The organism is Nocardia sp. XZ_19_231, from assembly GCF_015355705.1.
Lineage (GTDB): Bacteria > Actinomycetota > Actinomycetes > Mycobacteriales > Mycobacteriaceae > Nocardia > Nocardia salmonicida.
The window spans coordinates 856550-911158 of the sequence record NZ_JACUZI010000003.1 but is presented as its reverse complement, the minus strand read 5'-3'; the positions used below and the strand labels follow the sequence as shown (position 1 = coordinate 911158).

At 67.0% G+C, this 54609-nt stretch carries 63 protein-coding genes and 1 pseudogene (2 of these 64 only partly in view); 34 read left to right on the top strand and 30 right to left on the bottom strand.

The window, feature by feature from the left end:
* Positions 1 to 815, bottom strand: the 5' portion of a protein-coding gene (locus IBJ82_RS17360) for a hypothetical protein (RefSeq protein WP_194827209.1). It extends 10 nt beyond the left edge of the window; the window shows 815 of its 825 coding nt (coding positions 1-815); the start codon lies at positions 813 to 815; the stop codon falls past the left edge of the window.
* A 119-nt stretch (positions 816 to 934) separates the two neighbouring features.
* Here IBJ82_RS17360 and IBJ82_RS17355 point away from each other — a divergent pair, with 119 nt between their 5' ends.
* The 9 genes and pseudogenes from IBJ82_RS17355 (at position 935) to IBJ82_RS17315 (ending at position 9913) form a co-directional block, all read left to right on the top strand.
* A complete protein-coding gene (locus tag IBJ82_RS17355) occupies positions 935 to 1921 on the top strand; it encodes a Ppx/GppA phosphatase family protein (protein WP_194826895.1) in 987 nt (328 codons plus the stop codon).
* Positions 1922 to 3774: 1853 nt separating this feature from the next.
* A pseudogene (locus IBJ82_RS17350) lies at positions 3775 to 3993 on the top strand (hypothetical protein); the annotation flags it as partial.
* Positions 3994 to 4009: 16 nt separating this feature from the next.
* Positions 4010 to 4894, top strand: coding sequence for a sugar phosphate isomerase/epimerase family protein (locus IBJ82_RS17345; RefSeq protein ID WP_370585349.1), 885 nt, complete (start codon positions 4010 to 4012; stop codon positions 4892 to 4894).
* A 305-nt stretch (positions 4895 to 5199) separates the two neighbouring features.
* On the top strand, positions 5200 to 6066 hold the full coding sequence (locus tag IBJ82_RS17340) for a thioesterase family protein (RefSeq protein ID WP_194826894.1): 867 nt from the start codon (positions 5200 to 5202) through the stop codon (positions 6064 to 6066).
* Between the two features lie 28 nt (positions 6067 to 6094).
* A complete protein-coding gene (gene proC / locus IBJ82_RS17335) occupies positions 6095 to 6913 on the top strand; it encodes a pyrroline-5-carboxylate reductase (protein ID WP_194826893.1) in 819 nt (272 codons plus the stop codon).
* A 144-nt stretch (positions 6914 to 7057) separates the two neighbouring features.
* Positions 7058 to 7339, top strand: a complete 282-nt coding sequence (locus IBJ82_RS17330) for a helix-turn-helix domain-containing protein (protein WP_228537168.1) — start codon at positions 7058 to 7060, stop codon at positions 7337 to 7339.
* A gap of 188 nt (positions 7340 to 7527) precedes the next feature.
* A complete protein-coding gene (locus IBJ82_RS17325; RefSeq protein ID WP_003402602.1) occupies positions 7528 to 7629 on the top strand; it encodes a 30S ribosomal protein bS22 in 102 nt (33 codons plus the stop codon).
* 185 nt (positions 7630 to 7814) lie between these two features.
* Positions 7815 to 8900: an NAD-dependent epimerase/dehydratase family protein gene (locus tag IBJ82_RS17320; protein WP_194826892.1), complete on the top strand. Its 1086-nt coding sequence runs from the start codon at positions 7815 to 7817 to the stop codon at positions 8898 to 8900.
* Positions 8897 to 9913 (top strand): lysophospholipid acyltransferase family protein, encoded by a 1017-nt coding sequence (locus tag IBJ82_RS17315; RefSeq protein ID WP_194826891.1) that lies wholly within the window; start codon positions 8897 to 8899, stop codon positions 9911 to 9913. Before IBJ82_RS17320 ends, IBJ82_RS17315 begins: the two co-directional genes overlap by 4 nt.
* Here the strand turns inward: IBJ82_RS17315 and IBJ82_RS17310 are convergent.
* Positions 9910 to 10935, bottom strand: a complete 1026-nt coding sequence (locus IBJ82_RS17310; RefSeq protein WP_370585348.1) for an HAD family hydrolase — start codon at positions 10933 to 10935, stop codon at positions 9910 to 9912. The genes IBJ82_RS17315 and IBJ82_RS17310 overlap by 4 nt on opposite strands.
* An 88-nt stretch (positions 10936 to 11023) precedes the next feature.
* Between IBJ82_RS17310 and IBJ82_RS17305 the strand changes: the two genes are divergently transcribed.
* The 5 genes from IBJ82_RS17305 to IBJ82_RS17285 all read left to right on the top strand — a co-directional run bounded on the left by IBJ82_RS17305 (position 11024) and on the right by IBJ82_RS17285 (position 16524).
* The gene (locus IBJ82_RS17305; protein ID WP_194826889.1) at positions 11024 to 11305 is read left to right on the top strand and encodes a glutaredoxin family protein; all 282 of its coding nucleotides are present in this window, start codon (positions 11024 to 11026) and stop codon (positions 11303 to 11305) included.
* Positions 11306 to 11512: 207 nt separating this feature from the next.
* The gene (locus IBJ82_RS17300) at positions 11513 to 12376 is read left to right on the top strand and encodes a redox-sensing transcriptional repressor Rex (protein ID WP_194826888.1); all 864 of its coding nucleotides are present in this window, start codon (positions 11513 to 11515) and stop codon (positions 12374 to 12376) included.
* 76 nt (positions 12377 to 12452) lie between these two features.
* Entirely contained in the window at positions 12453 to 13925 is a 1473-nt protein-coding gene (locus tag IBJ82_RS17295; RefSeq protein WP_194826887.1) for a glutamyl-tRNA reductase, read from the top strand.
* Complete coding sequence (gene hemC / locus IBJ82_RS17290) at positions 13922 to 14953, top strand: hydroxymethylbilane synthase (protein WP_194826886.1); 1032 nt, start codon at positions 13922 to 13924, stop codon at positions 14951 to 14953. Before IBJ82_RS17295 ends, hemC begins: the two co-directional genes overlap by 4 nt.
* Positions 14950 to 16524: a bifunctional uroporphyrinogen-III C-methyltransferase/uroporphyrinogen-III synthase gene (locus IBJ82_RS17285; RefSeq protein ID WP_194826885.1), complete on the top strand. Its 1575-nt coding sequence runs from the start codon at positions 14950 to 14952 to the stop codon at positions 16522 to 16524. Before hemC ends, IBJ82_RS17285 begins: the two co-directional genes overlap by 4 nt.
* Before the next feature lie 56 nt (positions 16525 to 16580).
* Here IBJ82_RS17285 and IBJ82_RS17280 read toward each other — a convergent pair whose 3' ends face one another.
* Positions 16581 to 16859 carry a hypothetical protein gene (locus tag IBJ82_RS17280; RefSeq protein ID WP_062988789.1) on the bottom strand — a complete coding sequence of 93 codons (279 nt, stop codon included), beginning with the start codon at positions 16857 to 16859 and terminating at the stop codon, positions 16581 to 16583.
* A 254-nt stretch (positions 16860 to 17113) separates the two neighbouring features.
* On the opposite strand from IBJ82_RS17280, the gene IBJ82_RS17275 reads away from it, so the two are divergent.
* The 5 genes from IBJ82_RS17275 to IBJ82_RS17255 all read left to right on the top strand — a co-directional run bounded on the left by IBJ82_RS17275 (position 17114) and on the right by IBJ82_RS17255 (position 20596).
* Entirely contained in the window at positions 17114 to 18292 is a 1179-nt protein-coding gene (locus tag IBJ82_RS17275) for a serine hydrolase (protein WP_194826884.1), read from the top strand.
* A gap of 42 nt (positions 18293 to 18334) precedes the next feature.
* Positions 18335 to 19312 carry a porphobilinogen synthase gene (gene hemB, locus IBJ82_RS17270; RefSeq protein WP_194826883.1) on the top strand — a complete coding sequence of 326 codons (978 nt, stop codon included), beginning with the start codon at positions 18335 to 18337 and terminating at the stop codon, positions 19310 to 19312.
* Positions 19309 to 19821 (top strand): hypothetical protein, encoded by a 513-nt coding sequence (locus IBJ82_RS17265; protein ID WP_370585347.1) that lies wholly within the window; start codon positions 19309 to 19311, stop codon positions 19819 to 19821. The genes hemB and IBJ82_RS17265 overlap by 4 nt, the downstream gene beginning before the upstream one ends.
* A gap of 211 nt (positions 19822 to 20032) precedes the next feature.
* The gene (locus tag IBJ82_RS17260; RefSeq protein WP_194826882.1) at positions 20033 to 20296 is read left to right on the top strand and encodes a hypothetical protein; all 264 of its coding nucleotides are present in this window, start codon (positions 20033 to 20035) and stop codon (positions 20294 to 20296) included.
* Between the two features lie 75 nt (positions 20297 to 20371).
* Positions 20372 to 20596: a hypothetical protein gene (locus IBJ82_RS17255; protein WP_131816986.1), complete on the top strand. Its 225-nt coding sequence runs from the start codon at positions 20372 to 20374 to the stop codon at positions 20594 to 20596.
* Here the strand turns inward: IBJ82_RS17255 and IBJ82_RS17250 are convergent, their stop codons facing one another.
* Positions 20597 to 20983 carry a hypothetical protein gene (locus IBJ82_RS17250; protein WP_194826881.1) on the bottom strand — a complete coding sequence of 129 codons (387 nt, stop codon included), beginning with the start codon at positions 20981 to 20983 and terminating at the stop codon, positions 20597 to 20599.
* Between the two features lie 207 nt (positions 20984 to 21190).
* Between IBJ82_RS17250 and hemL the strand changes: the two genes are divergently transcribed.
* The 7 genes from hemL (at position 21191) to ccsB (ending at position 27552) form a co-directional block, all read left to right on the top strand.
* A complete protein-coding gene (gene hemL / locus IBJ82_RS17245) occupies positions 21191 to 22510 on the top strand; it encodes a glutamate-1-semialdehyde 2,1-aminomutase (protein WP_194826880.1) in 1320 nt (439 codons plus the stop codon).
* 89 nt (positions 22511 to 22599) lie between these two features.
* The gene (locus IBJ82_RS17240) at positions 22600 to 23247 is read left to right on the top strand and encodes a histidine phosphatase family protein (protein WP_194827206.1); all 648 of its coding nucleotides are present in this window, start codon (positions 22600 to 22602) and stop codon (positions 23245 to 23247) included.
* Entirely contained in the window at positions 23244 to 23885 is a 642-nt protein-coding gene (locus tag IBJ82_RS17235) for a TlpA disulfide reductase family protein (RefSeq protein ID WP_194826879.1), read from the top strand. The genes IBJ82_RS17240 and IBJ82_RS17235 overlap by 4 nt, the downstream gene beginning before the upstream one ends.
* Positions 23882 to 24118, top strand: coding sequence for a hypothetical protein (locus IBJ82_RS17230; protein WP_194826878.1), 237 nt, complete (start codon positions 23882 to 23884; stop codon positions 24116 to 24118). Before IBJ82_RS17235 ends, IBJ82_RS17230 begins: the two co-directional genes overlap by 4 nt.
* Positions 24115 to 24930 carry a cytochrome c biogenesis CcdA family protein gene (locus IBJ82_RS17225; RefSeq protein WP_131816567.1) on the top strand — a complete coding sequence of 272 codons (816 nt, stop codon included), beginning with the start codon at positions 24115 to 24117 and terminating at the stop codon, positions 24928 to 24930. The genes IBJ82_RS17230 and IBJ82_RS17225 overlap by 4 nt, the downstream gene beginning before the upstream one ends.
* Positions 24930 to 26558, top strand: coding sequence for a cytochrome c biogenesis protein ResB (locus tag IBJ82_RS17220; RefSeq protein WP_194826877.1), 1629 nt, complete (start codon positions 24930 to 24932; stop codon positions 26556 to 26558). The genes IBJ82_RS17225 and IBJ82_RS17220 overlap by 1 nt, the downstream gene beginning before the upstream one ends.
* Before the next feature lie 37 nt (positions 26559 to 26595).
* On the top strand, positions 26596 to 27552 hold the full coding sequence (gene ccsB, locus IBJ82_RS17215) for a c-type cytochrome biogenesis protein CcsB (RefSeq protein WP_194826876.1): 957 nt from the start codon (positions 26596 to 26598) through the stop codon (positions 27550 to 27552).
* Here the strand turns inward: ccsB and IBJ82_RS17210 are convergent.
* The 13 genes from IBJ82_RS17210 to IBJ82_RS17150 all read right to left on the bottom strand — a co-directional run bounded on the left by IBJ82_RS17210 (position 27549) and on the right by IBJ82_RS17150 (position 35603).
* A complete protein-coding gene (locus IBJ82_RS17210) occupies positions 27549 to 28772 on the bottom strand; it encodes a site-specific integrase (protein WP_194826875.1) in 1224 nt (407 codons plus the stop codon). The two genes, ccsB and IBJ82_RS17210, sit on opposite strands and share 4 nt — an antisense overlap.
* Positions 28769 to 28972, bottom strand: coding sequence for an AlpA family transcriptional regulator (locus tag IBJ82_RS17205; protein WP_194826874.1), 204 nt, complete (start codon positions 28970 to 28972; stop codon positions 28769 to 28771). Before IBJ82_RS17205 ends, IBJ82_RS17210 begins: the two co-directional genes overlap by 4 nt.
* Positions 28973 to 28986: 14 nt before the next feature.
* The gene (locus IBJ82_RS17200; RefSeq protein WP_194826873.1) at positions 28987 to 30657 is read right to left on the bottom strand and encodes a replication initiator; all 1671 of its coding nucleotides are present in this window, start codon (positions 30655 to 30657) and stop codon (positions 28987 to 28989) included.
* A 141-nt stretch (positions 30658 to 30798) separates the two neighbouring features.
* Positions 30799 to 31437: a hypothetical protein gene (locus IBJ82_RS17195; protein WP_194826872.1), complete on the bottom strand. Its 639-nt coding sequence runs from the start codon at positions 31435 to 31437 to the stop codon at positions 30799 to 30801.
* Complete coding sequence (locus IBJ82_RS17190; protein ID WP_194826871.1) at positions 31434 to 31607, bottom strand: hypothetical protein; 174 nt, start codon at positions 31605 to 31607, stop codon at positions 31434 to 31436. The genes IBJ82_RS17195 and IBJ82_RS17190 overlap by 4 nt, the downstream gene beginning before the upstream one ends.
* On the bottom strand, positions 31604 to 32281 hold the full coding sequence (locus IBJ82_RS17185; RefSeq protein ID WP_194826870.1) for a DNA cytosine methyltransferase: 678 nt from the start codon (positions 32279 to 32281) through the stop codon (positions 31604 to 31606). Before IBJ82_RS17185 ends, IBJ82_RS17190 begins: the two co-directional genes overlap by 4 nt.
* A complete protein-coding gene (locus IBJ82_RS17180; RefSeq protein ID WP_194826869.1) occupies positions 32278 to 32472 on the bottom strand; it encodes a hypothetical protein in 195 nt (64 codons plus the stop codon). Before IBJ82_RS17180 ends, IBJ82_RS17185 begins: the two co-directional genes overlap by 4 nt.
* A 2-nt stretch (positions 32473 to 32474) precedes the next feature.
* Entirely contained in the window at positions 32475 to 32756 is a 282-nt protein-coding gene (locus IBJ82_RS17175; protein ID WP_194826868.1) for a hypothetical protein, read from the bottom strand.
* Entirely contained in the window at positions 32753 to 34060 is a 1308-nt protein-coding gene (locus IBJ82_RS17170; protein WP_194826867.1) for an FtsK/SpoIIIE domain-containing protein, read from the bottom strand. The genes IBJ82_RS17175 and IBJ82_RS17170 overlap by 4 nt, the downstream gene beginning before the upstream one ends.
* Positions 34060 to 34272, bottom strand: a complete 213-nt coding sequence (locus IBJ82_RS17165) for a hypothetical protein (protein WP_194826866.1) — start codon at positions 34270 to 34272, stop codon at positions 34060 to 34062. Before IBJ82_RS17165 ends, IBJ82_RS17170 begins: the two co-directional genes overlap by 1 nt.
* Position 34273: 1 nt before the next feature.
* Positions 34274 to 34870, bottom strand: coding sequence for a DUF2637 domain-containing protein (locus IBJ82_RS17160; RefSeq protein ID WP_228537167.1), 597 nt, complete (start codon positions 34868 to 34870; stop codon positions 34274 to 34276).
* A 2-nt stretch (positions 34871 to 34872) separates the two neighbouring features.
* Positions 34873 to 35151 carry a hypothetical protein gene (locus tag IBJ82_RS17155; protein WP_194826865.1) on the bottom strand — a complete coding sequence of 93 codons (279 nt, stop codon included), beginning with the start codon at positions 35149 to 35151 and terminating at the stop codon, positions 34873 to 34875.
* Between the two features lie 5 nt (positions 35152 to 35156).
* Positions 35157 to 35603 (bottom strand): hypothetical protein, encoded by a 447-nt coding sequence (locus IBJ82_RS17150; protein ID WP_194826864.1) that lies wholly within the window; start codon positions 35601 to 35603, stop codon positions 35157 to 35159.
* Positions 35604 to 35792: 189 nt separating this feature from the next.
* Between IBJ82_RS17150 and IBJ82_RS17145 the strand changes: the two genes are divergently transcribed.
* Both IBJ82_RS17145 and IBJ82_RS17140 read left to right on the top strand, forming a co-directional pair.
* Positions 35793 to 36644 (top strand): AAA family ATPase, encoded by an 852-nt coding sequence (locus tag IBJ82_RS17145; protein WP_194826863.1) that lies wholly within the window; start codon positions 35793 to 35795, stop codon positions 36642 to 36644.
* Positions 36641 to 37162 carry an AAA family ATPase gene (locus IBJ82_RS17140; protein ID WP_194826862.1) on the top strand — a complete coding sequence of 174 codons (522 nt, stop codon included), beginning with the start codon at positions 36641 to 36643 and terminating at the stop codon, positions 37160 to 37162. Before IBJ82_RS17145 ends, IBJ82_RS17140 begins: the two co-directional genes overlap by 4 nt.
* Before the next feature lie 668 nt (positions 37163 to 37830).
* On the opposite strand, the gene IBJ82_RS17135 is transcribed toward IBJ82_RS17140, so the two are convergent.
* The 6 genes from IBJ82_RS17135 to IBJ82_RS17110 form a co-directional block, all read right to left on the bottom strand.
* A complete protein-coding gene (locus IBJ82_RS17135) occupies positions 37831 to 38151 on the bottom strand; it encodes a hypothetical protein (protein WP_194826861.1) in 321 nt (106 codons plus the stop codon).
* 337 nt (positions 38152 to 38488) lie between these two features.
* Positions 38489 to 39118 carry a phosphoribosyltransferase gene (locus tag IBJ82_RS17130; protein ID WP_228537166.1) on the bottom strand — a complete coding sequence of 210 codons (630 nt, stop codon included), beginning with the start codon at positions 39116 to 39118 and terminating at the stop codon, positions 38489 to 38491.
* A gap of 191 nt (positions 39119 to 39309) precedes the next feature.
* The gene (locus IBJ82_RS17125; protein WP_228537165.1) at positions 39310 to 40182 is read right to left on the bottom strand and encodes a DNA-processing protein DprA; all 873 of its coding nucleotides are present in this window, start codon (positions 40180 to 40182) and stop codon (positions 39310 to 39312) included.
* Between the two features lie 587 nt (positions 40183 to 40769).
* Positions 40770 to 41417, bottom strand: a complete 648-nt coding sequence (locus tag IBJ82_RS17120) for a hypothetical protein (protein WP_228537164.1) — start codon at positions 41415 to 41417, stop codon at positions 40770 to 40772.
* A 79-nt stretch (positions 41418 to 41496) separates the two neighbouring features.
* A complete protein-coding gene (locus tag IBJ82_RS17115) occupies positions 41497 to 41688 on the bottom strand; it encodes a hypothetical protein (protein ID WP_194826858.1) in 192 nt (63 codons plus the stop codon).
* A gap of 114 nt (positions 41689 to 41802) precedes the next feature.
* The gene (locus tag IBJ82_RS17110) at positions 41803 to 42012 is read right to left on the bottom strand and encodes a BldC family transcriptional regulator (protein ID WP_056814442.1); all 210 of its coding nucleotides are present in this window, start codon (positions 42010 to 42012) and stop codon (positions 41803 to 41805) included.
* A gap of 215 nt (positions 42013 to 42227) precedes the next feature.
* On the opposite strand from IBJ82_RS17110, the gene IBJ82_RS17105 reads away from it, so the two are divergent.
* The 5 genes from IBJ82_RS17105 (at position 42228) to IBJ82_RS17085 (ending at position 44980) form a co-directional block, all read left to right on the top strand.
* Positions 42228 to 42554 carry a DUF4229 domain-containing protein gene (locus IBJ82_RS17105; RefSeq protein WP_194826857.1) on the top strand — a complete coding sequence of 109 codons (327 nt, stop codon included), beginning with the start codon at positions 42228 to 42230 and terminating at the stop codon, positions 42552 to 42554.
* On the top strand, positions 42551 to 43636 hold the full coding sequence (locus IBJ82_RS17100; RefSeq protein WP_194826856.1) for a PLP-dependent cysteine synthase family protein: 1086 nt from the start codon (positions 42551 to 42553) through the stop codon (positions 43634 to 43636). The genes IBJ82_RS17105 and IBJ82_RS17100 overlap by 4 nt, the downstream gene beginning before the upstream one ends.
* A gap of 89 nt (positions 43637 to 43725) precedes the next feature.
* Positions 43726 to 43947 (top strand): hypothetical protein, encoded by a 222-nt coding sequence (locus tag IBJ82_RS17095; protein ID WP_019049431.1) that lies wholly within the window; start codon positions 43726 to 43728, stop codon positions 43945 to 43947.
* The gene (locus tag IBJ82_RS17090; RefSeq protein ID WP_194826855.1) at positions 43947 to 44522 is read left to right on the top strand and encodes a Clp protease N-terminal domain-containing protein; all 576 of its coding nucleotides are present in this window, start codon (positions 43947 to 43949) and stop codon (positions 44520 to 44522) included. The genes IBJ82_RS17095 and IBJ82_RS17090 overlap by 1 nt, the downstream gene beginning before the upstream one ends.
* Before the next feature lie 62 nt (positions 44523 to 44584).
* Positions 44585 to 44980, top strand: coding sequence for a phage holin family protein (locus IBJ82_RS17085; protein ID WP_194826854.1), 396 nt, complete (start codon positions 44585 to 44587; stop codon positions 44978 to 44980).
* On the opposite strand, the gene IBJ82_RS17080 is transcribed toward IBJ82_RS17085, so the two are convergent.
* Both IBJ82_RS17080 and IBJ82_RS17075 read right to left on the bottom strand, forming a co-directional pair.
* The gene (locus IBJ82_RS17080; protein ID WP_194826853.1) at positions 44977 to 45849 is read right to left on the bottom strand and encodes a 1,4-dihydroxy-2-naphthoate polyprenyltransferase; all 873 of its coding nucleotides are present in this window, start codon (positions 45847 to 45849) and stop codon (positions 44977 to 44979) included. The genes IBJ82_RS17085 and IBJ82_RS17080 overlap by 4 nt on opposite strands.
* Positions 45850 to 45905: 56 nt before the next feature.
* A complete protein-coding gene (locus tag IBJ82_RS17075) occupies positions 45906 to 46370 on the bottom strand; it encodes an SRPBCC family protein (RefSeq protein WP_194826852.1) in 465 nt (154 codons plus the stop codon).
* Positions 46371 to 46431: 61 nt separating this feature from the next.
* On the opposite strand from IBJ82_RS17075, the gene IBJ82_RS17070 reads away from it, so the two are divergent.
* Positions 46432 to 49911, top strand: coding sequence for a BTAD domain-containing putative transcriptional regulator (locus tag IBJ82_RS17070; RefSeq protein ID WP_370585346.1), 3480 nt, complete (start codon positions 46432 to 46434; stop codon positions 49909 to 49911).
* A 54-nt stretch (positions 49912 to 49965) separates the two neighbouring features.
* Here the strand turns inward: IBJ82_RS17070 and IBJ82_RS17065 are convergent, their stop codons facing one another.
* From IBJ82_RS17065 to IBJ82_RS17045, 5 genes are all read right to left on the bottom strand, one after another.
* Positions 49966 to 50790: an ABC transporter permease gene (locus tag IBJ82_RS17065; protein ID WP_194826851.1), complete on the bottom strand. Its 825-nt coding sequence runs from the start codon at positions 50788 to 50790 to the stop codon at positions 49966 to 49968.
* Complete coding sequence (locus tag IBJ82_RS17060; RefSeq protein WP_194826850.1) at positions 50787 to 51773, bottom strand: ATP-binding cassette domain-containing protein; 987 nt, start codon at positions 51771 to 51773, stop codon at positions 50787 to 50789. Before IBJ82_RS17060 ends, IBJ82_RS17065 begins: the two co-directional genes overlap by 4 nt.
* Before the next feature lie 186 nt (positions 51774 to 51959).
* Positions 51960 to 53084: an o-succinylbenzoate--CoA ligase gene (menE, locus tag IBJ82_RS17055; RefSeq protein WP_194827202.1), complete on the bottom strand. Its 1125-nt coding sequence runs from the start codon at positions 53082 to 53084 to the stop codon at positions 51960 to 51962.
* A 277-nt stretch (positions 53085 to 53361) separates the two neighbouring features.
* Complete coding sequence (locus IBJ82_RS17050) at positions 53362 to 53754, bottom strand: VOC family protein (RefSeq protein WP_194826849.1); 393 nt, start codon at positions 53752 to 53754, stop codon at positions 53362 to 53364.
* Positions 53755 to 53768: 14 nt separating this feature from the next.
* Positions 53769 to 54609: the 3' portion of a 1,4-dihydroxy-2-naphthoyl-CoA synthase gene (locus tag IBJ82_RS17045; RefSeq protein ID WP_194826848.1), read on the bottom strand. It continues 53 nt past the right edge of the window; 841 of the gene's 894 nt are visible here — the last part of the coding sequence; the start codon falls outside the window, past its right edge — the gene reads right to left on this strand; it ends in the stop codon at positions 53769 to 53771.

Here is a 54609-nt window from a genome sequence, read left to right as displayed (position 1 = left end):
TGATTCGATCCGTGAGATTCGGGGTTCATCCGCTCGGCTTCGACCGTGGCCGGATGTACCGCGACCAGCCCGAGACCCTCGCGTCGGCGGCAGTGCCGGGAGAGTTCGTCGTAGGCGGGCGCACCGAGCAACTCACGCAGCTCCGGGCCGTAGGACTGCCAAACCGGCTTCGCGCCGACGTGGGCATCGGGGGAGCCGGTGCAGTACCAATCCAGATCCAGGCCGCCGGGACCCCAGCCGCGCCGGTCGTATTCGGTGACCACGGTGCGCAGGATCTGCACGCCATCGGGGCGTTCCACCCAATCCTGGGTCCGCCGGATCGGCAGCTGCCAGCACACGTCCGGCTTCACTTCCAGGGGTTCGATGCCCTTGCGCACCGCCATGATGTGCAGCGCGCAACCGGGGCCCGCGGCGAAACCTGGGCGGTTGAGGAAGATGCAGGCGCCGTCGAAGCGGCGGGTGCGCAAGGCCGGTTCGTCCTCGAGTTCGTCGAGTTCGAGGTAACCCTTCTTGACGACTTTGCCGTGCTCGGTGGCCTCGCCCATCAGCTGCCAGTCCTCGGGTGTGAGCATCTTCACAGCACCGTTGAGGCGCTTGCGGTCGTCCTTGTCGGCAAGGAACGCGCCGTGCGAGCAGCAGCCGTCGTCGGGCCGTTCGGCGATGATGCCCTGGCAGGCGGGCGTGCCGAACACGCACGTCCAGCGCGACAGCAGCCACGTCAGATCGGCGACGATCTGGTGCTCGTCGTTTGCTGGGTCGGTGAACTCGATCCACTCCCGTGGGAAATCGAGCTCGACTTCCGGGGCCGGATCGATCTTTCGCCCAGGTCGTAGCCCGGTCTCCGCGGTGCCAGATGCGCCTTCGGTCACAGCTGCTGACGCTAACAGTTCAGTCGCCTGGCCTGTGGTACCGGATCACCAAGTACCGTATTCGTGTGCGGCTTGGTGTTCTCGATGTCGGAAGCAATACCGTCCACCTGCTCGTGGTGGACGCCCATCGTGGTGGCCACCCGATGCCGATGAGCTCGTCGAAGTCGGCGTTGCGCCTGTCGGAGAGCATGGACTCGATGGGCCGGATCACCGAAGAGGGTGAGGCCCGACTGGTCGCGACCATCCTCGAATTCGCCGATCTGGCACGCAATTCCAAGTGCGTCGAGCTGATGCCGTTCGCCACCTCCGCCCTGCGTGAGGCGACCAATTCCGAGGAAGTGCTCGCTCGCGTGCGATCCATGACCGGGGTCGAACTGCAGGTGCTCACCGGCCAGGACGAGGCCCGTCTGACGTTCCTTGCGGTGCGCCGCTGGTTCGGCTGGAGCGCGGGACGGATCATCAATCTCGACATCGGCGGCGGCTCGCTCGAGCTGTCCAACGGCGGCGACGAAGAGCCCGATGTGGCGCTGTCGCTACAACTCGGCGCGGGCAGGCTCACCAGGGACTGGCTGCGCGACGACCCGCCGGGCAAGCGCAAGATCGCGGTCCTGCGGGACTGGCTCGACGCCGAACTGGTGGTCCCGTCCAAGACCCTTGTCGGGGCAGGCAAGCCCGACCTGGCTGTCGGTACCTCGAAGACATTCCGTTCGCTGGCCCGGCTGACCGGCGCGGCACCCTCGGCCGCCGGCCCCAGGGTGCGACGTACACTGACCAGCTCCGGTCTGCGCCAGCTGATCGCGTTCATCTCTCGGATGACCGCCTCGGACCGCGCGGAACTGGAGGGTGTGAGTTCGGACCGGTCCCAGCAATTGGTGGCCGGAGCATTGGTCGCGGAGGCGAGTATGCGGGCGTTATCGCTCGACAGCATCGAAATCTGCCCATGGGCGCTGCGCGAAGGCCTTATCTTGCGCAAACTGGACTCCGAGCCCAACGGAGGTGGACCGGCCGCGGTGCCGCCGGTCACGCCGGTCGCGGAAGTGGAGTCGGCATGAGCAGTGAGGATTCGAAGCAGCTATCGGTCGCCGAGCTGCTGGCTCGCAATGCCGCGCAGGGGGCCGCGCCCGCTGCTTCCGGCGGCGGCGGTGGACGACGGCGACGCAGTGGTCGCGGGCTCTCGGTCAATGATCTGACCGGCGAGAACGCGGCGGTGAAGCCGAATTCGCACGCCGCGCCCGCCCCGCCCGCGCCGGAACCCCCGCCCGCCTATGTGCCCGCGCCGACCTACGCGCCCGAACCCGCGCCGACGTACGAGCCGCCCGCGAGTTATCAGCCCGCGCCCTACCCGCCGCCCGGCCCGGCCGAACCGGCCTTCTCGCCGATGTCGGGCCCGATCGCCCGATTCGACCCCGACGCGGGGTACTCCGCGCCCGATCCACTCGGTCTCGGCGAACAGCGACCGTCGTCGGATCCGTTCGGTCCGTTCCGCGCCGAAGCCCGCGACACGGGCTCCCGGGCGGGCCGTGGTCCGGGTCGGCTCGGCGTGCCGGGCGTGCCCTCGCAGCCGGTCGATCCCGGTATCGCCGAGATGTTCGGCTCCGGTGCGCTGCCCGCGGTCGGTGGAGGCAGACGGCATCGGCCGGACGAGTCCGATGCCGCCCCGTATCCCGAGCCGCCGAAGCCGCCCCCCGTGACCGGTGGGCGGGCGGCGCGCAGGCGGGCCGCCGAAGCCGCGGAGGAGGCCAACGAGCCGAGCCCGGCCCCTGGCCGCCCGTCGTTCGACGCGCCGCTGTATGAGGCGGGCATCGACGCGCCGCAGGCATTCATGGGTCGTCCGGGGCAGTCCCGCGGATTGGACGATCTCGCCGATCTCGGCCCGGGTTTCGACAGCCGCCCCGGATCGGGTTTCGACGAGCGTCGGGGCGCCGGTTCCTTCGACAGCCGCCCCGCGTCGGGATTCAACGGCCGACCGGGCGAGTCGTTCGACGGCCGACCCGCGTCGGGGTTCAACGGTCGACCGGGCGAGGCTTTCGATCCGCAGCCGGGCGCCAACGGTCGGCCGGGCCCTGAGCCCGCCCGAGGTTTCAACGGGCCGGGCCGCAATGGGCCGCCCGAGCCGACGCCAGGTTTCAACGGACAGCCCCCGGTACCGGGATTCAACGGGTATCCGCCGCCGCCGAGTGCCGAGGCCACGCAGGTCTACAACCTGGCACCGGGCGTCGAGGCCCCACCGGCACGCGGTGCGGATCAGCGCCCGTCGCTGGATCGCAGGCGGGGGGAGCCGAAGTCCGGTGGGCTGCCGTCGTGGTCGGCGCGCAGGCATCGCCCGGACAAGGCGGCGCCCGCTCCGGAGAGCGGTGGTTTCCCGACGGCCGCGTGGTCGCCGGTCAGCCAGGAGCAGCCGCTGGTGTCCGGGCAGTCGGTGGCCGGTGACCTGCTGCGGCAGCGGGCCGATCGTGGCGACGCCGACGCGCACACCGAGATCGTGTATCGCGGCGGCGCGGACCAGGCCGACGACGAGGACACCGACGACTACGCCGAGTCCGATTACGTCGATCGCGATTACGTCGACAACGACTACTCCGAGTCCGATTACGACGACGCGGGTTTCGACGATGACGACGACTACGACGACGACTACGAACCGAAGCCGACCAGGGCGAGCAGGCGCGCCGCGACCAAAGCGGCCGCGGCGAAGGTGGCAGACCGGGCCAGGTCGAAGGTGGCGGGCCGAGCCAAGTCGAAGACCACGGGCCGCGCCGACTCGCGGACCGCGAGCCGGACGGCAGGCAATCGCGCCGGCGGTGCGGTAACCAGCCGAGCCGCCCGCGTTTCGGCTATGGCGCGCGGCAACGGCGACAACGCCAACCGTCGCCAGTGGATGATCCTCGGCGCGCAGAGCGCGGGCGCGGCGGTCGCCGGAATGTTGCTGTTCAAGGGTTTCGAGACGATGTGGGAAACGCTGCCGTGGGTGGCGCTGGCCCTGGCGATGGTGGTGATCCTCGGTCTCGTGGCGCTGGTTCGCGTGCTGCGCCGCACCGATGACATCTTCAGCACGGTGATCGCGGTCGTCGTCGGCGTCTTCGTGACGCTGGGACCGCTAGCCTTTCTCCTCAGTACCAGCTGAATACAGGGAGTGGGCTGTGGGGAACGCACGAGCGGACATCGCGATCGGCCTGTCGACGGCCTCGGTATATCCGGAGAACACGCAGGCGGCGTTTCGTTATGCCGCCGAATTGGGTTACGACGGTGTGGAATTGATGGTGTGGGCCGAGCCGGCCAGCCAGGACATCGCCACCGTGCAGTCCTACGCCAAGCGCTACGGCGTCCCGGTGCTCGCCGTGCACGCGCCGTGTCTGCTGATATCCCAGCGGGTGTGGGGCGCCGATCCGGTAGCCAAATTGGAACGCAGCGTGCGCACCGCCGAGGCCCTCGGCGCCGACACCGTGGTGGTGCACCCGCCGTTTCGCTGGCAGCGTCGCTACGCCAGGGGATTCGCCGATCAGGTCGGTGAGCTCGAGGCGCATCACCCGGTCAAGGTCGCGGTGGAGAACATGTTCCCCATGCGGGCCGACACCCTGTTCCGTGACGGCGCGGTGCGCAGGCTGGAACGGCGCGCGGGCCCCGGACGTGCGGTGAGCGCGTTCAGCCCCTCCTACGATCCGACCGACACCGGCTTCGACCACTACACCCTCGACCTCTCGCACACCGCGACCGCGGGCACCGACGCGCTCGAACTGGCGCGCCGGATGGGCGATGGCCTGATCCACCTGCACCTGGCAGACGGGCGCGGCGCCGCGCACGACGAACACCTGGTGCCCGGCGACGGCACCCAGCCGTGCGCGCAACTGTGTGAACACCTGATACACACCGGTTTCCGTGGCCACGCGGTCGCCGAGATCAACACCCAGAACGCGCGAACCACCGCCGAACGCTCCGTGCAACTGGCGCGCACTCTCGAATTCGCACGCCGTCACCTCACCGGCGCGACCCCCGACCCGAAATCGCACCACGCCGACCTGCCGTGACCGGCACAGGCGTATTCCGCGGATGCGGAAACCCTGGATGTCTCTACCCAAAGGGGCCCGCCCCGATCTGGACTGACCGAAGGGTGCGACGAAGGAGTACCCGTAGGGAGGGAAGATCGGGGCCTCAGGGGCCCCGCTCGAGCGCGCCAGCGCTCCAAAAACACAGCCCTCGACGACCCGGACCAGGTAACCCTGATGTGTCACCACCTGCTCACATCCCGCCCCGGGGCCCAGCGCGGAATACTTCGAACCCCACCAACCTTGTACGCTGTACGAATCGCTGTGCCCCCCGACCAGGAGTGACGATGACGCGAGAACTCGCGACCGACGCGCCGTTCAGCCAGGTTCTCGACCTGACCGAGCTCACCACCACCGATGCCGAGACCGGCCGCTACGCCGGCGTCATCGCACCCACCTGGACCATCGGCCCCAAGGTGCACGGCGGCACCATGGTCGCGGCCACCGCCGCCGCGGCGACCCGCCGGCTCACCGAGGCCGACGAATCGCTCGCCCAGATGGCGCCCATCGCGGCCAGCACCGACTTCCTCGGCGCCCCCGATCCCGGCGAGGTCGAGTACGCGGTGCACATCCGGAAGAAGGGCCGCCAGATCTGCCTGGCCGACGTCGACCTGATCCAGAACGGCCGCACCCTCGTCCGAACCGCGTTCACCTTCGGCCACCTCGACTCCGCGCAGACTCGCTGGACCGGTCCCGACACCGACATGCCCGCCGAGCCGGGCGATCAGGCCTTCCAGTACACCCCCGATTCGCCGATGGGCAAGATCGTGCACGTCAGCCAGGGCGCTCACATGGTGATCGATCCGACCTGGGGCGAATTCCTGCGCGGCGAGACCGGCCCGCCCCGGTTGCGGCTGTGGATCCGCCCGTTCGACGGCGACGAAGCCGATCCGCGGGCACGCGCCGCCTTCGCGATGATGGCCGCCGACATCAGCCCGCCCGTCCCGATGAACCTGGGCCACTTCGGCTGGTCGCCGACCGTCCAGATGACCACCTATCTGCGCCGCGTCCCCGCGCGCGGTTGGCTGCGCGTCGTCGCGACCGCCCGCGAGGTCGGTGAGCGGATGTTCGACGAGGACCACCTGGTCATCGACTCCACCGGTGCCGTTGTCGCCCAGAGTCGCCAGCTGGCCCTGATCCCGGCGGCACGCTGAGGTCACCGGGCCAACTAACCTTGTTCTCATGACGAGAATTGCGGTGGTCGGTGGCGGTCGGATCGGTGAGGCGCTGGTGGCCGGATTGTTGGAATCCGGCAGGGCGATCAAGGATCTGGTCGTTGTCGAGCCGGTCGCCGCGCGGGCCGCGCAGCTGGCCGAGCGGTTCAAGGTGCGGGTGAGCGGGTCGGTCGCCGACGCCGTCGAGGGCGCCGACATCGTGGTCATCGCGGTGAAGCCCGGCGTGGTCGACTCGGTGCTCACCGACCTGTCCAAGGCCGATCTCGAAAACGGTCGCGATCAGGTGCTCGTCTCGCTGGCCGCCGGTGTCTCCACCGCCCGGCTCGAGTCGAAACTGCCAGCCGGTTTCCCGGTGGTGCGGGTGATGTCGAACACCCCGATGCTGGTCGGGCAGGGGATGAGTGTGCAATCGCCCGGTCGCTACGCCAAGCCCGAGCAGCTCGAGCAGGTCGGCGAGATGCTCGAAGCCGTCGGCAAAGTGGTGACGGTGCCCGAGGCGCAGATGGACGCGGTCACCGCGGTATCCGGTTCGGGACCGGCGTATTTCTTCCTTGTCGTCGAGGCGATGATCGACGCCGGTGTCGGCCTCGGCCTCACCCGCGAGGTGGCCGGCGAACTGGTCGTGCAGACCATGATCGGTGCGGCGGCCCTGCTGGAGGAAACCGGGCAGAGCGCGGCCGAACTGCGAGCCGCGGTCACCTCACCCGGTGGCACCACCGCCGCGGCGCTGCGCGAGCTGGAGCGTGGTGCGCTGCGCTCGACCTTCACCGAAGCGCTACACGCGGCCAAGCGGCGGTCGGCGGAACAGGGCGCAACGAACGAGTGACGATCGGGTACCCGGTTCGAGAACCGATTTCTCACACCCGTCGCAGTAATCCCACTGGTCCCGCTAAGCTCGTAGAAGCACGTGCGTGTCTGTTCCGCTGGTGGGGAAGCCGGCGGCGCGGGCGTGCCGGAGGTCAATGGTGCCATGATGTCTGCGAACAGAATGTCAAGTAATCCATCGGCGTCGGGCGGTGGTTCGGGTTCGCCCGCTCCGCGGGTCGGCGCCACCCCGCAAACGGTGATCGGCGGTGGCACTCAGTTTCTCACCGTCGCCGAAGTCGCCGATCTCATGCGGGTGTCGAAAATGACGGTGTACCGGCTCGTGCACTCGGGTGAACTGCCCGCGGTGCGTGTCGGACGCTCGTTCCGAGTGCACGCGAAGGCGGTGCACGACTACCTGGAGACGTCGTACTTCGACGCCGGATGACGTAGTTCGGCCAGGTACAAGGGCGGTTTCGTTACTGCTCGGGTGCCCCGGTAGCATGGACAACTGGTTCGTGTCCGCCTGCCGGTGGCACCGTTCGTGGTGTCCGGTTGCCCCGGCGGCGCGGACGCCAAACGACGCACGTGAACACCGCGTGTGTATGCCGAGTAGAGAGAACGCGAGGAAACCCTATGGGTTCTGTGATCAAGAAGCGCCGCAAGCGTATGTCGAAGAAGAAGCACCGCAAGCTGCTTCGCCGCACGCGTGTTCAGCGGCGCAAACTCGGCAAGTAAGCCTGCGTGCTGCGATGAGCCCGTCACCCTTCGAAGGTGGCGGGCTCTCGCTGTGAAAAGCCCGGGTTTGTGAATCTCGCTATGCGAGGACGGGTCGTCCTCGTTAAATGCTTGTAGATCGTGACGGTGAGTGGCGCGAATGCGGTTACTCTGGTACGCGAAACACGATGAGCAGGGGGCTTTGAGTGGGGTCAGGTACGAGTTCCGATACACGGGAACGACACGCGCCGAGAGTTGTACTGGTCACTGGTGCCAGTCGCTTCTTCGGTGGCAACGTCGCGGCACGTCTAGCTGCCGAACCCGGCGTCGAACGTGTCATCGCCGTGGATACCGTCACTCCCAGCCGTGAGCTTCGTCGAAAAATGGGTAGTGCCGAGTTCGTGCGTGCCGATATCAGGAATCCGCTTATCCGCAAGGTCGTCGAGGGCAACGACGTCGACACTGTCGTGCACGCGGCCGTGCTCACTCGTCCGCCCGCCGGTGGCGGTCGTGCGGTGATGAAGGATCTCAATGTCCTCGGCGCGATGCAATTGCTCGCCGTGTGTCAGAAAGCGCCGTCGGTGCGGCGCGTGGTCGTGCGATCGTCCTCGGCGGTATACGGATGCAGTGCCAAGGATCCGGCGAAATTCACCGAGGAAATGGGCGCGCGCACTCCGCCCGCGGGGTGGTTCGCCCGCGATATGATCGATATCGAGGCGCTGGTGCGTGGAATGGCGCGGCGCAGGCCCGATATTTCCGCATCGATTCTGCGTTTCGCGCCGATCGTCGGTCCGCGCCTCGCCGATCGGGGAGTGCAATATCTGCGTTCGCCGATCACTCCGACTGTTCTCGGTCGCGAAGCCCGACTGCAATTGCTGCACGAGGAAGACGCGGTCGCGGTGCTCGTGCACGCGGCGCAGCGTAAACATGGTGGCACGGTCAATATCGCCGGTGACGGCGCGTTGGCCATGTCGCAGGCGATCCGACGGGCTGGGCGCATTGTCGCGCCCGTGCCGTTCTTCGTCTTCCGCACGGTCGGTCGCTCGCTGATGGGCCCGATCATGCGCGGATTCAGTGGCGAACAACCCGACTATTTCTATTTCGGCTGCGGGCTCGACACCACCCGTATGCGTACCGAACTCGGTTTCACCCCACGCTGGACCACGGTCCAGGCGTTCGATGACTTCATCGCGGGCGCAGCGTTGCGGCCCGTCTTCGATCCGGCTTGGATCGACGCCGCGGAACACAAACTGCTCGGCCTCATCGGGGCCGGATCAGGAGCGCATAAATGAACGAGGGAGCGAAAGTCATTCGTCTCGACGTGAATGTCGAGGCCCGACAGCGACCGCAGACCCGGCGATGGCCGGATCAGCCGATGCAGGCGATGCCGGTCACCTCCCTCAGCGAGCGTCGGCCGGGAATGCCCGCGCTGCCGCCGAAGTCGCTCACCGACATCGTGCGCGATGCCGTCGGCGAGCAGATCGAACGGACCGCGGAATTCGCGCGTCGCAGGCTCACCGGGGATTACCAGGTCGACGAGTTCGGCTACGACCGGCACCTGCTCGAATCGGTCATCCTGCCCACGCTGCGACCGCTATCGGAGTACTGGTTTCGCGCCGAGGTCGCGGGCATCGAGAACATTCCCGCCGTCGGCGGCGCGCTGCTGGTCGCCAATCACGCGGGCACGGTGCCACTCGACGGTCTGATGCTGCAGCTGGCCGTGCACGACAAGCACCCGAATCAGCGGGCGCTGCGGCTGCTGGCCGCCGACCTCATCTTCGAGATGCCGCTGTTGGGTGCGCTCGCGCGCAAGGCCGGTCACACGATGGCCTGCCACCCCGATGCCGAGCGGCTGCTGCGCTCCGGGCACATCGCGGGAGTGTTCCCCGAGGGCTTCAAGGGCGTCGGCAAGAACTACGCCGACCGGTACAAGCTGCAGCGGTTCGGGCGCGGTGGTTTCGTGTCGGCGGCGGTGCGGGCCGGGGTGCCGATCATCCCCGTGTCGATCGTCGGCTCCGAGGAGATCTACCCGAAGCTCGCCGATATCAAGCCGCTGGCCCGCCTGCTCGGGCTGCCGTACTTCCCGGTGACGCCGCTGTTCCCGCATCTGGGGCTGCTCGGCGCGGTGCCGATGCCGTCGAAGTGGTACATCGAGTTCGGTGAGCCGATCGCGACCACGGCGTTCGAGCCGGAAGAGGCCGATGACCCGATGACGATGTTCGAGGTCACCGACCAGGTCCGCGAGACCATCCAGCAGACCCTCTACAAGCTGCTGGCCAAGCGCCGGAACGTGGTTCTGGGTTAGTTGTCGCGGTGGCGGGCAACGACAGCCGCTACCGCTCCGCCCGCCGCGCCGAGTGCCAGCGCGGTGGGCACACCGATCTTCGCCGCCTTGCGGCCGGTGCGGAAGTCGCGGATCTCCCAGCCGCGGTTCTTCGCCACCTCGCGCAGGTCGGAGTCGGGGTTGATGGCCACCGCGGTGCCGACCAGCGACAGCATGGGGACGTCGTTGTGGCTGTCGGAATAGGCGGTGCAGCGCTTGAGATTGAGACCTTCGCGGATGGCGAGGGTGCGCACCGCGTGTGCTTTGCCGAGGCCGTGCAGGATGTCGCCCACCAGGCGGCCGGTGAATTTACCGTCGACGCTTTCGGCGACCGTGCCGAGGGCGCCGGTCAGGCCGAGGCGTTTGGCGATCACATTCGCCAGCTCGACCGGCGTGGCCGTGACCAGCCAGACCTGCTGGCCTGCGTCGAGGTGCATCTGGGCGAGTGCGCGGGTGCCGGGCCAGATCTTGTCGGCGATGATCTCGTCGTAGATCTCCTCACCGAGCGCCGCGAGTTCGGCGGTGGGGCGGCCCGCGATGAAGCTGAGCGCCTTCTCCCGGCCCGAGACCATGTCGGAGGAGTTCTCCTTGCCGGTAACCCGGAACTTCACCTGTTTCCAGGCGACGTCGACCAGGTCGGAGGTCTTGAAGTACTTGCGCGCGGCCAACCCTCGGGCGAAGTGGACGATCGAGGCACCCTGGACCAGAGTGTTGTCGACGTCGAAGAACGCCGCGGCGGTGAGGTCGCGAGGGACCTCGGGGCCCGCGTCGTCGCCCTGTTCGGCGAGATCGGCAACGTGCAGCTCGAGCGCGGCGTCGGCGCTCGCCTCACCGGCAACGTTGGCGCGTAGCTCTTCCTCGCTCGGCCCGAACGGGCTGCGTGGCAGCCGTGCGAACTGTTCCTGTAGTTCCTGACCGAGGCGGCTGGGCTGCCACCGCGCAGGGAACTCCCCGAATCGCCCTGCGACGAATCCGGCCCTAGTCACCTTCGAACGTTCCGGCACCAGTACCCTCCGCTAGTCGCGCGAACCATGTCCACAGTAACCGGCTGCACCGACAACACGCTGAGGGCTCGAGGATTAAATAGAGCTCATGACTAATCCCACACCGACGGTGACCCTGTTGACCCGCGCTGGTTGTGGCTTGTGCGGCACCGCGCTGGCGCAATTGCAGACGATCTGTGGTGATTTCGGTCTCCCGGTAGCCACCGTGGACGTCGACGAAGCCGCGGTCACGGACCCGGAGCTACGTGCGGAATACGGAGATCGCCTGCCAGTGGTCCTGTTGAACGGCCGTGAACACAGCTATTTCGACGTCGATGAGCCCCGTTTGCGGGCCGACCTGAGCCGGATCGCTGGTCGCGACGGAAAATGAGGCCGAATTCACCGACTTTGTGAACGCCTGCACAAGCAGTTACGGTGGTGACACGCAATCCGCACCGCCCCTGGCACGCAGCGGCGGTGGCCGGGTTTGTACCGCCCCTATGGCACCGGTCGCGCTCTCGTAATTGCAGCGACCCACACCGGTGAACGAAACAGAGGAACCGGACCGCGATCAGGCCCGGAACGAGGAGCCGACGACGTGACAGAGCAGCACGAGACGCCGAGTGGCGTCTCCGGCAAGGCTCTTGTGCGGGACATTCCGCAGGCCACGGTGACTCGTCTCGCTACCTATCTCCGGGTTCTCGCCGGGTTGGCCGACGAGGGTGTAGTCATCGTATCGAGTGAGGAACTCGCTGTCGCGGCGGGTGTCAATTCGGCGAAGCTGCGCAAGGATCTTTCCTTCCTCGGACCCAACGGTGTGCGGGGTGTCGGCTATGACGTAGCCAAGTTGCGCACCAGGATCGAAGATGTGCTCGGACTGTCGCAGGGACATCGGGTAGTGCTGATCGGCGCGGGCAATCTGGGCCGCGCTCTGGTCGGTTACGGCGGATTCGGCGTACGAGGCTTCACCGTGGTCGGGATCTTCGACAACGACCCCGCGGTGATCGGCCAGTCGTACGCCGGTCTGGTCGTGCGCGATGTCGAGCAGCTGACCGCCCAGATTCCGGCACTGACGCCGACGATCGCCGTGGTGGCCGTGCCCGACGAGGCCGCCCAGGACGTGTGTGACCGGCTCGTCGCCGCCGGACTGCCGTCGATACTGAGCTTCGCGCCGCTGGAACTGCGCGCGCCCGCCCATGTTCAGGTCCGCCGCGTCGACCTGGCGATGGAACTGCAGATGCTGTCCTTCGATGCCGCGCGCAACGACGCGCCCGCGCTGCCCGAGATCGCCGAGGTCGGCTCCAGCCGCGTCGCGCGCCGGGTACCGCCGCCGAACCACCTCACACATGCCGCGCCGGTCGAACCGGCTCGCGGCAGGCCGTCGCGTCGCACCGCGCCGCGTTCGGTCACGCCCCACTCGGCAACGGAGCCAAGCACCAAGGGATCGGTGATCACGCCATGAGCGAGCGCCAGCGAGCTAAACAGCGACACGGCGTGGGGACGCGCATGACACGACACAGCGTCGGCGAGGTGTGGTCATGAGTGTTCTGCTGGTCGGGATTTCGCATCGGAGCGCCCCGGTATCGGTGCTGGAGAAAGTCGCCATCAGTGAGTCCGAACGGCCGAAACTGGTGGATCGGCTGCTCTCCTCGAGCCACGTGTCCGAGGCGATGATCGTCTCCACCTGTAACCGGGTCGAGGTCTACGCGGTCGTCGACGCCTTCCACGGCGGGCTCGGTGAGGTGAGCGAGCTGCTCACCAAGCATTCCGGATTGCCGCTGGGCGATCTCACCAAGCACGCCTATGTGCGCTACAGCGAGGCCGCGGCTGAGCATCTGTTCGCGGTCGCCAGCGGCCTCGACTCGATGGTCGTCGGCGAGCAGCAGGTGCTCAGCCAGATTCGCAGCGCCTACGCCAGCGCCGACGGTCAGCAGGCGGTCGGACGCACGCTGCACGAGTTGGCCCAGCACGGGTTGCGGGTCGGCAAGCGGGTGCATTCGGAGACCGGGATCGACCGGGCCGGTGCCTCGGTGGTATCGGTGGCGCTGGACCGGGCACGTGGTGTCGTCGGCGATCTCGCCGGGCGGACCGCGGTGGTCGTCGGTGCGGGCGCGATGGGCGGGCTGGCCGTGGCGCATCTGTCGCGGGCCGGGATCGGGCGCATCATCGTCGTCAACCGGACCCTCGAACGCGCGCAGCGTCTCGCCGAGACCGGGCGCACCATGCACGGTGTCGATGCCGACGCGGTCGAGATGTCACGGCTCACCGAAGCCATGGCGGGCGCGGATGTCGTGATCACCTGTACGGGCGCGGTCGGGTCCGTGGTGACCCTGGCCGACACCCACCGCGCACTCGCGGGCCGGGCCCGCACCGACGCCGCCGAGCGTCCGCTGGTCTTCTGCGATCTCGGCCTGCCCCGCGATGTGGAGCACGCCGTGGCAGGCCTGCCCGGCGTCGCCGTCATCGACATCGAATCGCTGCAGCGCGATCCGGCCGCGGGTGCCGCGGCCGACGACACCGCCGCCGCGCGCCTCATCGTCGCCGACGAACTCGCCAAATACCTTGCCGGGCAACGCATGGCGGAGGTCACCCCCACGGTGGCCGCACTCCGTCAGCGTGCCGCCGATGTGGTGGAGGCCGAACTGCTCCGCCTCGATTCGCGGTTGCCCGACCTGGCCGACCCGGCTCGCGACGAGGTGGCGCGCACGGTGCGCCGCGTCGTCGACAAGCTGCTGCACGCGCCGACCGTGCGGGTGAAGCAGTTGGCATCGACGCCGGGCGGCGACAGCTACGCCGAAGCGTTGCGTGAGCTGTTCGAACTGAAACCCGGTGCGGTACAAGCGGTTGCCGCTCCGATGGAGGTCGCCGCGGGCGAGGCCGTGCTGGCCGACGACTTCACCGCAGGCCACCTCGGCGATGGGCCGTCACGCTTGACCGAGTCAAGACCCGACACAGGCAGCATGCGAAACCACGCAGCGCCGCTCGGGCATGCGCAGGAGGAAACCGCATGACCACGACAGTGCAGGAAGAGGACACCGTGACCGCAGGCAGCGCGAGTGCGCCGTGGCGGATCGGCACGCGCGGCAGCCTGCTCGCGCTGACACAGGCGGGCACCATCCGTGATGCGCTGATCGCGGCGGGGCAGCCCGCCGAACTGGTGGTCATCAAGACGCCGGGCGATCTGTCGTCGGATCCGGTGCAGAAGATCGGTGTCGGGGTGTTCACCTCCGCACTGCGCGACGAGCTCGCCGCGGGCGGCATCGACATCGCGGTGCATTCCTATAAAGACCTCCCCACCGCGCAGGACCCGCGCTTCACGATCGCCGCGATCCCGCCGCGCGAGGACCCGCGCGACGCGCTGGTGGCTCGTGACGGCATGGTCCTCGGCGAGTTGCCCGCCGGTGCCCGCGTGGGAACCTCGGCCCCGCGCCGCGCCGCGCAGCTGCGCGCCCTCGGCCTCGGCCTCGACATCCTTCCGCTGCGCGGCAATATCGACTCCCGCCTGCGCAAGGTGAGTGACGGCGAGCTCGATGCCATCGTCATCGCCCGCGCCGGCCTGTGCCGGATCGGGCGCACCGACGAGATCACCGAATCGCTCGAACCGGTGCAGATGTTGCCCGCCCCCTCGCAGGGCGCCCTCGCGGTCGAATGCCGCAGTGACGACCCGCAATTGATCGAGGTACTCGCCGGTCTGGACGATGCCGCGACCAGAGCCGCGGTGCTCGCCGAGCGTTCGCTGCTCGGTGAGCTCGAAGCAGGCTGCACCGCACCGATCGGAGCACTCGCCGAGATCGTCGAGTCGATCGACGAGGACGGCCGGATCTTCGACGAACTCTCGCTGCGCGCCTGTGCCGCCGCGATCGACGGCTCCGACGTCTTGCGCGCCTCGATCGTCGGCGCGCCGAAAGACGCGGCCGAACTCGGTCGCACGCTGGCGCGCGAACTGCTGGACCTGGGTGCTCGCGCATTGCTGAGCGTCACAGACGAACCGGCGCCCACCGACTTCACTAATTCCAGCCCGATGGAGAACAACCGATGAGCAGCAGCCGAGCTACCAAGAAGCAACCAGGGCGGATCCTTTTCGTCGGATCCGGCCCCGGCGACCCGGCCCTGCTGACCGTGCGCGCCCGTGAGGTGCTCGAGCGGGCGATGCTGGCGTTCACCGACCCCGATGTCGACAAGGGCGTACTCGCCCTGATCGGCATTGCTCACGAGGTGGGCGAAAACGGCGAGAGCCCGGTCGACGTGCGGCCCGCTCTCGGCGAACCCGCCGAGGTGGCCAAAACGCTGATCGCCGAGGCGCGCAACGGTCACGACGTGGTCCGCATCGTCACCGGCGACCCGTTGACCACCGATTCGGTGATCAACGAGGTCAACGCCGTCACCCGTTCGCACATGGTGTTCGAGGTGCTGCCTGGCCTGCCCAACGGCTCGGCCGTGCCCAGCTACGCGGGCATCGCGCTGGGCTCCGGGCACACCGAGGCCGATGTGCGCGGCGAGGTCGACTGGTCGGCGCTGGCCGCCGCCCCCGGCCCGCTGGTCCTGCACGCCACCTCCGGGCATCTGGCCGAGACCGCGAGCGCGCTGGTGGAACACGGTCTGGCGCCGCAGACTCCGGTCGCGGTGACCGTGCGTGGCACCACCCGTCAGCAGCGCACCATCGAGGCCACGCTGGCCTCGCTGAACAACGCCGCTTCCGAGTTGGTCGGCCCGCTGGTCGTGACGGTCGGCAAGGAAGTCGACAAGCGCGCCAAGATGTCGTGGTGGGAATCGCGTGCCCTCTATGGCTGGACCGTGCTGGTGCCGCGCACCAAGGATCAGGCGGGGGAGATGAGTGAGCGGCTCGTCACCCACGGCGCGATCCCGATCGAGGTGCCGACCATCGCGGTGGAGCCGCCGCGTAGCCCCGCCCAGATGGAACGGGCGGTCAAGGGTCTGGTCGACGGGCGCTACCAGTGGGTGGTGTTCACCTCCACCAACGCCGTGCGCGCGGTGTGGGAGAAGTTCGCCGAGTTCGGTCTGGACGCTCGCGCATTCTCCGGTGTGAAGATCGCCTGCGTCGGTGAGGCCACCGCGGAGAGGGTGCGCTCCTTCGGTATCAACCCCGAACTGGTGCCAAGTGGCGAACAGTCCTCCGAGGGCCTGCTCGCCGACTTCCCGCCCTACGACGATGTTTTCGACCCGGTGAACCGGGTGCTGTTGCCCCGCGCCGACATCGCCACCGAGACCCTGGCCGAGGGCCTGCGTGAGCGCGGCTGGGAGATCGACGACGTCACCGCCTACCGCACGGTGCGCGCCTCGCCGCCGCCCGCGGAGACCCGCGAGATGATCAAGACCGGCGGTTTCGACGCGGTGCTGTTCACCTCGTCCTCCACGGTCCGCAACCTGGTCGGCATCGCGGGCAAGCCGCACGCGCGCACCATCGTGGCCTGCATCGGCCCGAAGACCGCCGAGACCGCGATCGAGTTCGGTCTGCGCGTGGACGTGCAGCCCGAGTCGGCACAGGTCGGCCCACTGGTGGAGGCACTGGCCGAGCACGCGTCGCGCCTGCGCGCCGAGGGCTTGCTGCCCCCGCCGCGTAAGAAGAGTCGCCGCAGCAGCAGCCGCTGAACTCGGTAGATACGCCGAAAGCCCGCCCGCAACGGCGGGCTTTCGGCGTATCAGGGTCATCGGCTGTAGCGCAGCAGCGTGCGCACGAGCCGGCAGGTGGCATCCGACGGCGGGCGGATGTCGATCTTCTCGGCGGTGCGTCGGATGGTCTCGTTGGTGGCCTGATTGGGTAGGTACACACCGGAATCCAGCAGTGCGATCGTCAGCCGCATGGCCTTGAGCCGACGATTGTGCGCCACGTACCAGCGGCGCGGACGGCCGGCGGGCAGTCGCTTCTTCTCGAGCGGCACGTACGGCGCGGTGATGAAAGTGGTCTGAGCGGCAATGGCGTTCATTCGGCGTCCTCCCGTTGCGTTTGGGTCCCGCCCCCGATCGTCGGAACCCTCGAACACGCTTTCGATTATAGCGAGAGGTACCGACAGGTTTCGTCCATCTCACGCGGAAGCCATTGAGCTCCAGTCTCTTTCGATGTTATCCACAGGTTCGCCGCGACCGGTTGCCGACCTCGGCGAAGCACTGCGGGTGGCGATTCGCCGGTAGCTGTCGGACCGCTGTGGTCTAGTAGCGCAACGCAACCCGAGGAGAGGCGATGACGGTGGACGAGATCGACAAGCGGCTCGGCGCGCACGTCGCGGCCGACGAGCTGCTCGGCCTGGCCTGGCTCGTCGCGGTCGGCGACGACGTAACCACCGGCGCCATCGGCCATCTCGACGCCGCGCGCAACGCGCCGGTGCGCGCCGACACGATCTTCCGGATCTCCTCGATGACCAAACCGCTCACCGCGGTCGCGGCCTCGATCCTGATCGACGACGGTGTGCTCGACCCGACCGAACCGGTCGACCGACTGCTACCCGAACTCGCCGACCTGCGGGTGCTCGCGAACCCCGCCGCCGAACTCTCCGACACGGTGGCGGCGAACCGCTCGATCACCGTCGAGGATCTCCTGACCTTCCGCCTCGGCTGGGGGATGGATTTCGCCGATTTCTCACCCACGCCACTCGACGCCGCCTGGAGCGAACTGGGCCTCGGCTGGGGCCCGCCGACGCCCGCGCAGATGTTGCCGCCGGACACCTGGATGCGCCGACTCGGCACCTTGCCGCTGCAATACCAGCCCGGCGAACGCTGGCTCTATCACGTCGGCGCACCCATCCTCGGCATCCTGATCGCCAGGGCAGCGGGCGCACCGCTCTCGGAATTCCTGGCCGACCGCGTCCTGCGCCCGCTCGGCATGACCGACACCGGTTTCTCCGTCTCGCCGGACGAGCTGGCCCGACTCGGCCCCCACTACACGGACATCGACGGCCTCCGTACCGTCTTCGATCCGGCCCTCGGCCAATGGAGCACCCCGCCCGCCTTCGAAGGCGGTGGCGACGGCCTGGTCTCCACCCTCGCCGACTACCACCGCTTCGCCCGCATGCTGCGCGACGGCGGCGAATTCGACGGCACCCGGATCGTGTCCGAACGAGCGGTCACCGCCATGACCACCAACCACCTCACCGCCGAGCAACTAGACCGCGGCGGGCCCGCCCCCGACGGCAGCGCGGGCTGGGGATACGGCGTCGGCATCCAGCTGCGCGACCAGCCCGACGGCCCCCGCGCAGGTGCCTACGGGTGGGACGGCGGCCTGGGATCCACCTGGTCCAACGACGGGGCGGTGACGGCGATCCTGCTCACCAACCAAGCCTGGAGTTCGGCGGGCCCCTCGCCGGTCTTCGCAACCTTCGAGCAGATTTTGGGCGAACTGGCCCGCGGCTCCGGCCCGCTGTAGGCGCTGCCACGACCGACCGGCGAGAGGCGTATTCTGCGGGCTATGACCGCTTTCGACCGCCCGCGGCGGTTGCGTAGGACACCCGCATTACGTCGACTCGTCGCCGAAACCACGCTGCAGCCGCGTCAGCTGGTGCTGCCGATGTTCGTCGCCGATGGTCTCGCGGAGCCGCGGGAGATCAGCTCGATGCCCGGGGTGTACCAGCATTCGCTGGACTCCCTGCGCAAAGCCGCGGCGGAGTCGGTGGCCGCCGGGGTCGGCGGTCTGATGCTGTTCGGTGTGCCGCTGTCCGAGGACAAGGACGCGACCGGTTCGCAAGCCAGTGATCCGAACGGAATCCTCAATCGTGGTCTGCGCGCGCTGGCCGAGGAAGTCGGGGACGCGACGGTCATCATGGCCGATACCTGCCTCGACGAATTCACCGATCACGGCCACTGCGGTGTGATCGGCACCGACGGCGCGGTCGACAACGACGCGACCCTGCACCGCTACGTGGAGATGGCGCTGTCGCAGGCCGAAGCCGGCGCCGATCTGCTCGGAACCAGCGGGATGATGGACGGCCAGGTCGGTGCGATCCGGCGCGGACTCGACGCGGTCGGCCGGACCGACACCGCCATCCTGGCCTACGCGGCCAAGTACGCCTCGGCCTTCTACGGCCCGTTCCGTGAGGCCGTCGGCTCGTCGCTGGAAGGCGATCGCCGCACCTACCAGCAGGATCCGGCCAACCGTCGCGAATCGCTGCGCGAACTCGATCTCGACCTCGCCGAGGGCGCCGACATCGTGATGGTGAAGCCCGCGATGTCCTACCTCGATATCCTGCGCGACGTCGCCGACCGCTCGACGGTCCCCGTCGCGGCCTATCAGATCTCCGGTGAGTACGCGATGATCACCGCCGCCGCCGAGCGTGGCTGGATCGACCGAAGGGCCTCGATCTTGGAATCGCTGATCGGCATCCGGCGGGCGGGCGCGGACATCGTGCTCACCTACTGGGCGACCGAGGCAGCACACTGGCTGTCGTGATCGTTCCGCCGAACAAACCCGAAACCCTTTCCATGCCGGAAGACGTCGGCACCGCCCGTCAATTGTGGTGGGCAGTCGCAGGCCTCGGTGTGATCTACACCTTCGCCAGCGTCATCACCATGACCGGCGAGCGCGACGAGCTCAGCAAGCAGTTTCTCGACGAGATGCACAAGTCGGATCCGAACTTCCCCGCCTCGACCGTCGACGCGATGGTGCTGGTGGCTTTCGCGCTGACCGCGCTGGTCGGCGTGCTGCTGGCCGGGGTCACCGTGGCCATCGCGCATCAGCTCGGCCGCGGCAAGTCCTGGGCGCGCACGGTGCTCACGGTCGTCGCGATCTGGCTCGGGCTCGGTGCCATCGCGACCATGTTCACCTTCTCCGCCGTCACCAACCCGGCGACGATCGTGGCGGGTGGCTCGGCGATCGTGCAGGGCGTGCTGGCCGCGGGCGCGGCGTTCCTCAGTTACCGGCCGGAGTCGACGAAGTACTTCCAGTCCCGCCGGAAGTAACACTGCACAGTGTAGGGTGAGGATTATCACACCGGCGCAGCGCCGGGGGAGCGGAGGCAATGATGCGCGTGGTGATCGAGCAGCCACACAGCCTGCGGCGCGACCTGTTGGTCATCGGGTTGATGGTTGTCCTCACCTTGGCCGTCATCGCGCTCTTACTGGTACCGAGCCTGGTCAGCTGATTGATCTTGCCCCTGGCAGGATCGCAGGAATGAGACGCTGGATCGCGTTGTTCGAACTCGGCTTCGCCGTGCTCTTCCTGGCCTGCGCGGTCGTCAGCTGGCAGGCGGCGCGGCGCACCACCGAGTTCGTGGGCACCGATGAACATCCCGGCTTCGTGGCCGTGCGCTACGTGCCGCCGTTGCTGTTGCTCGCCTGCGCGCTGGTGACAGTGGGCGGGCTCCTGGTCATCGACGCCCTCGCCAGGATCTACGCCAGATCTGTAGCACGGCGCCACGTCGAACCGATGATCTAGAGGAAGCCGAATTCCGATGTGCGCGTGGGGGTTCGGGACACGAGCCCGCACTTCGGGCTCCTCTAGGAGGAATCGATGACCAGACTGACCGCAGGAATCTGTACCGTCGCCGCCGCCGTGGCGACGATCGCGCTGGCCGCCGCGCCCGCCCAGGCCGCCCCCGGCCTGCCGCTGACCCCGCTGACCGCCGAGCCGGCCGCCGACGGTTTCGCCCCGGAGACCGGCTCGAGCGGGATCTACAACGGCATCATGTGCCAGCTGCACACGATCTCCGCCGAAGTGCCCTGCATGTACACGTAATCAGTCGGTCCACTGCTGGTAGACGTCGAGAACGCGCCCGCCCCGCGTGCCGGGCGCGTTCAGGAAAACGGAGACGGTGCCGTCGGGATGGGCCGCCGCCTCCGTCACCACCTGGCGCAAGGTGGCTCGGATGCCGCCGTCGGCGTCACGGTACAGATCGGTATCGGTGTGGAGACCCGCGCCGATCCGATTGGGGGGTACGAGCATCGCGGTGATCGCTGGAATCGGCCCCGCCCCGAGTGCCACGGTTTCCTCGTGGCTGAGTTGGGCGCCGATCCGATCGGGCTGGACCTGCGGTGCGAAGGCGGTGGCCGAACCCGCGCCCAGAAGCACTCCCGCCGCGACGAACCCTGTGCCAAGGGCAGTGCTGGTGACGCCGAAACGCATGAAATACCCTCTCGCTGATAGCTGATTTCTCTGCGGCTCAGGTGCTGAGCCGCCCGGAGCGTAGTCGCAGGCCAATGGGCCTAGATCGAATTCTTTCGCCGATAGGGGCGGCGTGTCGGGCGTGTCGTCGGTGGGTCGCTGCGGTCTGGGTCACTGTGCTCCACCCTGTCGTCCGGCGTGCCGAGGCGAGCTGAGAGACTGGAATCCGTGAGTCCTACGCAGGTACCGGTTTCCGCCCAGCTCTTCGAGCGGGCAGCCTCGGTGATTCCGGGTGGCGTCAATTCCCCGGTCCGTGCGTTCAATTCGGTCGGCGGTACGCCGCGGTTCATCACCTCCGCGAGCGGCTACACGCTCATCGACGCCGACGGCAACGACTACGTCGACCTGGTGTGCTCGTGGGGTCCGATGATCCTCGGGCACGCCCACCCCGCCGTCGTCGAGGCCGTGCAGAAGGCCGCGACCAGCGGATTGTCGTTCGGTGCGCCGACCGAGGCCGAGATCGAGCTCGCCGAGGCCATCGCCGCCCGTGTCGATCCCGTCGAGCGGGTCCGCCTGGTGAACTCCGGGACCGAGGCCACGATGAGTGCGGTCCGCCTTGCCCGCGGCTTCACCGGCCGATCCAAGATCATCAAATTCTCCGGCTGCTACCACGGCCACGTCGACGCGCTGCTGGCCGACGCGGGCTCGGGTGTCGCGACGCTCGGTCTGCCGACCTCGCCCGGCGTCACCGGCGCGCAAGCCGCCGACACCATCGTGCTGCCCTACAACGACCTCGCCGCCGTCGCCGCTGCCTTCGAAGCGCACCCCGGCCTGATCGCCTGCGTCATCACCGAGGCCGCCGCGGGCAATATGGGTGCGGTCGCGCCGCTGCCCGGCTTCAACGAAGGCCTGCGCGCGCTGGCCCACGACAACGGCGCGCTGCTGATCATGGACGAGGTGATGACCGGTTTCCGGGTCAGCGCGTCGGGTTGGTACGGCTGCGAAGGCGTCGCCGGTGACCTCTACACCTTCGGCAAGGTGATGAGCGGTGGCCTGCCCGCCGCCGCGTTCGGCGGTCGCGCCGAGATCCTGAACAACCTCGCCCCGCTCGGCCCGGTCTATCAGGCGGGCACCCTGTCCGGTAACCCTGTCGCCGTCGCGGCGGGCCTGGCGACGCTGCGCGCGGCCGACGCCGAGGTGTACGCGGCGCTGGACCGAAACGCTGATCGTCTCGGCTCGCTGTTCGCGAAAGCCCTGACAGAGGCCGGTGTCGAGCATCAAGTCCAGTTCGCAGGCAATATGGTGAGCGTGTTCTTCGCCGAGCGCCCGGTGACCGACTACGCCGCCGCCAAAGCGAGCCAGACCTGGCGTTACCCCGCCTTCTTCCACGCCCTGCTCGACGCGGGCGTGTACGCGCCGCCCAGCGCGTTCGAGGCATGGTTCGTCTCCGCGGCACTCGACGAGGACGCGTTCGACCGTATCGCCGCCGCTCTGCCCGCCGCCGCCCTCGCGGCCGCGGCCGCAACCCCCGAAGGATCCCCAGCGTGAGCTCCGACCAGCCCGACGCAGAATTCGCCCCAGTCCCGGCGGATAGCGACGAGGCGCCCCATCCTGTCCCCGCCGCCGCGCCGCCCGCCATCGTCGTCGACCCGTCGACCGTCGAGACCATCGTGCATGTGCTGCGCCACGGCGAGGTGCACAACCCGAACGGCATCCTCTACGGCCGCCTGCCCGGCTTCAGCCTCTCGGTGGCCGGTCGCTCGCAGGCCGGTGCCGTCGCGCGCTCGCTGGCCGATCACGACATCGCGATGGTGATCGCCTCCCCGCTGCAGCGCGCCCAGGAGACCGCGGCGCCGATCGCGGCCGCCCACGGCCTGATCGTGGGTACCGACGAGAACCTGATCGAAGCGGGCAACACCTTCGAAGGCCTGCGCGTCTCCGTCGGTGACGGTGCCCTGCGCAAGCCGAGGCACTGGTGGAAGCTGCGCGACCCGTTCACCCCGTCCTGGGGCGAGCCGTACCTGCAGATCGCTCATCGCATGCTCGCCGCGGTGAACAAGGCCCGCGTCGAGGCCGCCGGTCACGAGGTGGTGCTGGTCTCGCATCAGCTGCCCGTGTGGACGCTGCGTCGCTTCCTGCAGGGGCAGCGGTTGTGGCACGACCCGCGCAACCGGCAGTGCTCGCTCGCGTCGCTGACCTCGCTGGTCTACCACGGCGACACGCTCGTCGACATCGTCTATTCCGAGCCTGCAGGCGCGTCGGACCCGTCGGTACACGGCGCATGACACGCTGGTCCTCATCGGGATCCGCCCGTGGCCGTCGGCCGCGGGCGCTGACCGCCGTTCTGTCCGCCCTGTTGGTGATCATCGCCGCGGCGGGCTGCTCGACGGGTACCGATGCGGTAGCCACCGGTGGTGGGACCTTCGAATTCGTCTCACCCGGTGGTAAAACGGATATCTACTACGATCCGCCCGCGACGCGCGGGACGATCGGCACGCTCTCGGGGCCCGATCTGATGAACGAGGGAAAGACCGTTTCGGTCGACGATTTCCCGAACCAGATCGTGGTCGTGAACCTGTGGGGACAGTGGTGTGGCCCGTGCCGCGCCGAGTCGCCCGCTCTCGAAAAAGTCTTCGCGGCGACCAGAGATCAAGGCGTCGCGTTCCTGGGGATCAACGTCCGTGACCATCAGCGCGACAAAGCCCAGGACTTCGTAGTGGACAACAAGATCGAATACCCGTCCATCTACGACCCGTCGATGCGGACCTTGCTCGCTCTCGGCGGAAACTTTCCCACCAGTGTAATTCCGACCACGTTGATCCTGGATCGTCAGCACCGGGTCGCCGCGGTCTTCCTTCGCTCGCTATTGGCCGAAGACCTTCAGCCCGTGGTCGAGCGCATCGCCGCCGAGGAGAAGCAGTGAGCAGCCGTCGTCGTCCAGGAAATCTGACCGCGTGTCGTCCCCGTCAGGGCGCACGCCGAATGGGTGCGGGCTGGACGGTCGATGACCGTTGGGCCGGCATCGCGACCGTCCCGCGCAGTGTCGCGGGTGCCGGTCTGTTCGATTTCGGCCCCGCTGAACCGGCCGAGACCGAGCGAACCCTGTCGTTGCCGCGTGACGAGCAGCAGGACATGGAAACGGACACCGACGAGTGATACCGCTCGCCGCAGTCGGGGATTCCTTCCAGCAGACGGCGGCATCGGGTCCGCTTTTGCTGGCGCTGGGAGCCTGCCTGCTCGCGGGCCTGGTGTCGTTCGCTTCACCGTGTGTCGTGCCGCTCGTCCCCGGCTATCTGTCGTATCTGGCCGGGCTGGTCGGTGCCGAGGCGCCGCCTGCCACCAATGCGCAGGCGAGCACGCTCACCGCGCAGCGCCGTAGTGCGAAGATGCGGGTGGCCGGTGCCGCCGGGCTGTTCGTCGCCGGGTTCACGGTGGTGTTCGTGCTGGCCACGGCCACTGTTTTCGGCGTGATCCAGACCCTCAATGTGAATCGGGAACTGCTGCAGCGCATCGGCGGTGTGGTGACGATCCTGATGGGTCTGGTGTTCATCGGCTTGGTTCCTGCCCTGCAGCGCGACACGCGGATGGAGCCGCGCAGGCTCACCAGCATCCTCGGCGCGCCGCTGCTCGGCGGGGTGTTCGCGCTCGGCTGGACGCCGTGTCTCGGGCCGACGCTGTCGGGTGTGATGGCGGTGTCCGCGGGTACCGAGGGCACCACCGCGGTGCGTGGAGTGACGTTGATCGTCGCCTACTGCCTCGGTCTCGGGCTGCCCTTCGTGGTGCTGGCCTTCGGGTCGGCAGGTGCGTTGCGCGGGGTCGGCTGGCTGCGGCGCAATTCGCGCACCATTCAGGTAATCGGGGGTTTTCTGCTCGTCGCCGTCGGCGTCGCGCTGGTCACGGGGGCATGGGATCAGTTCGTCAGCTGGGTGCGTGACGGGTTCGTCTCCGAGGTGACTCTTCCGATCTGATGACTGACACGCTGACTACTCCGACTACCCCCACCCCGCCCGTCCGGCAGTCGCTGCTCGGCCGGGCCTGGGCCCTGGTCCGCAATTCGTGGCGCGGCCTGACGAGCATGCGCACCGCGCTGGTGCTGCTGTTCCTGCTCGCGCTGGCCGCCATCCCCGGCGCCCTGCTGCCACAGCGCAGTCTCAACGCGCAGAAGGTCGACCAGTACATCACCGACCGCCCGACGCTCGGCCCCTGGATGGATCGGTTCGAGCTGTTCGACGTGTTCGGCAGCTTCTGGTTCACCGCCATCTACGTGCTGCTGTTCATCTCGCTGGTCGGCTGCATCCTGCCGCGCTGCTGGGACCACTACCGGGCACTGCGCACCCCGCCGGTGCCCGCGCCGCGCAACCTCAGCCGGTTGCCGCACCACTCCAGCGAGACCGACGACCGGACACCCGACGAGGTGATCGAGGCCGCCAAGGCTGCCTTGCGTGGGTGGCGGACCGAGGTTCGCCCCGGTCAGCGCGACGGTGAGGTGACGCTGTCCGCGGAGAAGGGCTATCTGCGCGAGTTCGGCAACCTGGTGTTCCACCTGTCGCTGGTGGGGTTGCTGGTCGCGATCGCGCTGGGCAAGCTGCTCGGGTACGAGGGCAATGTCATCGTGATCGCCAACGACGGTCCCGGCTTCTGCACCACGTCGCCCGCGGTGTTCGACTCGTTCCGGGCGGGCAACACCAATGACGGCACCGGCATGACGCCGCTGTGCATCAAGGTGAAGGACTTCAAGGCCGACTATCTGCCCACCGGCCAGGCCGAGATGTTCCACTCGAACATCGAATATCAGGCGGGTGCTGACCTCAGCACCGACACGTGGCGCAGCACCGAGCTCCAGGTGAACCATCCGTTGCGCGTCGCCGGTGATCGGGTCTACCTGCAGGGACACGGCTTCGCGCCGACGTTCACCGTCACCTTCCCCAACGGGCAGACCCGCACCGAGACCATCCAGTGGCGGCCCGACGACGCCCAGACCTTCCTGTCCAGCGGTGTGCTGCGCATCGACCCGCCCGGCGGCATGTACGCCACCGACGAGGAACGCAGGCAGAACCAGATCGCCATCGAGGGCCTGTTCGCGCCGACCGCGATGTTCCACGGCAGCCTGCTCACCTCCTCGTTCCCCCGGATGGACGACCCGGCGGTCGCGGTCGACGTCTATCGCGGCAATACCGGTCTCGACACCGGTCGCTCGCAGTCGCTGTTCTCGCTGGACCCGGAGATGATCAAGCAGGGTCGGTTGACCAAGGAAGCGCGGGTCAACCTGCGTCCCGGCGAGTCGACCACGTTGCCGAGCGGGGCGAAGGTCACCTTCGACGGCGCCGAGGAATTCGTCAACCTGCAGGTCTCGCACGACCCGGCCCAGCAGTGGGTGCTGGTGAGCGCGCTGACGATGATGGCCGGTCTGCTGGTGTCGCTGTTGCTGAAACGGCGACGGATCTGGATCCGGGCGTACCCGGTCGACACCGCGCCAGGTACCGTGGGTCAACGACGCGCCGTAGTAGAAATGGGCGGCCTGGCCAGGAGCGATCAAGCAGGCTGGGGTGCCGAATTCGATCGACTGCGGACACGCCTGCTCGAAGCGGAGAAGTGATGCGGACGCGCGCACTCGACATGGAGACGGAATCCTGATGCAGATCGACGAAACGCTGGCACGGTACAGCGACTTCGCGTTCATGTCGGCCATGGCCGTCTACGCCCTGGCCACGGTCCTGCTGATCGTGCAGTACGCCTCGGCGCGCGCCAAGCACGTCGCCGCGCGCGAACTCGTCCCCGCGGGGGACCCGGGGTTGCCCGGTCGCATCGAGACCCCGGAGGCCAAACCGCTCGCCGAACGGCTGGGCAACATGGCCTTCTCGGTGCTGGTGGTCGGCGCGGTGCTGCACATCGGCTCGATCGTGCTGCGCGGCTTCGCCACCCACCGCTTCCCGCTGGGCAACATGTACGAGTTCACCACCATGGCCACCGCGGCCGCCGTGGTGATCGGCCTGATCTTCCTGCGTGACCAGCGCTACCGCGCCATGTGGGCGTTCCTGCTGGTCCCCGTGCTGATCCTGATGTTCCTGGCGGGCACGGTCCTCTACGCCGACGCCGCGCCGGTAGTCCCCGCCCTTCGCTCGTTCTGGCTGCCGATCCACGTCACCATCGTCAGCATCGGCAGCGGCGTCTTCCTGGTCTCCGGCGTAGCCAGCCTGCTCTACCTGTTCCGCATGCGTCAGCCCGCGGGCGAGGAATCCACCAGCATCCTCGGCACCGTCGCCCGCCGCCTCCCCGACGCCCGCACCCTCGACCAACTCGCCTACAAAACCACCATCATCGGCTTCCCCCTCTTCGGCGCGGGCGTCATCCTCGGCGCCATCTGGGCCGAGGCCGCCTGGGGCCGCTTCTGGGGCTGGGACCCCAAAGAAACCTGCTCCTTCATCGCCTGGGTCCTCTACGCGGCCTACCTGCACGCCCGAGCCACCTCCGGCTGGCGAGACACCAAGGCCGCCTGGATCAACATCGCCGGCTTCGTCGCGATGCTGTTCAACCTCTTCATCATCAACATGGTGATCAGCGGTTTGCACAGCTACGCCGGACTGAACTAAACCGCTTCTACCAGCGCATTCGGGTCGTCATCCTCGTCGTCCGGGTTCGTCTGATCGGCTTCGGTACGCAGTGAGTACGCAGTGGAACCGGGCCAATCCTTGATCGCGGCCCCGACAGCGGTACGAGTTGTCTCGTCGGCATCAGGCCACAGGTGCGCGTAGTACCGCAGCGTCGTGATCGCGCTGCCGTGGCGTAGGCGTGCCTGGACCGCCTTGATATCGGCACCTCGGCGGATCAACAGCGAGGCGTAGTAGTGCCGGAAGTCCTGGAAGCTGAATTCCTCGGGCAGGCCGGGAACCTTCGCCTTCGCCGCCCGCAGGTTCCACGCGATCACCCACGGCGACACCGGCTTGCCGAGCTCATCGCACACCAACCGCTCACCGCGGAACGTCTTCGCCGACACCTCAAGCATCGCGACGAGCTCCGGCGGCACCGGCACCGGCTTGGTACTGGAATCGGTCTTCAGCTCTCGCGCGGGCCACTGCTGGCGAGGGGTCACGACGCCGTTCGCGAAATCGACGTCAGCTATCCGCAGTCCGGCAGCCTCCGAGATCCGCAGACCCACGAACGAGCCGAGCAGCACGGCGACCCGCAAGTGCGGAGGCATCGCGTCATGCAAGGCCCAGATCTGTTCCGAGGTCGCCACGTAGACCTTCTGCTGTCCAGTCTTCGGCGACGTCCGGCGCGAGCACGGGTTACGAGCCAGCAAGCCGTCATGCATCGCATCACCGAGGATCTGAGCCAACCGAGAGTGCAGGCTGTAGACGTAGCTGTCGGCCAGGCCCTCATCCTTGAGCGCCACCATCCATTTCTTCACCGTGGACGGCCGCACCGCCGAGAGTTGCAGCGATCCCAGCCCAGCATTGATCTTCTTGACGTGCCATGTCGCCAGCTCGACAGTCTTCTCGCGGTGGTTGGCGTATCCCTTCAACCACTCCTCTGCCCACTGCTCGACGGTCAGCTGCGAGTTGCGCGGTGCAACGTGGGTGCCTTGCACCAGGGTCGAGACCTGCGCATCAAGCCACGCTTTGCCATCCGTCTTCCGGGCGAACCGCATGGTGTGCTCGTTGCCGGCGTCATCGACGTAGCGGGCCCGCCACCGTTTACCCTTCCCATGAAGCTTGGACGGCACCCGGTGAGCCTTCTTGTTCTCATCGAGGACTTCTTTGGTCCACAAGTCTTCGACGCCAGCTCGACGATTGCGCCGGACGGTACTCACGCTGCATCACCGAGTGCATCGGCTTCCTGTTCGGCGATCCACGCCAGGATGACGGACTTGCGCCACACGCGACGACGAGCGCCGAGCTTGAAGCTGGCCGGTCCCTTGCCGACGTGTGCCCACCAACGCCAGGTGGCTTCAGGAATGCCGGTCAGGACTTCGCAATCCTTGGCCCTCAAGTACGACTCTTCGGTGTTCATTTCGGATTCCTTTCCTATGCTGCTGCGGATGAACCGATGGTCGAAACCTGTTGTGTCACACCAGGTTCACGTGGAATTCCTGGTGGTCCTTCGTCCTGCTCAAGACGGGCCGTCACGTACTGAGCGCGTTCGTTGATCCGGCGGGTGACCAGATTCATGACCAGCTGTGCGCGAGGAGGTGCGTCCTTGTCACCGGGGTGTACCGGGGTGATCCGAAGGTGCGAGGTATCGGCCATGACGATGCCCACCGCGGCCAAGTACTGGCGCACGAATTCGAGCCGTTCGGCCTTGTGATCAGGCAGGGTTTTGCCCGTCCAGTTCCGCGAGACCAAGCAGCGTTGACCGGGCAGGCCGAGGGTGTCGCGGCGGTGGGCCTTCTTATTGCACTTGCCCGGCTGGGTCTTCTCGGTCGCGCCGCGGGGAACGATGCCGTAGAGCAACCACACCCCGCACGTTTCCGAGCACGGAGTCACGCACAGTTCGGCGTGGAGACGGTCGTAGTGTTCAGCCACCCGACGCGAACCAGGGGTGAGCAGTTCGCCCAGGCCCTTGGTCAAGTACTTCGTCAAATACCGGACGCTGTACTCCATGCTGTCGGTATTGGCCAGGATCTGAACAGGCTTGGACTGCGCACCGAACTTGAGCGTGTGCGCGGGGTCGAGGTCGTCTACTTCGTCCATCACTGCCAGCGCGTCATCCCAGTAGGTCAACGGTCGACCGGTGCGGGGGTCGGTGAAAGTGCCGGCGTCGTAGTCCCACACCGGCATCCGACCTTCGCCATAAACGGGCTTGTCGAAGTGAGGCCACCAGACGGTGCGGTAGGTCGCCGCGGTGACCTGAGTCAGCAGCTTCTTGGAGAACGACCCACGCAATGCCACATGCAGGTGCGGAGCGGCCCGACGCTGCGGCTCGACCGTGGCGAAGTACTGGACATTCCAGCCCACCGCCCGACGCAGGTTCTCGATCCACGTGGAGAACAGCTTGGACGTGTGGATGGTGTCGCGGGCCTGGCGGGCGTAGTCGTAGGACTCCGGATCACGGGGGGAGCCGTCGGAGACCATGGCGCCCTTGCCGTCTTTGCCTGCGGTAGGGTCCCACACCTGGTTGATCCGGCCGAACGAGTCCAGGGTGAGCGTGAAGAACGTCGAGGGCCGGTGCTTGCCGTCGGCGTATGCCTGCCCGATCGTGAGCGCCTTGTTCACCTTCAGACGCGGCAGATCGGGCAAGTCGTCACGGCGACGGGTCGACTTGGTTTTGCGGCGTGGCTTGGCATCCAGGGCGGGGAGACGGCCACGCACACCGAGTTCACGGAGCTCGATGTCGAGGTCGGCCACCAGAGCCTTGATGGACTCGGCCAGCTCGTGTTCCTCGGTGCGGCGAGCCTCGTGGTATTCGGTGAACAGGGTCGCGCGAGTCGCTAATACGTCCTGCTGCGCTTGGGTGATCACGGGGTCGGCGTCGACGGGTTCATGTTCGGCGCACCATCCTTCACGGAGCTGGGTGATCCGCAGGTACTTGTTCGCTTTCGCGCAGGCCGGGCAGGTCGAAGCCACGGTCGCCTTGCACGGGGCACCGACGTAGGAGGTCCGCGAGGTGATCGGGTCGAAGGCCCGCATCGGCACGACCCGAGCGCACACCCCTTCTTTGTCCGCGGCGTACTGGGCGATGTCGGTGATGTCGGGCATTGCGCGACGATCGGCGGCGGTTTCCCGATTCGGCGCTACACCGATGATCGGGGCTGTGGATGAATGTGGACGACCGAGTGAGGCCGTTCCGGTGGTGTTGTCAGACATGGTGCGGCCTCCCTCGATCGTGGTGGGTGTGGGTCATGCGGCTTTGCGGGTGGACGGGATGGTGTTGAATCCGGCCATCGATTCGAACGGCACCACGACCGGGTCAGCCAGGGAATCGGTGCGGCGGAAGGTGATCTCGACCAGGCCAGGGCCGACGAGGGCGACTTTGGCCTTTTGAGCGCCGAAGCCATGGGCGAAGTGGTCGGCGCGATGGGTCCAGGTATCGGGGCAGTGACCGGGCAACATCCGGGCACGGACCGTGTCGAGGGATTCGCCGATCTGCACGGACACCAGTCGCGGGATCAAGGTCCGATCGCCGTCACGGGTCGACAGTCCACAGGCGGTGGTCATGGTGGTCCAGCGACGCCGATAGCGGAACCAGGTCAGGAACCGGGACCGGACACGGCCGATGAACCAGCGCTCGAAGGTCTGCGGGCTCAACACTCGCCACAGCACCATCCCCGCGACAGCCCCACCAGCCACCCCGACCCCGAACGGCCAGCCGAAGAACCATCCAGTAGCAACGGCGATGCCGGCGGGCACCGAGACCATCGGGAACAGCAGCGCCCACCACGCCAGGGTGAACACCGACAGCAGCAGCCGACCAGCGGCGGTGAGGATGGCGTCGAGGACTTCACCCGCCGGGTCATGCGCGGTGGTGGTTGTGTTCATCGGTGGGCCTCCGGATCGAGGTCGGGCACGGGGAACAGCGGCAGTTGTCCCGGTGTGGGATCAGTCGACAAGGTGACGACCTTGCGACGCTTGCGGGTCTTGGCAGCGGCAGCAGCCACTACCGGGTTCGGTTGTCTGCGAGCGGTTTTGGGTGTGTCATTGGTGTTCATGCCGCCTCCAGGCCGGTGGTGTTGTCGAGGTGGTCGAGCAGATGCAGGCCCAGGTGATGGGTGTAGGCGGGTGGGATCGCTTGGGCCAGTTCGGAACCGGTCATCCAGTCGATGCCCATGCACGCCGGACCCAGCCACGCCGAGATGTCGCCGGTCATCGAGATATTCATGCCGGCGTCGAAGTCGCGGCGACGTTTCTTGGTCGAGGTCCGGGCGGTATGCGCTGGATGCCAGGGCACCGCGGGCAGCCACGGGATACGGGTGTCGATGGCGAATTTGCGGTGCCGGTAGGTGCGTAGCCCGAACATCGACCCACACAGCACCGCGTCAGCGCGCATATCGGCACCCATCACGTTCTCGACCACCCACGGCACCGGCTGTGCTGCGAGCTGATCCAGAGTCGCGCCGAGCAGCCACCCCGAACCGTTGATCCCGGCGCGAGACGACAGCGGGGTGTGATCGTGGCAGGGAGGAGACGCGGCGATAGCGTCGAACTCGTGGCCGTGAGCAGTCAGGAACTCCAGCGCGTCACCCTGAACGAAGGTGAACGGGTACCGCGGTTGCGGCTCGATATCCACGCCGACGACGTCGAAACCGGCGAGGTGGTAGCCCATGGAAGCGCCACCGGCCTTGCAGTAGAGGTCCAGCAGGCGGGGACGAGCGAGACTGTTCATGCCGCGTCATCCCAACCGGCGTAATCGTCGTAGTCGTTCCATGCCGGCGCGGTACCGGTCTCGGCGAGCATCGTCACCGCCACCGCGATCGGGTCCAGGCCGCGAGCTTCGGACCGGCACCGGCTCCGTGTCTGGAAGTCGATGACGTCGGCGAGACCGTTGTCGGTGCGGGTGGTGTTCTTGCGTGCCATGGTCAGGACTCCTTGTGATCGGCGGGGAAGATGCCGCAGACGGTGCATTCGAGGTCGGTGAATCGGTGTCCGTCGCGCTGGCACTGCCGGGTCGCTGTGCAGATGTCGCAGCGGACGGTGTCGCCGTCGTAGACCCAGCCGCTGGCACGGTCAGCGGTGAGGAATGAGACGGCTTGGCTGGTGGTGGTGAAGCAGGTCGATTCGCCAGCGGTGTCGGTGAGGATGTCGCCGCAGGTGTCGCAGTAGATGACGACGTGCGATTCGGTGACCAGGCCGCGTTTCATGCCGCCCACCCCTGCTCGTCGTCTTCCCCGGGGATGTGGTCGGGGTCGAAGGTGGACGGGTCGAAATCGTCATCCACGGTGGCCGGAGGGGCCATCGGGATCGGGGCGTAGGCATCGACAATCGCGTCGACCTGCTCGTCGGAGATCCAGAAGGCCCGGACCCGAACGAACTCGGTGCTGCCGTCTTCGCCGACGTAGCCGACACCGGGTGTGGTGTCGGGGATCTCGTGGCACAACGCCCCGCGGTCTTTCGCGCCTTGGCCGTGGACCATCGCGGTCTGGGTCGGCTCATCCAGGCGCAGACCCACGCGGACGGGGAACAGTTGCCGGTTGGGCATTGTCTCTTTGGACGGGTCTTGCAACGCGGCGATCACCGAAACCCCGACTGCACGGCCTTTGGACAGCAGCAGGCCGGTGAGCTGGCGGAACTGTTCCTGCTGATCACGGTTCGCGTACGACGACAGCGCGGCAGCCTCATCGATGACGATCAAGATCAGCGGCTCATCAGTGGAGGGGTACCACTTCCGAACACCGGCAGCACGCAGGCGGTTCGAGCGTTCGTCCATGACCCGGACGGCTTCGGTGAGCATCGCCAGGATGCCGTCGGCGGTCCACTCGAACCGGACCCACATCCGGGAGCCGCGCCCGAATTCCATGCCGCCCTTGGGATCTGCCATCCACACATCCACGAACCCGGCTTTGATCGCGGGACCGACGCCGTTGATGATCGACCACAGCACCGAGCCCTTACCCGAACCGGTCGCGCCGGCGAGCAGGATGTGGGCGTAGAGGACACGAAGCAGCCAGGTTCGGCCGTCCTCGCGAATCCCGACCGGGACGGCTTCGAGGTCGACGCCGGTCGAGGCCACACCAGGCACGGTGACCGAGGCGGCGAGAGTGTCGAAGGTCCGCAGCTCGACCCGCAGGAAGCCCGGCGAAGTCTGGGAGACAAAGACTTTCGGAACGCCGAGGTACTGAGCGAGGGCGTCGGTGGTGTCATCGTTGGTCCAGTCCGAGAGTTTCTGCCCGCCGACCATCTGGACGTCGATCGCGGCGCCGGACTCGATCAGCTCCGCCGACAGCACGTTCGGCCAGTTCCCCTCCGACCCCAGACCCACCACCGGCCACATCAACGACAACTGACGGGCATCGGTCAGGATCAGCGCGGCGGTACGCAATTCCGCCGGCACTCCGTCGAGGGGGTCGACCTCCCGACCGGGGTAGATGACGCCATCGAGGTGACGCCACCACAGCAACACACCAGCGGCGAGGACTGTCGAGAGCGCGACAATGGTCGTGATCATCACGCCACCGCCCGCAACGTCGAGGCGTACACATCGAGCGCGGCCAACAGCTTCTCAGCCACGACAGCGGCATCAGCCGGATTCAAGTACAACGTGGCGTCCGGGCCGATATCGACGGTAACGCGACCAATGCATTCCTCGTACTTCACTTCGAGGGTGTTGTCGTTGTCGTAGGTCGATGCCCGCATGGCCATGAACGAGTTTTCAGACATTTCAGTTGCCCTCTGTAGGGATCGGGACCGCGACAGGCAGCAACGGAGCAACCGGACGCGGAGGAGAGTGGAAGGTCTGCACCGGCAAGACGGCCGGGACAGGTGTCGTGACCGCGGGCACCACATCGGGCGCAGGGTCATCGGCAGGTTCGGCAACGGGGTCGCCGGTGGCTATCGGTACTGAAACCCGTTGTGCCGCACGGAGAAGCACAGCCAGGCCGTGTGTGTCGAGCAGCAACGCGGCCGGGGCGATCACCGCGAGGATGGCGGCCAAAGCGCCATGACCCGATACGAGCGCGTGAGCGATGTTGCCGCCGATCGAGACCGTGGCCCCTGCGATCAGTACGCGGGTGAAGAAGGAGCGTTCGGGGCTGTCGGCCAGGGCCAGGACCGCGATCGTGGCTTGAATGATGGTGCCGTCCACGATCACCGGGAACAGCCAGGCGAGTTCGTTGGGAGTGTGGGCCCTGATCGCGAGGTCACGCAGAGCCGCGAACGACAGGACGAACGCGGCCCCTCCGATGGCCAGGACGATGAGGACGGCGGACCAGCGAGCCCACCGCATACCGCCTTTGGACTTCTGATCCGCCGTATCCATCGCTACGCCGCCAGTCGCGCGGAGTCGATCTCAGCAGCCGTCTTGATCAGAGCCTTCTCATGCTCGGCGGCATCGTGGGCCATGACCAGGCCCGGCAACTGCTCGGCCAGAACTCGCGCGTCGTCTACCGAAACCATCACGCTCAACCAGCCGTGTTCCATGACGCAGTTGATCCGAACAAAGGCGCGACTACCCGCATCGTCACCGGACTCCGGCCGAGCTTCGGAGTAGATCGCCGTGGCGCTGAGGGACAGACCGGCGTCCGCACTGAAATAGGTCATGACGATCACGCGGCCTTGTCCGCGGCGCGGTTGTTAACCTTCGCGCCGGAGTTGTCACCGACGATGCCGGTCGCGCGGATGTAGAAGCCGATCGACTTGAACTCGCCGTTACCGGTCACGCGCGGCTTGAGCATCAAACCTTCCAGCCGGATCGGGCGGAAGCCGGCCATCACCTCATCCGCAGACGGCACCGGGACGACATCGGAGATAAAGGTGATGTCGAAGCCGGTGTTCTTCGCACCCTTGCCCGCACCGGCCGGGTCCATGACCGTGGCCTTCCACATCCGCTTACGGGAGCCGTTGCCGTCGCGGTCCATGTCGATCTTCTGCCGCTTGGGCGCATTGCGATCCGAGCTGAACTCTTCGTCCGGCTCGATTGCGCCGACCAGCATCAGGCCCAGGGGGAACACGGCATCGAAATCGGTCGGAATCCACATGTCCTTGAGTGCCATTGGAATCAACTCCTGTGTGTTGGTTTGGGGGTCACTTCCCCGATGACCAACGGTAGCAACTGCTACCCATTGAAAGCAACTACTTTCGTGAGGCAATTCACAGCAATCGGAAATCCGGCACTTTTCGCAGGTCAGAAGGAAGGTTTCAGCTGATACCCTCGCGTTAGCAACTGCTACCGAAGGAGTCTCGTGTCAACGAGCGATCCCAAACCCTCCGCGTCGGCTCGGATCGCGCAGGCCATCCGCAACGACATCGAGTCGGGAAGGCTTCGCGATGGGGAGCGACTCGCATCGACTCGCGACCTAGCGAAGGAGTGGAGCGCGAGTCAACGGACCGTCACCGAAGCGATGGATCTACTTGGCAAAGACGGCTACATCTCGTCCCAAAATCGCTCCGGCCGCTTCGTGACCACGCCGACCGCGGTCAGCCTCACTCTGGCGTCGCCGCTTCGCACGATTCGTCCACGCGTCGTCTATGTGGGCGGCTACGCCGGTTCTGGTAAGAGTGAATTCGCCAGAACGCTGGCACGCATGACGAACTGGGCAATCCTCGACAAGGACACGATTGCTCGTCCATTGATCGAGCCCGCGCTGGAAGATCTCGGGGAGAGCATCAATGACCGCGAGTCCGACACCTACCTGAAGAGGCTTCGGCCACGCGAGTACGAGGCCCTCGAAGGAGTCGTGGCCGATAACGTCGCAGTCGGCAACTCCGCGATCGCGACCGCACCGTACATCCGCGAGTTCACTAGCCGAACGTGGCTTGACCGCGTGGTAGCCCAAAACGAGACCTATCGAGTGGACACCACGTTCATCTGGGTCCGGTGCTCGCTCGAATCAATGCTCTTCTTCCTTCGCAAACGTGGGGCTGGTCGAGACACCGCCAAGCTCGCCGATTGGGACCGCTACAGCGCCGGGCTAGATCTTGACTTCAGGCCCGAAGCTGATCATGTGGTCATCGACAATGACCTCGACAGCCCGCCGATGCGCGTGCAGGCCGAGCAGCTCATCGATTCGTTCCGGCATCAAGCCGCCAAATGAAACCCGGAATCATCCTCTACGGTGCGCCCGCAACTGGCAAAGACACTGTGACAGAAGCTCTTTCAGGCATCGACCCTCGCTATCGCCTGTTCGAGCGATTGAAGTCGGGTCCGGGACGCACTGCGGGCTACCGCATGACGGACGCGCACGAGTTCGATCGGCTGGAGAAGGCCGACCTACTGGTGTGGGTCAACGCGAGGTATGGCGCTCGATACGCGATCGATCGGCCTGCACTTGATCGATTGGTGGCAGCGGGTCTGATTCCAGTTGTTCATGCTGGTCAGCCGGAAGTCATCGACGCAGTCCGCACCGCGATGCCCACCGTCAGATGGACTGTCGTGCAGCTCCAATGCGCTGTCGATATCGCGAAGGAGCGCATCGCAGCGCGAAACACCGGCGATGATGCCGAAAGATTGTCCGCTCATGCGGCAACACCGACCGTATGTGCTGACCTGACCATCGACACCGGCCTCCTGAGCCCTGACGAAGCCGCGCAGCGGATCGTCTCTGCCTCCTAGCATTTCTGTTCAGCGCATCACTTCACGGAGTTGTTGCTGAATTTCGCTATATAGAGTCAAGAGCGCCTGCGGCGGCGCAGAGCGCCGCCGCCGCGCTTCGACGCGCAGCGGCCTTGCTCGTACCTCACCGTCCGGCGCGTCGGCACGTCGGCGACACCCTGCGCCGAAAGCAGGCGAACCGGGACACCAACCAGCTCACACAGCACCGACCCGAGCTGTTGACGAGGCCCGACCAGTAGCCCGGCGAGAATTGCTGAACGGAATTCACGAGCCCGATCGTGTCGGCACCCTGCCCGATCGACGACCGCCAGCGCATCGAGTCGCATACGTACTGCCGCACGACTTCGTCGCTTGCCTCATAGGACCAGCCTGCCGAACCCGTGCAGGTGGTCATCGAACCGTCACCGGTCCCAGCCGAAAAGGCCGGCTACTTCACCGATCACCTTGGCCGGTCACCAGGTCGGCGAATTGCTGAACGAAGGAAGCCGCGGTGAGTCGGTGGGAAAACCCCGTGGGTTGAGTCGGCTCCTCATGGCCCAATTGTCTGACCTCACTCGGACGAGTCAAGGGGAAGAGCGCCCTTGACACGACCTCCCTCAGTTCAGGGATGGCCAGTACGAGGAAGCAGGGAGAAGAACAGGCGCTGGGGTGCTATCCGGTGGAGCATCTCAGTCCGGGAGAAAGTAATCCCACGTCCCCTTCGCCCAATTACCGCCACCGATGCGGGCAAACCATTCGATTTCGACGCGAGCTCGGCCCCGGGCGTCGGGGAGACGAGTCATATGGACTTCGAAAGAGTCACCGTGCTGGAACCTGCCCTCGACACTGTTAGTGGTGGACCCGTTGGTCTTCAGCTGGACACCCACGATCCTCGGCTGCTGGAAAAAGACCCGCTCCGCTTCCTTCCCCGTGTTGTTGGTGAAGCGATACCGGCCGGGGGCTGAGTTCGTCACCTTCCACGGACTATCCCCAGGATGTTGTTGATTCATTTCGGCCTCCTCGAAGCCCCCGACGCAGTTGGGTCACCAAGATGATCGCCTCCGGCAAAGGAGTGCTGACCAAGTATTAGCGATGACCCAACTTGGGAGGGGGAGGCTGGTTGCCTGACAGGACGTGTCACGTCGTTGTCACAACTCGCGCATACGACCCCGGACACGACGAGACCCCTACGGAAGCATTCCAGCACTTCGCGTAGGGGTACGGACGTCAGTAGACTTTGGGCGGATGGTCGCCAGTCGACTTGAAACCGAGCGGGCACAGGACAGTCGAGGACTAAGAAGGCGATGGTCTGTCCGAGCCATGGGCAGAAAAAACTTGCGCTATTGGTCAGCCGCGCGGCACGTCGCAGCATCGGTCGAACGCGATGCATGAGAACGGGTCGTAGGCTTGCGTGGTCACCTTTTCGAGTAGCGGTACGTGCGGCTCCCAGTTCCACGCCAGCCATCGCGAAACACAGAGGCCGGTGACAGATGCGGCACCCGCGAGCTTCAACGCGGCCGCTGCCGACTGCATCGATGTGCCCGTGGTCCACATGTCGTCGACCAGGAGAACCCGCTTCCCCTCAATGCTCGTCCGTACTGGGTCGGGTACCGCGAACCGATCAGCGGCGGCGGTTCTTGGAGCGTCATTCCCGCCGACCTTGATTCGCTGGCGACTGATACGACGGGCACTTTTCTCATTGGGCTCATCACCGACAAGCCGCGCGACGTTGGTCGTCACTTTGGAAACCGGATGATCTCCCGCTCTCGGTGTCCGTGATGGGACATAGGTCGCAGCATCCCACCCCTTGCCTAATTCCGTATCGCGGATGCACCCGTCGTGAATCCACGTGACGATGTTCGTCAGCAAGTGAACGTCGGTGACGCTACGTACGGGCGGCGGACTGTTCTTATAGAGGCGCATCGTCTGCGCGCTTTGCGACCGCCCTGATGGGTTCCACCCGTCGGTGTACGACATAAAGAAGGTGTAATCGCAGGTCAGCCCATCCAGTGCGTCCTTTGTGGAAGTACATCTACTACAAATCTCAGACCGGGATGGTTGCCTGCATACGGTGCATATCCCCGGCCCCGCGGGCGCGACATTGTGGAAATAGGAAATCCGACTGAGACCGACGCGAATCGATTCACGGCTCTCCTCGCTTGGGTCTGTCACCACCCACCGCCGGCCACTGCCGACAGACGCGCCCGCAGTGACTGGTCTGCGGCAGCGATCCTCTCCAACTGTTCAATCGCCTCATGAGCGGTGTCGACCACAAAAACATCCGGACGGTCAACAAGGTCGCGGCCCCAAGTCGTCAAGGTAGCGACGCTGCGGTGTAGCACCAACCGACGTCCATGTGCCACGGCCTCGGAAGCCTGATGCTTGGTGCCCGACTTCTCACTGGCCTCGGCGATCACGGTGACCTGCGCGAATGCACTCATTGTCCGGTTGCGCGCGGGGAAGGCCCACTTCGAGCCGCGGAACCCCGGCAGGAACTGGGTCAGTACCAGGCCGTGTTCGGCGACGGCGGCCTGCAATGCACGGTTGGGAGCTGGGTAGGCGACGTCCAGACCGGTGCCGATCACACCAACCACGCGGCCATCGTTCTCGAGGGCTGCGGTCATTGCTGCGGTGTCGATGCCCTCCGCAAGACCGGAAACGACAGTGACGTCCAGGCTGACAAGACCGCGGGCGACGGTGCGCGCAAAGTCAAGTGCCGGGGCCGATGCTCTACGGGACCCAACGATCGCAACCGCTGGGGTGTCGTCGGCAATCGTCCCTGCTGCCATTAGCAGGGCTGGGGGGCGCCGAGCGGCCCGGACCCGGTCAGGGTATTCGGGATCGAGGACCGTGAGGATTTTCCAGCCGCGACTCTTCCACTGCTCGATGTCGGCTCCCGCAGCGTCGCGGTCAGGGCCCGTGCCCGGAACTGGCAGCAGGGTTGCCTCGATGTGAGAGTCCCACACGGCGTCGGCCGAGCCGCAGTCGAGCAGCTTCTCGCCGAGCGTGTTCTGTGTGAGGCCGTTGGGGAGGTCGCGCATGAGAGCGACGACGGTCGCGGTAGTTGAATTATCCACAATTCTCTCCGGTCGCTGTGGGGCCGGCGGGCGAACATTCGACTCGGGCCTATCCGATGATGGGACAAGCATACGACCCGCCGGTGACATCGGCGGTCTCGACTAGCTCGAACACGCCACTTACGCTGGGCAAACAAAGTTTCGGGAGGAGGCGGGTAAGAGCATCCTCGATGTACCTACTGACAATCCTGCGAGTCCATCGGAGCCCACTTCAGCCGGTCGTCATAAGAAAGCTCATTTCGAACTGCAAGCGCGTGGACTCGCGGCCTGCTTCCCGACAGCAGCTGCGGTACGCAGTAAGTACGCAGTGCGGCCCACCGGTGCCCTATTCAGCCAACGCTGCGACCTAGAATCCCCAGGTCAGGCACACAGAGCCAATTCCACCCCACAAGCACAAACGCCAGGAACGGTGTTCATCATCAACATGGTGATCAGCGGCTTGCACAGCTATGCCGGACTGAACTAGCCGTTCTGCCGCGCCCTGTCGCGGACATACATAAGGCCCAGAGGCTCGGATGAGCTTCTGGGCCTTTGGTGTTCGTTGCCGCGGATCAGCAGTAGTAGCAGATCTTGTTGGCAGGCAGTTCCACGTGACAGGTCAGGCAGACGGGCTTGCGGACCGGTTCGGGCTTGGGGATGGCGGCGGTGCTGCGGGAGGCTCGGGTGCGCTTGACGGCTGCCTCGGCTGCTTCGGCGGTGGCCAGGTCCGCGGAGGTGGACTGGCGGATGGCGGCGACCTTCGGGGGGAGGGTGGGCAGGCCGCCGTCGGCGGGGAGGTCGGTGGCGAAATGCTGGTAGCACTGCCAGCGGGCCGCGGCGGCGTGCATTTCGAGGTCGTCGGGGATGGGCAGGCCCGCGAGTTCGAGGATGTAGCGGTAGCCGGTGCCGACGGTCTGGTTCTTGCGCACGCACAGCGCGCTCAGCGGCGGCTCGTTGTTCTCGTGACAGTGCTCGGCGACCTTGTCCAGCACGACGGGCAGCCAGTGCTGCCACTTCACGGCGGTGCGGATGCCGGACTCTTCCTGAACCAGCTCGGCCAGCTCGGTGTTGACGATGAAGTTGTTGAACCGGGTGGCGGTATCGGCCAGCACTTCGTGTGCGGCGCGAGTCCACTCCAACCGGGCCTCGGTGAACGTCACGGCGCTGCCGTCGGCCGCGCGCCAGGTGGTCGGGACAGAACCTTGCTGCACATCAATCACCGGAATACGTTATCTACCCAGCTCTTTCGACGCGCAACGGGGGTATGTGCGTCAGCTCACGGCGACGCACATCGCGAGGTCACTCGGTAGGGCCGGAGTCGTCGCGTGGTTGTTTGCCGAGGCGCCAGAGGAATTCTGGATCGTCGTCAGGACCGAGAACCGGTCTGCGCGGGGGTGGGCCGGAATTCGGGCGCGGCATTTCGGGGCCGAACGCCTTCCAGCACAACACTGCGATGGCAACGATCGCGATGAGTGCCAATAGGAACGTCACGTCGCTCACCTCCTGCTATCGAGGGTAGCCGTGTCCGCGCCGTGTGCACATCCGCAACGGGAGGGAAATTTTTGGCAAACGCGAGCCCGCTGTGGGCTCGCGTCGGCCGGCGAGTCAGCGCGGTGCTGCCTCGGTGGTAAGCGATCTGAGCAACTGCAAGACCTCGGACTCGCGGAAACGGCGATGTCCGCCCGGTGTGCGCAGCGAGCCGAGCCTGCCGGCATGAGCCCACCTGGTGACGGTCTTGGGGTCTACGTGGAACATGGCGGCCACTTGGCCTGGTGTCAGCAGAGTGTCCTGAAGGCCGACGGTGATCGCAGTCATAGCTAACCTCTCCGTTTCGACAGTTCCCTCATCAGTGGCGTCATCGTCGCACTGCGACCCCCATGTAGTCGAACCACCTACTGTTGGTAAAGGGGAAGTAATAGACAAAAGCCGCGAACGTGCCGTATCGAAGCGATTCTCGCCGGGGCTACGCGTGCCTGCGGCCGTGCGCGGCTGGTGAACAGTGTCGCGTCGGCGCCCATTAGGCTGTAGTCGTGAGTGAAGCAACAGGTCAGCAGGGTTCTGGCGCCGGGAAGCGGCTGGTACGCAATCTCGCGCTCTACACGCTGGCTCGCCTCGGGCTGGTGGTGGTGATCGCCGCGCTGATCGTGGGCGTCGCCAAGCTGATCGGCGTCGACGTGCCGATCATCGTCGCGGCACTGTTCGCGTTGATCGTCGCGATGCCGCTGTCGCTGACGTTGTTCAAGAAGCTGCGAGTGAAGGTGAACGAGGACATCGCCGTCGTCGACGCGCGCCGCCGCCAGGACAAGGCGCAGCTGCGGGCCCGCTTGCGGGGTGACGACGACGGTACGTCGGCGTGAAGTACCTCGACCGCAGCGCCCCGCGTGACTGGGTCGACAACGCCGTCCGGCTGATCGACGCCGACACCCAGCGCTCCGCCGACACCCATCTGCTGCGGTATCCGCTGCCCGCCGATTGGCCGGTGCAGCTCTACCTCAAGGACGAGTCGACCCACATCACCGGCAGCCTCAAGCACCGGCTGGCGCGGTCGCTGTTCCTGTACTCGATCTGCAACGGCTGGGTCACCGAGGGAACGACCGTGGTCGAGGCGTCGTCGGGTTCCACGGCGGTGAGCGAGGCGTATTTCGCCAAGCTGCTCGGCCTCGACTTCGTCGCGGTGATGCCGGCGAGCACCTCGCCGCAGAAGGTCGCGCTCATCGAAGCGCAGGGTGGCCGATGTCATTTCGTCGATCGACCACCGGATATGTACACCGAGGCCAAGCGTCTCGCCGCCGAATCCGGCGGGCACTTCATGGATCAGTTCACCCACGCCGAGCGGGCCACCGACTGGCGTGGCAACAACAACATCGCCGAATCCATCTACGAGCAGCTGGCATTGGAGAACCACCCGGTGCCGGAGTGGATCGTGGTCGGCGCCGGGACCGGCGGCACCAGTGCGACGATCGGTCGCTACATCCGTTATCGCAGGCACGCGACGCGCCTGGCCGTGGTCGACCCGGAGCACTCGGCGTTCTACGGCGGCTACGAGACCGGCGACGCGGGCTACGAAACCGGAATGCCTTCGCGCATCGAGGGGATCGGCCGTCCCCGCGTGGAACCGTCGTTCGTCGGCCAGGTGGTCGACCGCATGATCGCGGTGCCCGACGCGGCCTCGATCGCCACCGCCCGGCACGCGAGCACCGCGCTCGGCCGTCGCGTCGGCGGTTCGACCGGCACGAACCTGTGGGGCGCCTTCCATCTCGTCGCCGAGCTGGTCGCGGCGGGCCGTAGCGGCAGCGTGGTCACCCTGCTGTGCGACGGCGGCGACCGGTACGCGGGCACCTACTTCAACGACGACTGGGTGGCCGCCCAGCACATCGATCTGACCGGTCCGACGGACATCCTCACCGAATTCGCCGCCACCGGTCGCTGGAACGGCTGACACCTCCCGCATCTCTCCTCGGGTCCTTCCGCGGCCAGGGTTGTCAATTTTTGTTGACAAATGCAGTATCGTCAATCAAAATTGACACCATGACCGATGCAACAACCCTCGCCTCAGCGGCCGGCAATCCCGACCCGGCGGTCGGACTGCGCGCCGTGCTCGCACTGCGCAGATTGGCCGACCGCCTCGAAACGATCCAGGTGGCCAACGCCAGAGCCAACGGATGGTCGTGGCAGGCCATCGCCGAGGCACTAGAGGTGAGTAAGCAAGCGGTCCATCAGAAACACAATCGGAAAGGTGGAACCCGCTGATGTTCGAAAAATTCAGCCGCGAGGCCAGGGCCGCGGTGGTGAGCGCTCAGGACGATGCCAAGGAGTTCGGCGCGGATCGGATCGGACCGGAGCATGTGCTGCTCGGTACCCTGTCGAACGCCGAACCCGGACTCCGGACGGTGCTCGACGCGCGCGGCATCACCGCCGACGGGGTGCGCACCGCCCTCGCCACCCGCAAGGGCGAGCCGCCGCTCGGCGCCGATGACGCGCATGCCCTGCGCTCGATCGGCGTCGACTTGGACGCGGTGCAGGCCAGTATCGCCGAGAACTTCGGACCCCAGGCCTGGGATCGAGCCGAGCCGGAGACCAAACGCGGCATGCTCGGCCGACTGCTCGGCTCCGGGCACATCCCGTTCACCGGCCCGGCCAAGAAGACGCTCGAACTCGCGCTGCGGGAGGCGATCCACCGCAAGGATCGCGAGATCACGTCGGTCTACCTGCTGCTCGGGATTCTGCGCGGGGCGGACCGGGCCACTGTCGATCTGCTCGGCGGGCGTGACGCGGTGTCGGGTTTGCGCACAGATCTCTACGCGATGCTCGAGCGCGCCGCGTGAATTCCACTTCGGGTGTGTGTCAGACCCGCCGCAATGTCCGTTTCCGGGCCTAACATGCGTGTATGCAACTAGCAATCCGGTTGGTCATCAACGCCATAGCCATCTGGGCTGCGGCCGCGTGGATCGACAAGATCGATATCTACGTGCCGCCCGAGTGGTCAGCGGAGTGGGGCAACTGGGGCAAGGCCCTGGTCCTGCTCATCGTCGCGCTCGTGTTCACGGCGGTCAACGCCGTGATCAAGCCGATCGTGCAACTCCTGTCGCTGCCGTTCGTGATCCTCACGCTCGGCCTGTTCCTGTTCGTGGTCAACGCGGGGATGCTGTGGCTCACCGCCAAGATCACCGAGATCACCGACTACGGCCTTCGCGTCGACGGCTTCTGGGCGGCGTTGTGGGGTGGCTTGATCATCACGCTGGTCAACTGGGTGCTCGGCATTCTGGTCCCCGACGGCGACTAGCCGACGAGCCCGACGGCCAGCGCGCTCAGCGCCGACCACGCCAGCAGGGCCAGCCCCGAATCGCGGAGGGCCGGAATCAGTTCCAGCCCACCCTTGCCGGTGCGCACGGGGGCGTTGGCCCGGATCGCCAGCGGCAACGCGAGCAATCCGACCAGCGCCCACGGCGTGCGCGCGATCAGTGCCAGGCTGATCACGAACGGCGCCGCGAGCAGCACCACGTGCAGTGTGCGGGTGCGCGCGTCGCCGAGTTTCACCGCGAGGGTGACCTTGCCTGCCTCGGTGTCGGTCGGGATGTCACGCAGGTTGTTGGCCACCAGCACCGCGCTGGAGAACGCGCCGACACCGATCGCGAGCAGCAGGCCGACCCAGTCGACCCGCAGCGCCTGCACGTATTGGGTACCGAGCACCGCGATCAACCCGAAGAACACGAACACCGCGATCTCACCGAAACCGCTGTAGCCGTAGGGCTTGCTGCCACCGGTGTAGAACCAGGCGCCCGCCAGGCACACCGCTCCGATCAGCACCAACCACCATGCGGTGGTCACGGCCAGCACCAACCCCGCGACCGCACCGATCGCCAGGCTGAGCACCGCGGCGGTGCGAACGGCCTTCGGGGACGCCAGCTTCGAGCCGACCAGCCGCAGCGGCCCGACTCGCACGTCGTCGGTGCCGCGAATGCCGTCGGAGTAGTCGTTGGCGTAATTCACCCCGACGATCAGTGCCAGCGAAACCAGCAGGGCAAGAATCGCTTTCCACCAGACGGCCCCGTCGATAGACGCGGCCGCGCCGGTGCCCGCGAGTACCGGCGCGATCGCGTTGGGCAACGTCCGCGGCCGGGCGCCCTCGATCCATTCCGCTGCTGTAGCCATGGATCGAAGCCTAATCCGACATCGGTGGGAGGGCGCGGGTGCGCCTGGTCACGGTGTCAGGCCGGGGCGGATTCGGCGATCGTCTTGAGTCGGGCCAGACCCTTGTCGAAGTCCTTGCCGATGAGGTTGTCGATCGGGAACACCTTGCCGAGCACGCCCATCATGCCGGAGTGGGTGCCGGTCATCTTCCAGGTCACCTCGGTACCGCCGGCAACCGGAGCGAGCGTGAAGGTGACGAAGTTGGTGGCTTTGAACGGCTTCTCGAAGGTGAGCTCCACCCCGATCTCGCGTTCGGCGTCGGCCTTGATCTCCATCGTGCCCGCACCGGCTTTGCGGTTGCCACGCCACGCGTAGCGGGCGCCGACGCCGGATTCCGGGCCGGTGTAGGTGCGGGCGAGCTGCGGATCGGCGTCCTCCCATGGCGACCACAGCCGCCACTGGTGGAAGTCGTCGATCAGTGCGTGAATCCGTGCTGGTTCGGCGGCGATGGCGGTGCGCCGCGACACCTCGAAGTTGCCCATGCGCGTGAGCCTAAGGCGAGGCGGCGACAAATCGCGGGACACATCGACCGCGGGTGTCGCGGTGAGTGCGAATCGGGAGCCCGACGCCGCGCTCGCCTACGATGACATCGGCATGTCTGTACAGCACCGCGGCCCCGAGGGGTCGCTCTCCGAGGCTCTCTCCCGCGTTGTCGTGGGGGTGCTCGGCGTGATCGCGATCCGCCGCGACGAGGCCATGATCGCGCTACCCGGCGCCCGCGCCAGGCTGCTGCTGGCCGCCCTCGCCGTGCATCCTGGCCGGGCTCGCAGCGCCCAGGCGCTGATCGACGAGGTGTGGGGCGAACAGCCACCCAGGGCACCGATGAACGCGCTGCACACCCAGGTCTCGCGACTGCGGGCGATGCTGCCCGACGGCGCGCTGGAGATCGGCCCCGCGGGCTACCGGCTGACCCTGCCCGCCGACAGTGTCGACCTCACCGCGGTCGCCGCGCTGGCCCGCCGCGCCGACGAACACCTGGCCGCGGGCAACACCGCCGACAGCCTCGCCGCGATCGCACTGGCCCACACGCTGTGGCGCGGCGAACCGGGCGCCGATCTTCCTGATTCCGCCCCCGCCGTCGACCTGCGCGCGGTCGCCGTCGACCTGCGCCGCCACCTCGATCACACCGAACTCACCGCCCACACCACCCAGCGCGACTTCGCCGCCGCCCTCCCGCTGGCTCGCGCCGCCGCCGCGACCGACCCCTTGGACGAATCCGCCCACACGACCCTGATCCGCCTGCTCGCCGCCGCGGGCCGAACCAACGAAGCCCTCGAAGTCTTCGCCACGTACCGCCTGCGCCTGATCGAGGAACTCGGCGCCGACCCGGGCCCCACCCTGCTCGCCCTCAACACCGCCATTCTGCGGGGCGAACCGATCGAGCTCCCTGGAACCCGCACGGCGCAGCGCAAACCGAGAAGCCGACCAGCGTCACCCATCGTGGAGCGGGAGCAGCCGAACACGCTGCCCGCCGAAGCGGCGAACGGCAGCGCGCCTGACCGATCGGCGGCAAACGACACCCCGATGCCACGCACGGCGGTCGGCCTGCGTGCCGCACCCAATGAACTGCTCGGTCGCACTGCCGATCTCGATGCGATCATCGATCTGGCGCACCGCTCCAGGGTGACCACCCTCCTCGGACCCGGTGGCACCGGCAAGACCAGGGTCGCCAACGCAGTGGGTGAACGGCTGGCTCGTTCGATGCCGGTGGTGCTCGTCGAATTGGCCTCGGTGCAGCCCGAATCGGAGGTGGGCGCCGAATCGCGCACCGGCATCGAGGTCGTGATCGGGCAGGTGATGGGCCTGGGCGAGGTGATCCGTGACCCCGGCGCCATCCGACAGGGCAGGCAGATCGATGCGCGCACCCGCCTGCGTGAGGCGCTCGCGGCCCGGCCGATGGTGCTGATTCTGGACAATTGCGAGCACGTGATCGATGCCGCGGCCGAGGTGGTCGCCGATCTCGTCGGCAGTTGCGCCCAGCTGACCGTGCTCACCACCAGCCGCTCACCGCTGGCGATCACCGCCGAATCCGTCTATCCCCTGGCCCCTTTGGCGATCGACGCGGCCGGTTCACCTGCCACGGAACTGTTCTCGGCTCGTGCCAGGGCGGTGCGTCCCGACGTGCGCCTCGACCCCGACACCGTGGCCAGGTTGTGCCGCACCCTCGACGGTCTGCCGCTGGCGATCGAGCTCGCCGCCGCGCGGGTGCGCACGATGAGCGTCGCCGAGATCGAGACCAGGCTCGAACATCGTTTCGCCCTGTTGCGCAGCGGTGATCGGTCCGCGCCGCATCGGCATCGCACGCTGCACGCGGTGATCGCGTGGAGCTGGAACCTTCTCGACCCCGATCAGCAGGTGACCCTGCGCAGGCTGAGCCGGTTCGCGGCCGGGTTCACCTTGTCCGCGGCCGAGATCGTCGCCGCGGGCCCGGATGTGGCCGCCGCGGTGGACGGGTTGGTCGGCCAGTCCCTGCTCACCGTCCTGGATGACCCCGACGGCGCGGGCATCCGCTATCGCATGCTCGAAACGGTTCGTGAGTTCGGCGCCGAACAGATCGCCGCCGTCGACGCAGCGACCGACGGCGCCGAATCCGCGCTCGTTCTCGACAGAATGTTCTGCTGGGCGCGGGAATTCGCGCTGGCATCGTTTCGCGGCTACCGCGGCGGCGATCAGGTGCGGGCGGTGCTCGCGGTGACCGCCGACCTGGACAACCTGGTCGCGGTACTGCGCACTGCCGTCGATCGCGCCGACGCGCACACCGCGTACTCGGTCTTCCCGGTGGTCGCGATGGCCTGGGTGATGCGCGGCGCGCATCTGGAATTCACTGGGTGGGCCATGCGATTGGTCGATCTCGTGCCGCCGCCACCGGCCTCGGGTGAGGCCGCCGACCTACAGATGATCGCGCATCTGCTGACCTGCCTGCACATGCTGTTCCTCAAGGACGGTGGCGTCCGCGCGACGGCGATCGTGCGCATGCGCGCGCGGCGGTTGCTGACGAGCCCCGATCTCGATCCGGGCCTGTCCTTCCTCGGTGCGGTGATCACCGTTCGGCCCGAAAAGTTCCGACTGGGCAGGCTGTTAGCCCGTGGCGCGCGTTCACACCATCGGCAAGTTCGGGTCGCCGCCCTGATCGCACGCGCCAATCTTTGGGAGAACGCGGGCAACGTCGCGGGCTCGACCCGCGACTCCTTACGCACACTCGACGACATGGACCCGGCGGAAGTGTGGGGCATGGCGACGGTGAGCCAGCACCTGGCCCAGCTGTCCGGTCAGTCGGCGTACTACGCCGACGCCGTGAACTACTACCGCCGCGCGCTGGAGTTGATGGGCAAGCTCCGTGTGCACGAAGAGATCATGGAGAGCCGCTGCTACCTGGCGGCTTCTTTGGTCGGCTGCGGCCGACTCGAGCAGGCCCGCGCTGAACTCGACTTCGCCCTACGCCCGGACGATTCCGGTGTGAGCCCGGTCGACGACCCCAGCGTTCGCCGCAATCACCGGCTGGCGAACGCGGCCACCGCCCTCGCCGAACTCGAACTCGCCGAGGGCGATATCGACGCCGGACTGCGCCATTTCCGCCGCGGGCTCGAGCTGCTCGGGTGGCCCGATTTCGAACCGACGCCCGGCCCCGGTTCACTGATGATCGCGGCGGGCACCGTGAGTGCCCATGTGCTGCACGGCCGGGCGTCGGTTGTCGGCGGCCTGGTGGCCGAGATGATCGAGATCGCCGATCAACGGTTGGCGCAGTACATCGACCTGCCGCAGATCGGCGCGGTGGCGTGCGCACTCGGTTCCTACCTGCTCACCACCGAGAACGGGCGTACCCACGGCCTCGAACTGCTCACGCTGGCAGGGACATCGATGGCCAGACAGGACAGCCCGTCGATGGAACTGGCCGCGCACATCGCCTTGCATCGGAGCGTGGTCGGCGACGTCGCGATGGACGCCGCGCTGCATCACGCGGCGGGTATGCGTCGTCTCGATGCCGCGATGCGCGTCATCGAGATCATCGCCGGACTGCACTGACACGACAACGGCACCCGACCCCATGGATCGGATGCCGTTGCGGAACAGCGGTGTTCAGGCGCGGCGCATATAAGCCCGCACCGCGAGTGGCGCGAAAATCGCGATCACCACGAGCGAGCCGACCAGCGACCAGACGAGATCGGTGCCGTAACTGTTGGAGTTCATCAGTTCCCGGCAGGTGTTGACCATGTAGTACACCGGGTTGGCATGGTTGAGCCCCTGCATCCAGCCCGGCATGGTGCTCACCGGGGCGAAAGCGCCGGACATGAACGTCAGCGGGAACATCACCATCATCGAGATGCCCTGCACCGACGCGGCGCTCTTGCCGGTGACACCGACCAGCGCCCAGATCCAGCTCACCGCGAACGAGCACACCACGACCACCAGGCAGGCCGCGACCACGCCGACCAGACCGCCGCCGGGCCGGTAGCCCAGGCACAACCCGACCAGCACGGTCAGCGTCGAGGCGATGGCGTAGCGGACCATGTCGGCCAGCAGCGCGCCTGCCAGCGCCGAAACCCGCGCGATGGGGAGGGATTTGAAGCGGTCGAACACGCCCTTGTCCATGTCCTCGCGCAGCTGTGTGCCGGTGACCACCGAGGTCAGCACTACGGTTTGCACGAGGATGCCCGGGATGAGCACCGGCAGATAGCCGGACACGCTGCCCGAGATCGCGCCGCCGAAGATGTAGGTGAACAGGGCGGTGAACAGGATCGGCTGCACCGTCACGTCGAAGAGCTGTTCGGGATTGTGTTTGATCTTGAGCAGGCCGCGATAGGCCATCGTGAACGAAGTGGAGATCGTGTCCCGCAGGCTGATTCGGTCGCTGGCCTGAGGGAGGTCGTCGATGGTCTTGGGAGCGGTGAGAACTGCGGTCATGCCGCGCTCCGTTCGGTGTCGTCGGATTCGTCGGCCGGGTGGCCGGTAATGGTGAGGAAGACTTCGTCCAGCGTCGGTTTGCTGACGGTGATCTCGTCGACCGCGATCTCCCAGTCGCGCAACCGGATCAGCAGGTCGGCGGTGAGATTGGGGTCGGGCAGCGGCGCCGTGAGCCTGCCCGCTTCGGGGCTGATCTGCACGCTCACGTCGAGGAAATCGCCGACGATACGGCGGGCTTCGTCGAGCTGTTCGGAATCGACCAGTGTCAGGTGGACCGATGCGCCGCCGATGGAGGCTTTGAGCTGGTCGGCGGTGCCGTCGGCGATCACCTTGCCGCGGTCGATCACCGCGATCCGGTCGGCCAGTTGATCGGCCTCGTCGAGGTATTGGGTGGTGAGCAGCACTGTCGCGCCTTCGCGGACCAGCCTGCGGATGGTTTCCCACATCTGCGCGCGAGTGCGTGGGTCCAGGCCGGTGGTCGGTTCGTCAAGGAACAGCAACGGCGGGGTGGAGATGAGGCTGGCGGCGAGGTCGAGGCGCCTGCGCATACCGCCGGAGAAGTTCTTCAGCGGCTTGGACGCGGCCTCGGCGAGGTCGAACTCCTCGAGCAGCTCGACAGCCTTGCGCCGGGCATCGGACCTGCTCAGGCCGAGGAGGCGGGCGAAGATGATCAGGTTCTCGGTGGCGGTGAGCTCCTCGTCGACCGAGGCGTACTGGCCGGTGACACCGATCAGCGAGCGCACCGCGTTCGGTTCGGCCACGACGTCGCGGCCGAAGATCCGGGCGCTACCGCCGTCGGGGCGGAGCAGGGTCGCCAGCATCTTGATGGTCGTGGTCTTGCCCGCGCCGTTCGGTCCGAGCACGCCGTACACGGCGCCGCGCGGCACCGTCAGGCTCACCCCGTCGACCGCGCGCTGCTTGCCGAACACCTTGACCAGCCCGTCCGCCTCGACGGCGAGGGATGAAGTGGGTGTGTAAGTCATGAGCACCACCGTGCCCACCAGGCCTTGCACGCCCCTTGCACGGCACTGTCAGCGCCTTGCGTCAGGAGTCTTTCCCGTTCTCGGCCGCCTCGATCTGGACTGACTGGAGGGTGTGACGAAGGAGCACCCGGAGGGAGGGAAGATCGAGGCCTCAGGGCCGAGAACACGCGCGCGCCAGCGCGCCGATTACTCAGCTTGTAGAAGCTTGCGCAGGGCTGCGCGGTCGGGCTTTCCGGGGCCGCGTAGCGGGATCTCCGACAGCACGGCCAGTTCACGCGGTGCGGCGATCGAGTCGAGTTCGGCCACCACGTAGGTGCGCAGTTCGTCCAGCGTCGGCGCGGCACCCGGCGTCGGCACGATCGCGACCGCGACCCGCTGACCCAGTCGTTCGTCGGGCAGGCCGAGCACGATGCATTCGCGGATGCCGGGGTGGTGGGACAGCACAGCCTCCACCACCTGCGGAATCACCAGTAGCCCACCGGTCATGATGGCCTCGTCGAGGCGCCCCGTAATCGAGAGCACACCGTCTTCGAAGGAGCCCGCGTCTTCGGTCCGGAACCAACCGGGCTCGGCGAAGGCCGGATGGTCGGGCAGATTGCGGTAACCGCGCGCGATCATCGCACCGCCGAGGATGACGCGACCGTCCTCGATGCGCAGTTCGGTGCCGTCGAGCGGCACACCCTCGTAGACGCACCCACCGCAGGTCTCACTCATCCCGTACGTCCGCACCACGGTGATACCGAGGTCACGCGCCCGGTCGAGGACGGGCGCGGGCGTGGCCGCACCGCCGACCAGGACGCCGTCGAGTTCGGCCAGCGCCTTGGCCGCCACCGGCGAATCCAGCGATTTGATCAGCTGCGTCGGCACCAGCGCGGTGTAGCGCCGTGGTCCACGCATCGCGCCGACAGCCCCGGCCAGCGCCTCGGGCAGGAATCCGCCCGACACGTCGAGCACCGTCGGCTCGGTGCCGGCGAGGATGCTGCGCAGCAACACCTGGATACCGGCGATGTGATGGGTCGGCAGCGCCAGCAGCCAACTACCCGGACCGCCGAGACGGTCGTGAGTGGCGTTGCCGCTGGCACGCAAGGCTTCGGCGCCGAGCAGCGCGCCCTTGGGGATACCGGTGGTGCCCGAGGTCGTCACGACCAGCGCGACATCGTCGTCGATCGGATCACCGGGCTTGAGCGCGTCGGAAAGTCTGCGCGCCTCCCGACGATCGGTGGTCGGGATCGGTAACCACGCCGGGCCGCTGCCGTCGAGGGCTTGGCGCAGGTGGGGCATCACTTCGCTGACCCCGGAACCGGTCGGCATCTGCAGCGTCCGCAGGGTTCGACTCACCCCACCACCTCCGGAAACAGCTTGCCGCGCGCCCTCACGGCTTCGATCGTGTCATGCGACCGACAAGACCCGGCCAACGGGTCGGTTTGTCGGGAAACGGGTCGGGAAAGCCAGACATAGCGACTGCGATTCAGTAGATGGACACCACTCGCACTGCGGTCCGGACGACGTCGGTCGGGCGCTTGCTCGCAGCTATCGTGCGCGGCCGAGCCGTCATCGGCAACTCGGCTCGGCCGTGGGCACAGCCCTCTCACTCCGGCGACCAGCGCTGATCCCGCCGGATCGGATGTTCGGCGGGAACCTGCACCAGCACGATGGGGACACCGTCCGGATCGCGCACCCACATCTCCCGCAGGCCCCAGTGTTCGAGCACCGGTGCGCGCTCGATCTCGATTCCCTTCAGCGCCAACTCCGCCGCCGCGTCGTCGACATCGCGCACCTGCAACCAGATCGCGCCGTCGAAGCTGCCCGACTGCCCGCTGCCACCGTGTGCGGCGACCTCGAGCAGCGACTGCCCGGCGAAGAACACCGTGCCGCCGGGGTACTCCCGTGCGATCGCCAAGCCGAGGCCGTCGCGGTAGAACGCCAGCGTGCGACCGTAATCGCTGGGACGAACGATGATCCGGCTGTTGAGAATCTCCATGGGGGTTTCCGTTCTCAGAAGTACCAGGGGTAGGGCGTCCAATCGGGCTTGCGCTTCTCCAGGAACGAGTCTCGGCCCTCGACCGCTTCGTCGGTCATGTACGCCAGGCGGGTCGCCTCACCGGCGAACAGTTGCTGACCGACCAGACCATCGTCGAGCAGGTTGAACGCGTACTTCAGCATGCGCTGCGCCTGCGGCGATTTGCCGTTGATGTCGGCGGTCCACTCCAGCGCGACGTTTTCCAGCTCGTCGTGGTCGACGACCTTGTTCACCGCGCCCATCTGGTGCATCTCCTCGGCCGTGTACGGCCTGCCGAGGAAGAAGATCTCGCGGGCGAATTTCTGGCCGACCATCTTCGCCAGGTACGCGCTGCCGTAACCGCCGTCGAACGAGCCGACGTCGGCATCGGTCTGCTTGAACCGCGCGTGCTCGCGTGAGGCGAGCGTCAGGTCGCAGACCACGTGCAGGCTGTGCCCACCACCGGCAGCCCAGCCGTTGACGAGCGCGATCACCACCTTGGGCATGAAACGGATCAGGCGCTGCACCTCGAGGATGTGCAGTCGGCCTGCGCGCGCCGCGTCGACCGTGTCGGCGGTCTCGCCGTCGGCGTACCGGTAGCCGTTGCGGCCGCGAATGCGCTGGTCACCGCCGGAACAGAACGCCCAGCCACCGTCCTTCTCGCTCGGACCGTTGCCGGTGAGCAGCACCGCGCCGACGTCAGGGCTCATCCGCGCATGGTCGAGCGCGCGGTACAGCTCGTCGACGGTGTGCGGGCGGAACGCGTTGCGCACCTCGGGCCGGTCGAAGGCGACCCGCACCGTGCCCTGCTCGATATGCCGGTGATAGGTGATGTCG

Bases quoted from the DNA above. Each gene is read 5' to 3' on its own strand.
- IBJ82_RS17220 (WP_194826877.1), top strand. From the start codon at position 24,930: ATGACTGACACGCTGACTACTCCGACTACCCCCACCCCGCCCGTCCGG.
- IBJ82_RS17160 (WP_228537167.1), bottom strand. From the start codon at position 34,870: ATGGATACGGCGGATCAGAAGTCCAAAGGCGGTATGCGGTGGGCTCGC.
- hemB (WP_194826883.1), top strand. From the start codon at position 18,335: ATGACCGCTTTCGACCGCCCGCGGCGGTTGCGTAGGACACCCGCATTA.
- IBJ82_RS17150 (WP_194826864.1), bottom strand. From the start codon at position 35,603: ATGGCACTCAAGGACATGTGGATTCCGACCGATTTCGATGCCGTGTTC.
- IBJ82_RS17110 (WP_056814442.1), bottom strand. From the start codon at position 42,012: ATGACTGCGATCACCGTCGGCCTTCAGGACACTCTGCTGACACCAGGC.
- IBJ82_RS17175 (WP_194826868.1), bottom strand. From the start codon at position 32,756: ATGAAACGCGGCCTGGTCACCGAATCGCACGTCGTCATCTACTGCGAC.
- IBJ82_RS17140 (WP_194826862.1), top strand. From the start codon at position 36,641: ATGAAACCCGGAATCATCCTCTACGGTGCGCCCGCAACTGGCAAAGAC.
- IBJ82_RS17325 (WP_003402602.1), top strand. From the start codon at position 7,528: ATGGGTTCTGTGATCAAGAAGCGCCGCAAGCGTATGTCGAAGAAGAAG.
- IBJ82_RS17280 (WP_062988789.1), bottom strand. From the start codon at position 16,859: ATGAACGCCATTGCCGCTCAGACCACTTTCATCACCGCGCCGTACGTG.
- IBJ82_RS17065 (WP_194826851.1), bottom strand. From the start codon at position 50,790: ATGACCGCAGTTCTCACCGCTCCCAAGACCATCGACGACCTCCCTCAG.
- IBJ82_RS17255 (WP_131816986.1), top strand. From the start codon at position 20,372: ATGACCAGACTGACCGCAGGAATCTGTACCGTCGCCGCCGCCGTGGCG.
- IBJ82_RS17050 (WP_194826849.1), bottom strand. From the start codon at position 53,754: ATGGAGATTCTCAACAGCCGGATCATCGTTCGTCCCAGCGATTACGGT.
- IBJ82_RS17180 (WP_194826869.1), bottom strand. From the start codon at position 32,472: ATGGCACGCAAGAACACCACCCGCACCGACAACGGTCTCGCCGACGTC.
- ccsB (WP_194826876.1), top strand. From the start codon at position 26,596: ATGCAGATCGACGAAACGCTGGCACGGTACAGCGACTTCGCGTTCATG.
- IBJ82_RS17305 (WP_194826889.1), top strand. From the start codon at position 11,024: ATGACTAATCCCACACCGACGGTGACCCTGTTGACCCGCGCTGGTTGT.
- hemC (WP_194826886.1), top strand. From the start codon at position 13,922: ATGACCACGACAGTGCAGGAAGAGGACACCGTGACCGCAGGCAGCGCG.
- IBJ82_RS17170 (WP_194826867.1), bottom strand. From the start codon at position 34,060: ATGATCACGACCATTGTCGCGCTCTCGACAGTCCTCGCCGCTGGTGTG.
- IBJ82_RS17075 (WP_194826852.1), bottom strand. From the start codon at position 46,370: ATGGGCAACTTCGAGGTGTCGCGGCGCACCGCCATCGCCGCCGAACCA.
- IBJ82_RS17235 (WP_194826879.1), top strand. From the start codon at position 23,244: ATGACACGCTGGTCCTCATCGGGATCCGCCCGTGGCCGTCGGCCGCGG.
- IBJ82_RS17205 (WP_194826874.1), bottom strand. From the start codon at position 28,972: ATGAACACCGAAGAGTCGTACTTGAGGGCCAAGGATTGCGAAGTCCTG.
- IBJ82_RS17200 (WP_194826873.1), bottom strand. From the start codon at position 30,657: ATGCCCGACATCACCGACATCGCCCAGTACGCCGCGGACAAAGAAGGG.
- IBJ82_RS17340 (WP_194826894.1), top strand. From the start codon at position 5,200: ATGACGCGAGAACTCGCGACCGACGCGCCGTTCAGCCAGGTTCTCGAC.
- IBJ82_RS17295 (WP_194826887.1), top strand. From the start codon at position 12,453: ATGAGTGTTCTGCTGGTCGGGATTTCGCATCGGAGCGCCCCGGTATCG.
- IBJ82_RS17315 (WP_194826891.1), top strand. From the start codon at position 8,897: ATGAACGAGGGAGCGAAAGTCATTCGTCTCGACGTGAATGTCGAGGCC.
- IBJ82_RS17085 (WP_194826854.1), top strand. From the start codon at position 44,585: ATGCAACTAGCAATCCGGTTGGTCATCAACGCCATAGCCATCTGGGCT.
- IBJ82_RS17275 (WP_194826884.1), top strand. From the start codon at position 17,114: ATGACGGTGGACGAGATCGACAAGCGGCTCGGCGCGCACGTCGCGGCC.
- IBJ82_RS17135 (WP_194826861.1), bottom strand. From the start codon at position 38,151: ATGAATCAACAACATCCTGGGGATAGTCCGTGGAAGGTGACGAACTCA.
- IBJ82_RS17165 (WP_194826866.1), bottom strand. From the start codon at position 34,272: ATGTCTGAAAACTCGTTCATGGCCATGCGGGCATCGACCTACGACAAC.
- IBJ82_RS17285 (WP_194826885.1), top strand. From the start codon at position 14,950: ATGAGCAGCAGCCGAGCTACCAAGAAGCAACCAGGGCGGATCCTTTTC.
- IBJ82_RS17130 (WP_228537166.1), bottom strand. From the start codon at position 39,118: ATGTCGTACACCGACGGGTGGAACCCATCAGGGCGGTCGCAAAGCGCG.
- IBJ82_RS17185 (WP_194826870.1), bottom strand. From the start codon at position 32,281: ATGAACAGTCTCGCTCGTCCCCGCCTGCTGGACCTCTACTGCAAGGCC.
- IBJ82_RS17330 (WP_228537168.1), top strand. From the start codon at position 7,058: ATGATGTCTGCGAACAGAATGTCAAGTAATCCATCGGCGTCGGGCGGT.
- IBJ82_RS17125 (WP_228537165.1), bottom strand. From the start codon at position 40,182: ATGCGCGACCTCCCCAACGGCCTCACACAGAACACGCTCGGCGAGAAG.
- IBJ82_RS17190 (WP_194826871.1), bottom strand. From the start codon at position 31,607: ATGAACACCAATGACACACCCAAAACCGCTCGCAGACAACCGAACCCG.
- IBJ82_RS17095 (WP_019049431.1), top strand. From the start codon at position 43,726: ATGACCGATGCAACAACCCTCGCCTCAGCGGCCGGCAATCCCGACCCG.
- menE (WP_194827202.1), bottom strand. From the start codon at position 53,084: ATGCCGACCGGTTCCGGGGTCAGCGAAGTGATGCCCCACCTGCGCCAA.
- IBJ82_RS17090 (WP_194826855.1), top strand. From the start codon at position 43,947: ATGTTCGAAAAATTCAGCCGCGAGGCCAGGGCCGCGGTGGTGAGCGCT.
- IBJ82_RS17060 (WP_194826850.1), bottom strand. From the start codon at position 51,773: ATGACTTACACACCCACTTCATCCCTCGCCGTCGAGGCGGACGGGCTG.
- IBJ82_RS17155 (WP_194826865.1), bottom strand. From the start codon at position 35,151: ATGACCTATTTCAGTGCGGACGCCGGTCTGTCCCTCAGCGCCACGGCG.
- IBJ82_RS17260 (WP_194826882.1), top strand. From the start codon at position 20,033: ATGAGACGCTGGATCGCGTTGTTCGAACTCGGCTTCGCCGTGCTCTTC.
- proC (WP_194826893.1), top strand. From the start codon at position 6,095: ATGACGAGAATTGCGGTGGTCGGTGGCGGTCGGATCGGTGAGGCGCTG.
- IBJ82_RS17080 (WP_194826853.1), bottom strand. From the start codon at position 45,849: ATGGCTACAGCAGCGGAATGGATCGAGGGCGCCCGGCCGCGGACGTTG.
- IBJ82_RS17250 (WP_194826881.1), bottom strand. From the start codon at position 20,983: ATGCGTTTCGGCGTCACCAGCACTGCCCTTGGCACAGGGTTCGTCGCG.
- IBJ82_RS17195 (WP_194826872.1), bottom strand. From the start codon at position 31,437: ATGAACACAACCACCACCGCGCATGACCCGGCGGGTGAAGTCCTCGAC.